General features: G+C 73.7%; 47 protein-coding genes, 2 tRNA genes and 1 pseudogene. 31 read left to right on the top strand and 19 right to left on the bottom strand.

Going from position 1 to position 54,983, the window contains the following annotated elements; translation table 11 throughout:
- Nucleotides 1-163: 163 nt before the first annotated feature.
- A complete protein-coding gene (locus AB0J08_RS31175; RefSeq protein WP_360641202.1) occupies nucleotides 164-1,492 on the bottom strand; it encodes an MATE family efflux transporter in 1,329 nt (442 codons plus the stop codon).
- Between the two features lie 453 nt (nucleotides 1,493-1,945).
- Here AB0J08_RS31175 and dnaB point away from each other — a divergent pair, with 453 nt between their 5' ends.
- Nucleotides 1,946-3,565 (top strand): replicative DNA helicase, encoded by a 1,620-nt coding sequence (dnaB, locus tag AB0J08_RS31170; protein ID WP_360641201.1) that lies wholly within the window; start codon nucleotides 1,946-1,948, stop codon nucleotides 3,563-3,565.
- Between the two features lie 72 nt (nucleotides 3,566-3,637).
- Here dnaB and manA read toward each other — a convergent pair whose 3' ends face one another.
- The gene (gene manA, locus AB0J08_RS31165) at nucleotides 3,638-4,837 is read right to left on the bottom strand and encodes a mannose-6-phosphate isomerase, class I (protein WP_360641200.1); all 1,200 of its coding nucleotides are present in this window, start codon (nucleotides 4,835-4,837) and stop codon (nucleotides 3,638-3,640) included.
- A 308-nt stretch (nucleotides 4,838-5,145) separates the two neighbouring features.
- Here manA and AB0J08_RS31160 point away from each other — a divergent pair, with 308 nt between their 5' ends.
- Nucleotides 5,146-5,907 (top strand): polyprenol monophosphomannose synthase, encoded by a 762-nt coding sequence (locus tag AB0J08_RS31160; RefSeq protein ID WP_360641199.1) that lies wholly within the window; start codon nucleotides 5,146-5,148, stop codon nucleotides 5,905-5,907.
- Between the two features lie 153 nt (nucleotides 5,908-6,060).
- On the opposite strand, the gene AB0J08_RS31155 is transcribed toward AB0J08_RS31160, so the two are convergent.
- A complete protein-coding gene (locus tag AB0J08_RS31155) occupies nucleotides 6,061-6,468 on the bottom strand; it encodes a helix-turn-helix domain-containing protein (RefSeq protein WP_360641198.1) in 408 nt (135 codons plus the stop codon).
- 106 nt (nucleotides 6,469-6,574) lie between these two features.
- On the opposite strand from AB0J08_RS31155, the gene AB0J08_RS31150 reads away from it, so the two are divergent.
- The 11 genes and pseudogenes from AB0J08_RS31150 (at nucleotide 6,575) to AB0J08_RS31100 (ending at nucleotide 18,811) form a co-directional block, all read left to right on the top strand.
- Nucleotides 6,575-7,210: an NAD(P)H-dependent oxidoreductase gene (locus AB0J08_RS31150; RefSeq protein WP_360641197.1), complete on the top strand. Its 636-nt coding sequence runs from the start codon at nucleotides 6,575-6,577 to the stop codon at nucleotides 7,208-7,210.
- 124 nt (nucleotides 7,211-7,334) lie between these two features.
- Entirely contained in the window at nucleotides 7,335-8,282 is a 948-nt protein-coding gene (locus tag AB0J08_RS31145) for an MBL fold metallo-hydrolase (protein WP_360641196.1), read from the top strand.
- Between the two features lie 25 nt (nucleotides 8,283-8,307).
- Nucleotides 8,308-9,335 (top strand): annotated as a pseudogene (locus AB0J08_RS31140) (NTP transferase domain-containing protein); the annotation flags it as partial.
- Nucleotides 9,336-9,358: 23 nt separating this feature from the next.
- A complete protein-coding gene (locus AB0J08_RS31135; protein WP_360641195.1) occupies nucleotides 9,359-10,567 on the top strand; it encodes a molybdopterin molybdotransferase MoeA in 1,209 nt (402 codons plus the stop codon).
- Nucleotides 10,568-10,635: 68 nt separating this feature from the next.
- Nucleotides 10,636-11,616 (top strand): NAD-binding protein, encoded by a 981-nt coding sequence (locus tag AB0J08_RS31130; protein ID WP_360641207.1) that lies wholly within the window; start codon nucleotides 10,636-10,638, stop codon nucleotides 11,614-11,616.
- A 25-nt stretch (nucleotides 11,617-11,641) separates the two neighbouring features.
- The gene (locus tag AB0J08_RS31125; RefSeq protein ID WP_360641194.1) at nucleotides 11,642-12,205 is read left to right on the top strand and encodes a YbaK/EbsC family protein; all 564 of its coding nucleotides are present in this window, start codon (nucleotides 11,642-11,644) and stop codon (nucleotides 12,203-12,205) included.
- A 90-nt stretch (nucleotides 12,206-12,295) separates the two neighbouring features.
- Complete coding sequence (locus AB0J08_RS31120; RefSeq protein ID WP_360641193.1) at nucleotides 12,296-13,273, top strand: NAD(P)H-quinone oxidoreductase; 978 nt, start codon at nucleotides 12,296-12,298, stop codon at nucleotides 13,271-13,273.
- 168 nt (nucleotides 13,274-13,441) lie between these two features.
- Nucleotides 13,442-14,407, top strand: a complete 966-nt coding sequence (locus AB0J08_RS31115) for a hypothetical protein (protein ID WP_360641192.1) — start codon at nucleotides 13,442-13,444, stop codon at nucleotides 14,405-14,407.
- A 235-nt stretch (nucleotides 14,408-14,642) separates the two neighbouring features.
- On the top strand, nucleotides 14,643-15,200 hold the full coding sequence (locus AB0J08_RS31110; RefSeq protein WP_360641206.1) for a bacterial proteasome activator family protein: 558 nt from the start codon (nucleotides 14,643-14,645) through the stop codon (nucleotides 15,198-15,200).
- Nucleotides 15,201-15,532: 332 nt separating this feature from the next.
- Nucleotides 15,533-16,912, top strand: a complete 1,380-nt coding sequence (locus AB0J08_RS31105; protein WP_360641191.1) for a protein kinase — start codon at nucleotides 15,533-15,535, stop codon at nucleotides 16,910-16,912.
- Between the two features lie 111 nt (nucleotides 16,913-17,023).
- Entirely contained in the window at nucleotides 17,024-18,811 is a 1,788-nt protein-coding gene (locus AB0J08_RS31100) for a protein kinase (RefSeq protein WP_360641190.1), read from the top strand.
- A 9-nt stretch (nucleotides 18,812-18,820) separates the two neighbouring features.
- Here AB0J08_RS31100 and AB0J08_RS31095 read toward each other — a convergent pair whose 3' ends face one another.
- Nucleotides 18,821-19,909, bottom strand: a complete 1,089-nt coding sequence (locus AB0J08_RS31095) for a phosphotransferase (RefSeq protein WP_360641189.1) — start codon at nucleotides 19,907-19,909, stop codon at nucleotides 18,821-18,823.
- Nucleotides 19,910-19,976: 67 nt separating this feature from the next.
- On the bottom strand, nucleotides 19,977-20,636 hold the full coding sequence (locus AB0J08_RS31090; protein WP_360641188.1) for a response regulator transcription factor: 660 nt from the start codon (nucleotides 20,634-20,636) through the stop codon (nucleotides 19,977-19,979).
- Nucleotides 20,637-21,061: 425 nt separating this feature from the next.
- On the opposite strand from AB0J08_RS31090, the gene pdhA reads away from it, so the two are divergent.
- The 3 genes from pdhA to AB0J08_RS31075 are packed head-to-tail and all read left to right on the top strand — an operon-like array spanning nucleotide 21,062 to nucleotide 24,653.
- Complete coding sequence (gene pdhA, locus AB0J08_RS31085; RefSeq protein ID WP_360641187.1) at nucleotides 21,062-22,222, top strand: pyruvate dehydrogenase (acetyl-transferring) E1 component subunit alpha; 1,161 nt, start codon at nucleotides 21,062-21,064, stop codon at nucleotides 22,220-22,222.
- Nucleotides 22,219-23,196 (top strand): alpha-ketoacid dehydrogenase subunit beta, encoded by a 978-nt coding sequence (locus tag AB0J08_RS31080; protein WP_360641205.1) that lies wholly within the window; start codon nucleotides 22,219-22,221, stop codon nucleotides 23,194-23,196. Before pdhA ends, AB0J08_RS31080 begins: the two co-directional genes overlap by 4 nt.
- A 14-nt stretch (nucleotides 23,197-23,210) precedes the next feature.
- Complete coding sequence (locus tag AB0J08_RS31075; protein ID WP_360641186.1) at nucleotides 23,211-24,653, top strand: dihydrolipoamide acetyltransferase family protein; 1,443 nt, start codon at nucleotides 23,211-23,213, stop codon at nucleotides 24,651-24,653.
- A gap of 74 nt (nucleotides 24,654-24,727) precedes the next feature.
- On the opposite strand, the gene AB0J08_RS31070 is transcribed toward AB0J08_RS31075, so the two are convergent.
- Nucleotides 24,728-24,850: a hypothetical protein gene (locus AB0J08_RS31070; RefSeq protein ID WP_360641185.1), complete on the bottom strand. Its 123-nt coding sequence runs from the start codon at nucleotides 24,848-24,850 to the stop codon at nucleotides 24,728-24,730.
- A gap of 215 nt (nucleotides 24,851-25,065) precedes the next feature.
- Between AB0J08_RS31070 and AB0J08_RS31065 the strand changes: the two genes are divergently transcribed.
- The 3 genes from AB0J08_RS31065 (at nucleotide 25,066) to AB0J08_RS31055 (ending at nucleotide 29,205) form a co-directional block, all read left to right on the top strand.
- Nucleotides 25,066-26,298 (top strand): benzoate/H(+) symporter BenE family transporter, encoded by a 1,233-nt coding sequence (locus AB0J08_RS31065; protein WP_360641184.1) that lies wholly within the window; start codon nucleotides 25,066-25,068, stop codon nucleotides 26,296-26,298.
- Nucleotides 26,299-26,482: 184 nt separating this feature from the next.
- Entirely contained in the window at nucleotides 26,483-27,715 is a 1,233-nt protein-coding gene (locus AB0J08_RS31060; protein WP_360641183.1) for a M64 family metallopeptidase, read from the top strand.
- Nucleotides 27,716-27,897: 182 nt separating this feature from the next.
- Complete coding sequence (locus AB0J08_RS31055) at nucleotides 27,898-29,205, top strand: MFS transporter (RefSeq protein ID WP_360641204.1); 1,308 nt, start codon at nucleotides 27,898-27,900, stop codon at nucleotides 29,203-29,205.
- Between the two features lie 91 nt (nucleotides 29,206-29,296).
- Here the strand turns inward: AB0J08_RS31055 and AB0J08_RS31050 are convergent, their stop codons facing one another.
- The gene (locus tag AB0J08_RS31050) at nucleotides 29,297-30,118 is read right to left on the bottom strand and encodes a maleylpyruvate isomerase family mycothiol-dependent enzyme (protein WP_360641182.1); all 822 of its coding nucleotides are present in this window, start codon (nucleotides 30,116-30,118) and stop codon (nucleotides 29,297-29,299) included.
- Nucleotides 30,119-30,290: 172 nt separating this feature from the next.
- Here AB0J08_RS31050 and AB0J08_RS31045 point away from each other — a divergent pair, with 172 nt between their 5' ends.
- The 3 genes from AB0J08_RS31045 (at nucleotide 30,291) to AB0J08_RS31035 (ending at nucleotide 33,145) form a co-directional block, all read left to right on the top strand.
- On the top strand, nucleotides 30,291-31,088 hold the full coding sequence (locus AB0J08_RS31045) for a carbon-nitrogen family hydrolase (protein ID WP_360641181.1): 798 nt from the start codon (nucleotides 30,291-30,293) through the stop codon (nucleotides 31,086-31,088).
- Nucleotides 31,089-31,246: 158 nt separating this feature from the next.
- Nucleotides 31,247-32,383, top strand: coding sequence for a GntR family transcriptional regulator (locus AB0J08_RS31040; protein ID WP_360641180.1), 1,137 nt, complete (start codon nucleotides 31,247-31,249; stop codon nucleotides 32,381-32,383).
- A 114-nt stretch (nucleotides 32,384-32,497) separates the two neighbouring features.
- A complete protein-coding gene (locus tag AB0J08_RS31035) occupies nucleotides 32,498-33,145 on the top strand; it encodes a hypothetical protein (RefSeq protein WP_360641179.1) in 648 nt (215 codons plus the stop codon).
- A gap of 87 nt (nucleotides 33,146-33,232) precedes the next feature.
- On the opposite strand, the gene AB0J08_RS31030 is transcribed toward AB0J08_RS31035, so the two are convergent.
- The gene (locus AB0J08_RS31030) at nucleotides 33,233-34,003 is read right to left on the bottom strand and encodes an SLATT domain-containing protein (protein WP_360641203.1); all 771 of its coding nucleotides are present in this window, start codon (nucleotides 34,001-34,003) and stop codon (nucleotides 33,233-33,235) included.
- A gap of 476 nt (nucleotides 34,004-34,479) precedes the next feature.
- Between AB0J08_RS31030 and purD the strand changes: the two genes are divergently transcribed.
- From purD to AB0J08_RS31010, 4 genes are all read left to right on the top strand, one after another.
- The gene (gene purD, locus AB0J08_RS31025; protein ID WP_360641178.1) at nucleotides 34,480-35,736 is read left to right on the top strand and encodes a phosphoribosylamine--glycine ligase; all 1,257 of its coding nucleotides are present in this window, start codon (nucleotides 34,480-34,482) and stop codon (nucleotides 35,734-35,736) included.
- A 553-nt stretch (nucleotides 35,737-36,289) separates the two neighbouring features.
- Nucleotides 36,290-37,864: a hypothetical protein gene (locus tag AB0J08_RS31020; protein ID WP_360641177.1), complete on the top strand. Its 1,575-nt coding sequence runs from the start codon at nucleotides 36,290-36,292 to the stop codon at nucleotides 37,862-37,864.
- Nucleotides 37,865-38,083: 219 nt separating this feature from the next.
- A complete protein-coding gene (locus tag AB0J08_RS31015) occupies nucleotides 38,084-39,625 on the top strand; it encodes a N,N-dimethylformamidase beta subunit family domain-containing protein (RefSeq protein WP_360641176.1) in 1,542 nt (513 codons plus the stop codon).
- Nucleotides 39,626-39,731: 106 nt separating this feature from the next.
- Entirely contained in the window at nucleotides 39,732-40,631 is a 900-nt protein-coding gene (locus tag AB0J08_RS31010) for a phosphoribosylaminoimidazolesuccinocarboxamide synthase (RefSeq protein ID WP_360641175.1), read from the top strand.
- Between the two features lie 46 nt (nucleotides 40,632-40,677).
- Here the strand turns inward: AB0J08_RS31010 and AB0J08_RS31005 are convergent, their stop codons facing one another.
- The 7 genes from AB0J08_RS31005 to AB0J08_RS30975 form a co-directional block, all read right to left on the bottom strand.
- A complete protein-coding gene (locus AB0J08_RS31005; protein ID WP_360641174.1) occupies nucleotides 40,678-41,325 on the bottom strand; it encodes a response regulator transcription factor in 648 nt (215 codons plus the stop codon).
- Between the two features lie 64 nt (nucleotides 41,326-41,389).
- On the bottom strand, nucleotides 41,390-42,619 hold the full coding sequence (locus AB0J08_RS31000; RefSeq protein ID WP_360641173.1) for a sensor histidine kinase: 1,230 nt from the start codon (nucleotides 42,617-42,619) through the stop codon (nucleotides 41,390-41,392).
- 80 nt (nucleotides 42,620-42,699) lie between these two features.
- Entirely contained in the window at nucleotides 42,700-43,548 is an 849-nt protein-coding gene (locus AB0J08_RS30995; RefSeq protein ID WP_360641172.1) for an ABC transporter permease, read from the bottom strand.
- Nucleotides 43,545-44,576 (bottom strand): ABC transporter ATP-binding protein, encoded by a 1,032-nt coding sequence (locus AB0J08_RS30990; RefSeq protein ID WP_360641171.1) that lies wholly within the window; start codon nucleotides 44,574-44,576, stop codon nucleotides 43,545-43,547. Before AB0J08_RS30990 ends, AB0J08_RS30995 begins: the two co-directional genes overlap by 4 nt.
- 233 nt (nucleotides 44,577-44,809) lie before the next feature.
- Nucleotides 44,810-44,885, bottom strand: a tRNA-Gly gene (locus AB0J08_RS30985).
- Nucleotides 44,886-44,925: 40 nt separating this feature from the next.
- Nucleotides 44,926-44,998, bottom strand: a tRNA-Gly gene (locus AB0J08_RS30980).
- Nucleotides 44,999-45,128: 130 nt separating this feature from the next.
- Nucleotides 45,129-45,446: an Lsr2 family protein gene (locus tag AB0J08_RS30975; protein ID WP_238860361.1), complete on the bottom strand. Its 318-nt coding sequence runs from the start codon at nucleotides 45,444-45,446 to the stop codon at nucleotides 45,129-45,131.
- A gap of 469 nt (nucleotides 45,447-45,915) precedes the next feature.
- On the opposite strand from AB0J08_RS30975, the gene purS reads away from it, so the two are divergent.
- The 4 genes from purS to AB0J08_RS30955 all read left to right on the top strand — a co-directional run bounded on the left by purS (nucleotide 45,916) and on the right by AB0J08_RS30955 (nucleotide 50,337).
- Nucleotides 45,916-46,203: a phosphoribosylformylglycinamidine synthase subunit PurS gene (gene purS, locus AB0J08_RS30970; protein ID WP_360641170.1), complete on the top strand. Its 288-nt coding sequence runs from the start codon at nucleotides 45,916-45,918 to the stop codon at nucleotides 46,201-46,203.
- Nucleotides 46,200-46,877, top strand: coding sequence for a phosphoribosylformylglycinamidine synthase subunit PurQ (gene purQ, locus AB0J08_RS30965; protein WP_360641169.1), 678 nt, complete (start codon nucleotides 46,200-46,202; stop codon nucleotides 46,875-46,877). The genes purS and purQ overlap by 4 nt, the downstream gene beginning before the upstream one ends.
- The gene (gene purL / locus AB0J08_RS30960) at nucleotides 46,877-49,132 is read left to right on the top strand and encodes a phosphoribosylformylglycinamidine synthase subunit PurL (RefSeq protein WP_360641168.1); all 2,256 of its coding nucleotides are present in this window, start codon (nucleotides 46,877-46,879) and stop codon (nucleotides 49,130-49,132) included. Before purQ ends, purL begins: the two co-directional genes overlap by 1 nt.
- Before the next feature lie 377 nt (nucleotides 49,133-49,509).
- A complete protein-coding gene (locus tag AB0J08_RS30955; RefSeq protein WP_360641167.1) occupies nucleotides 49,510-50,337 on the top strand; it encodes a sterol carrier family protein in 828 nt (275 codons plus the stop codon).
- 45 nt (nucleotides 50,338-50,382) lie between these two features.
- Here the strand turns inward: AB0J08_RS30955 and AB0J08_RS30950 are convergent, their stop codons facing one another.
- From AB0J08_RS30950 to fbaA, 4 genes are all read right to left on the bottom strand, one after another.
- Nucleotides 50,383-51,090: a hypothetical protein gene (locus AB0J08_RS30950; protein WP_360641166.1), complete on the bottom strand. Its 708-nt coding sequence runs from the start codon at nucleotides 51,088-51,090 to the stop codon at nucleotides 50,383-50,385.
- A gap of 102 nt (nucleotides 51,091-51,192) precedes the next feature.
- Nucleotides 51,193-52,143 carry a DUF3152 domain-containing protein gene (locus tag AB0J08_RS30945; protein ID WP_360641165.1) on the bottom strand — a complete coding sequence of 317 codons (951 nt, stop codon included), beginning with the start codon at nucleotides 52,141-52,143 and terminating at the stop codon, nucleotides 51,193-51,195.
- A 206-nt stretch (nucleotides 52,144-52,349) separates the two neighbouring features.
- Entirely contained in the window at nucleotides 52,350-52,763 is a 414-nt protein-coding gene (locus AB0J08_RS30940; protein ID WP_352288463.1) for a DUF3151 domain-containing protein, read from the bottom strand.
- 73 nt (nucleotides 52,764-52,836) lie between these two features.
- Nucleotides 52,837-53,859: a class II fructose-bisphosphate aldolase gene (gene fbaA, locus AB0J08_RS30935; RefSeq protein ID WP_360641164.1), complete on the bottom strand. Its 1,023-nt coding sequence runs from the start codon at nucleotides 53,857-53,859 to the stop codon at nucleotides 52,837-52,839.
- A 324-nt stretch (nucleotides 53,860-54,183) separates the two neighbouring features.
- On the opposite strand from fbaA, the gene AB0J08_RS30930 reads away from it, so the two are divergent.
- On the top strand, nucleotides 54,184-54,903 hold the full coding sequence (locus AB0J08_RS30930) for a VTT domain-containing protein (RefSeq protein WP_360641163.1): 720 nt from the start codon (nucleotides 54,184-54,186) through the stop codon (nucleotides 54,901-54,903).
- The last annotated feature ends 80 nt before the right edge of the window (nucleotides 54,904-54,983 follow it).

Below are 54,983 nucleotides of genomic sequence, written 5' to 3'. Positions count from 1 at the left end.
GGTTGCCGGTGCCGATGACCGTGATGGTCGTGGTGGTCACCACGGGGCCGTCGGCGAATGCCTGGGACGGTACGGCGGCGGCGCCGATGGCGGCCTGGAGGCCGGCCCTCGGTCGTTCCCGGCAGGGCGCCGGCGGGCCGGGCCCGTGCCGGGCGCGCCGGGCTCAGGCCCGCACCGCGCCGGTGACCAGCCACTTGCCGCTCCGGGCACGCCGGGCCAGGAACGCCGCGCGGACCAGCATGAACAGGTTCATCGCCCACCAGAGCCCGGCCAGACCGGCGCCGCTGGCCGGCACCGCGAGGGCCACCGGGGCGAAGACCGCCAGCGTGGCGAGCATCGCCCAGGCCAGGTACGGGCCGTCACCGGCGCCCATCAGCACCCCGTCCAGCACGAAGACCAGGCCGGAGACCGGCTGGCAGAGCGCGAGCAGCAGCAGGACGCTGTTCAGCTGCCCCTGCACCACCGGGTCCGGGGTGAACAGCGGGACGTACAGCGGTCGGGCGGCCACCACCAGCAGGCCGAGCAGCACCCCGGAGCCGACGCCCCACTCGATCATCCGCCGGGTGGCCGCCTTCGCCCCCAGGACGTCCTCGGCGCCCAGGTGGCGGCCGATGATCGCCTGCCCGGCGATGGCGATGGCGTCCAGCGCGAAGGCGATGAAGAGGAACACCGTCATCGCGATCTGGTGGGCCGCGATCGCGTCGTCGCCGAGCCCGGCGGCCACCGCGGTGGCGATCATCAGGATGGCGCGCAGGCTCAGCGTGCGGACCATCAGCGGTCCGCCGGCCCTGGCACAGGCCCGGATGCCCGCCGCATCCGGCCGCAGCGAGGCGCGCTCCCGGCGGGCCCCGCGCACCACCACGAACAGGTAGGCGGCGGCCATCCCGGTCTGCGCCAGGACGGTGCCCCAGGCCGAGCCGGCCACCCCGAGCCCGGCGCCGTACACCAGCCCGGCGTTCAGGCCGAGGTTGGCGGCGAACCCCGCGACCGCCACCAGCAGCGGCGTGCGGGTGTCCTGGAGGCCGCGCAGCACCCCGGTGGCGGCCATCACCATCAGCATCGCCGGGATGCCGAGCGCGCTGATCCGCAGGTACGTCACGGCGTAGGGCGCGGCGGTGGCCGAGGCGCCCAGCAAGTCGGCCGTCCAGGGCGCCAGCAGCAGGGTCAGGGCGACCACGACGACCGACAGCGCGAGGGCGAGCCAGATGCCGTCGACGCCCTGCTGGACGGCGGCCCGGCGGTCCCCGGCGCCGATCCGGCGGGCGACCGCGGCGGTGGTCGCGTAGGCGAGGAAGACGAAGACGCCGGTGGCGGTGGTGAGAGCGGCCGAGGCGACACCCACACCGGCCAGCTGGGAGGTGCCGAGGTGGCCCACGATGGCCGAGTCGGCCAGCAGGAACAGCGGCTCGGCGACCAGGGCGCCGAAGGCCGGGACGGCGAGGGCGAGGATCTCCCGGTCGTGCCGGCGGCGGTCGATGGTGGGGGCGGTCATGGGTCAAGGCTACTCATCCACAGGTAATGACCGCTAGATGGTTTGGGCTGTTACTCGAAATCCTGAGCGACCGGACTGTGGCGGTGTGTGTCCACGGCCACCCGCCTGTGTGTGAAGAATTTCTCATGCACAGCCCCGGGAAGAGGTAATCCCAGGTCAGTAAGTTGACTGTGGAGTGATGGTCTGGTTATCCACAGGACTTTCCACAGGGGTGTCCACAGGTTTGCGGCACTTCTCCACAGCCTCCGGCCCGTCGTCCACACCCCCTGTGGATAACCGCCTTGGCTGAAGGGCTCCCGGCGCCTTAGCGTGGGCTCTCCGCCCGACACTCCCACCCGCCCCGGCGTCCGATTTGTCGGTGCGGTGGCGTAGAAAGAGGGGCGCGGCTCCGCTCCACCCAGCCACCGGCAAGACCCGCTCCAACTCGCACCACTCGCTGATCGGGGAACACGCGTGACCGGCCCCCAGTACGACGACCACGACGCCCCGCCGCCGGAGGAGGACTGGCAGACCGCGGACGACCCCTTCCCCGTCGGTGCCTTCGCCGACGCAGCCTTCCCGGACGGCCCCGGTGACCGGCTGCCGGTCTCGCGCGGGCGCGGCCAGGGCTCGGGCCAGGGCGCGGGCTCCAGCTCGGGCGGGTTCCAGGGCGGCGGCTTCCAGAAGGGCGGCAAGGGCTCGGGCGGGTTCCAGCGGGACGGCGGCAAGCGACGCCAGGACGACGAGGACGAGCGCTCCGGCGCCGACGGCTTCGAGCGGGTCCCCCCGCAGGACCTCGCCGCCGAGCAGTCCGTCCTCGGCGGCATGCTGCTCTCCAAGGACGCCATCGCCGACGTGGTCGAGGTGCTCAAACCGGCCGACTACTACCGGCCCGCGCACGAGCTGATCCACGGCGCGATCCTCGACCTCTACGCCCGCGGCGAGCCGGCCGACCCGATCACCGTGGCCGGCGAGCTGACCAAGCGCGGCGAGCTCGTCCGGGTCGGCGGCCCCGGCTACCTGCACACCCTGGTCAACTCCGTCCCCACCGCCGCCAACGCCGAGTACTACGCCGAGATCGTCCACGAGCGCGCGGTGCTGCGCCGCCTGGTCGAGGCCGGCACCCGGATCGCGGGCATGGGCTACGCCGCCGAGGGCGACGTCGACGAGATCGTCAACGCGGCCCAGGCGGAGATCTACGCCGTCACCGAGCAGCGGACCAACGAGGACTACGCGCCGCTCTCCGACATCATGGAGGGCGCCCTCGACGAGATCGAGGCGATCGGCTCCCGCAACGGCCAGATGTCCGGCGTCCCGACCGGCTTCGCCGACTTCGACCAGCTCACCAACGGCCTGCACCCCGGCCAGATGATCGTCATCGCCGCCCGCCCGGCCATGGGCAAGTCGACCCTCGCACTGGACTTCGCACGCGCCTGTTCGATCCAGCACAAGCTGCCGAGCGTGATCTTCTCCCTCGAAATGGGGCGCAACGAGATCGCCATGCGCCTGCTCTCGGCCGAGGCCCGGGTGGCGCTGCACCACATGCGCTCCGGCAACATGACGGACGACGACTGGACCAGGGTCGCCCGTCGGATGCCGGACGTCAGCGAGGCACCGCTGTTCATCGACGACTCGCCGAACCTGTCGATGATGGAGATCCGCGCGAAGTGCCGCCGGCTCAAGCAGCGCAACGACATCAAGCTGGTCGTCATCGACTACCTCCAGCTGATGCAGTCCGGTGGCTCCCGCCGGGCGGAGAACCGCCAGCAGGAGGTCTCCGACATGTCGCGAAACCTGAAGCTGCTGGCCAAGGAGCTGGAGGTGCCGGTGATCGCGCTCTCCCAGCTGAACCGTGGTCCCGAACAGCGCACCGACAAGCGGCCGATGGTCTCCGACCTGCGTGAGTCCGGCTCGATCGAGCAGGACGCCGACATGGTCATCCTGCTCCACCGCGAGGACGCCTACGAGAAGGAGTCCCCGCGCGCCGGTGAGGCCGACCTGATCGTCGCGAAGCACCGTAACGGCCCGACGGCCACCATCACGGTGGCCTTCCAGGGCCACTACTCGCGCTTCGTCGACATGACGCGGGACTGACCGGCCGCTCCGGGGGCGGGCAGCCCCCGGAGCTGCGGGACCCGGGGGTGGCGGCCGCTCCGCGCGGCCGGGTCAGAGGGTGACGGTGGCGCGGAAGACGGTGGTGCCGGTGCCGTCGAGCCGGGTGGCGGTGCCGGTCGCGGGGAGGAAGGCCGACTCGCCGCGGGCGAGGTCCAGGGTGGTGCCGTCGGCGGCGGTGAGCCGGGCGCTGCCGGCGGTGCAGAGCAGGATCTGCGGGGCCCGGCCGTCGAGCTCGCGCTCCTGGCCGTCCAGGGTGAACCGGGAGAGCCGGAACTCGTCGACGGGGACGGGGTAGAGCTCCTCGCCGGGGGTCTCGGCGACGCCGACCGGGAGCAGCAACTCCGGGGCACCGGCGGTGAATTCCACCACCTTGAGCAGCTCGGGCAGGTCGATGTGCTTGGGCGTGAGCCCGGCCCGCAGGACGTTGTCGGAGTTGGCCTGCAACTCGACGCAGACGCCGTGCAGATAGGCGTGCGGCACGCCCGCGCCGAGGTAGAGCGCCTGGCCCGGACGGAGCCGGACGGCGTTGAGCAGCAGGCCGGCGATCAGGCCGCGGTCGCCGGGGAACTCGCGGGTGATCCGGCTGTACAGCGCGTACGGGCCGGTGGGGTCGCCGGCGGCGGCCTTGTCCACCGCCTCGGCGGTGTCCCGGACGGTCGCGGCGGCGGTGGCGTCGTCCATGGTGAGGACGGCGGCCAGGGTGGTACGCAGCGCCTCGGCCTCGTCCTCGGCGCCCAGCAGTGCGATCAGCGGGTCCAGCGCCGCCACCTTCAGCCCGGCCAGCAGGTCGGCCGCGCCGGCCGGCGTGCGGAAGCCGCAGAGGCCGTCGAACTCGTCGAGCGCGCAGATGAGTTCGGGCTTGTGGTTGGCGTCGCGGTAGCTGCGGTGCGGGGCGTCCGGCGGGATGCCCAGGGCGTTCTCCGCGGCGTACCCGGCGCGGGCCTGCTCCAGGGTGGGGTGGGCCTGGATGGAGAGCGGGATGCCGGCGGCCAGGACCTTGAACAGGAACGGCAGGGCGGGGCCGAACCGGGCCACGGTGGCGGCGCCCAGCTCGCCCTCGGGGTCGGCGGCGATGAGCTCGTCCAGCGTGCGGGACCCCTCGCCCCGGTCGGCGCGGGAGGGGGCGCCGGGGTGGGCGCCCATCCACAACTCGGCCTGCGGTTCCCCGGTCGGTTCCTGCCCGAGCAGCTCGGGGAGCGCGGTGAGCGACCCCCAGGCGTACGGGCGGACAGTGTTGACGAGCCTGTCCATGCGCGCGGTCCTGCTCCTTCGCTGCAGTGGCTGGTGTGCCGGATCGCCGGGAGACGGCCCGGCGAGCGGGTGGTCCGGGCAAAGGCTGGGCATCGACCCTAGCCGACCGGCGCCGTCGGGAGGGAAACGGCCGTGGTCGGCCGGGAGTGCCGGAGCCGTACCGGCTGTTCGAGGACGCGGTAGTAGGATGCCAGGACGCAGTAGTTTCCACAGTGGTTTCCAGGTCGGCGGGATGTCGACGGGGACTGCGTCTCAGAGTGCGGGCAACGGTGACTGGCACTTCCCGCCACCGGCCGAGAGGTTTGTACGTGACCGTGAACCAGCAGAGTTTTGCTGATCTCGGCAGGGTGCTGGTGATCATTCCGACGTTCAACGAGGCGGAGAACGTCGAGCGGATCGTCGGACGGGTCCGTGCCGCCGTGCCCGAGGCCCACGTCCTGGTCGCCGATGACAACAGTCCGGACGGCACCGGCGAGCTGGCCGACAAGCTGGCCGCCGAGGACCCGAACGTGCAGGTCATGCACCGCCGGGGCAAGGAGGGGCTGGGCGCCGCTTACCTGGCGGGCTTCCGCTGGGGCATCGACAACGGCTACGACGTCCTGGTCGAGATGGACGCGGACGGCTCGCACCAGCCCGAGGAGCTGGACCGGCTGCTGGGCGCTCTGCGCGGCGCCGACCTGGTGCTCGGCTCGCGCTGGGTGCCGGGCGGCCGGGTGGTGAACTGGCCGAAGTCGCGCCTGCTGCTCTCGCGCGGCGGTTCGACGTACTCGCGGCTGATGCTGAACGTGCCGATCCGGGACGTCACCGGCGGCTACCGGGCCTTCCGCAAGGAGACCCTGCTCGGTCTGGGCATGGACGAGGTGGCCTCGGCCGGGTACTGCTTCCAGGTCGACCTGGCCTGGCGGACGGTGAAGGCCGGCTTCAAGGTGGCCGAGGTGCCGATCACTTTCGTGGAGCGCGAGCTGGGTGCCTCCAAGATGAGCCGGCACATCGTGCTGGAGGCGCTCTGGCGCGTCACCTCCTGGGGTGTCGCCGACCGGTTCGCCAAGCTGACCGGCCGCAAGGGCTGACCGGCAGCCGAAGAACCTGACAGCGCCCGGGCCCGCCTGTTCTCCACAGGCGGGCCCGGGCGCTTTCGTGTTCCCGAGCGCTGTTCCCGGACGCTGTTCTCCGGCCGGCGCCGCCCCTGGGCGCTGTTCCCCGGCGGCGGCCGGCGCGGCGGGTCAGCAGGAGCCGGGCGGCTTGAGCGCGCTGTCCGGCAGGTACTGGTCGGCCCAGACGGCGAGCTCGGTGAGGGCCGGGCGCAGGGCCGCGCCCGCCTCGGTGAGGCGGTAGCTGACGCGCAGCGGCGGGCCCTCGTCGACCTGGCGCAGGACGAGCCCGGAGTCGGCGAGTTCGGTGAGGCGGTCGGAGAGCATGCGCTCGCTGATGCCGGGGACGGCGCGGCGCAGCTCGGAGAAGTAGCCGGGCCCGTTGTTGGTGAGCACGGCCACGATCAGGCCGGTCCAGCGCTTGCCGAGCAGGGTGAAGACCCGGGTCAGCGCGATCTCGGTGCCGCTGCAGACGGGCGTCGCCTCCCCGCACTCCACGGACGCGGCATGGAGCTGCTCGGTCACCTCGTGCTGGGCCATGGATACAGCGTACCCGTCCGTCCACTAGTGACTATAGAAAAGTAAGCTGCTACGGTACTTGCAGCTGCGGCGGAAAGAGCAGCTACTTACCTGATGGAGGTTCGCCATGCCCACTCTGCTGCACATCGACTCGTCCGCGTTCACCGACGGCTCGGTCTCCCGCGAGGTCTCGGCCGCCTACCGGGCCGCCTGGCAGGCCCAGCACCCGGAGGGCGTGGTGATCCACCGCGACCTCGCCGCCCGGCCGCTGCCGCACCTGGACGCGCACGGCATCTCCGCCGCCTTCACCCCGGCCGAGGGGCGCAGCCCCGAGCAGGCGGCCGCCTTCGCGCTGCGCGAGGAGCTGATGGCGGAGCTGGAGCAGGCCGACGCGATCGTGATCGGCACCCCGATGTACAACTTCACGATCCCGTCCGGCCTCAAGGCCTGGCTCGACCAGGTGATCCTGATGGGCCGCACGGCGGGGGACACCCCCACGGCGGCGGGCACGCCGGTGACGGTGGTCGCGGCGCGCGGCGGCTCCTACGCGCCCGGCGCCCCGCGCGAGCCGTACGAGTTCGTCACCACCTACCTGGAGAAGGTGCTGACCGGGATGCTCGGGCTGGAGGTCGACTTCATCGTCCCCGAGTTCACGATGGCCGCGACCGTGCCCGCGATGGCGGACTTCGTGCAGCAGGCCGCCGACTCCAAGGCCCGGGCGCTGGAGGACGCGGCGCTCCGGGCGAAGGCGGTGGCCGCCTGAGAGCGGTCCCGGGCGGGGTCGGGAAGGCGCGCCCCCGTCGGGCGCGCCTTCCACGCAATCGGTGGGCCGTACTCCCATGCTGTAGGGCGCAGGGAGTCCGACCGCCGACCGGAGGGAGCAGCCAGTGACGTCGTCCTCGCCCGAGGGGAGCGCCGACGCGGAGCACGCGGGCGCGGCGGACGGCGACCTCGCCGGGGCGGCCGGTGTCCGGCCACTGGAGATCGCCGTCTTCACCGGCCCCGAGTCGGCCTTCTTCGCCACCTCCACCCTGATCCTCGGCGAGCGCACCGCGATCCTGGTCGACGCCCAGCTCACCCGCAGCGCCGGCCGCGAGCTGGCCGAATGGGTGGCCGGCAAGAACCGCCGGCTGCTGGCCATCGTGATCACCCACCAGCACCCCGACCACTACTTCGGCGCCGAGGAGGTGCTGAGGCTCTTCCCGGAGGCGCAGCTGCTGGCCGCGCCCACGGTGGTCGACGGCATCCTGCGCACCGCCGCCGGCAAGGTCGCCCAGTGGAAGCCGGTGTACGGCGACGACATCCCCGACCACCCGCTGGTGCCCGCGCCGCTGCTGCCCCAGCCGTTGATGGTCGACCGCCAGGTGATCCCGGTGCTGTTGCTGGGCCAGGGCGACTGCGACGGCTCCACGGTGGTCCACGTGCCCAGCATCCGCACCGTGATCGCCGGTGACTTCGTCTACAACGGCACCCATGTCTGGACGGCCGACACCACCCCGGAACAGCGCACCGCGTGGGTGCGCAACCTCGGCCGGATCGCCGAGCTCGGCGTGGAACGGGTGATCGCCGGCCACCGGGCGCCCGAGCAGGACGACGACGCGACCCGGGTGCTCGCCTTCACCGGTGAGTACCTGCAGGACTTCGACCGGCTGCTGGCCGAGTACCCGGACGACGCGGAGGGGCTGGTCGCCGCGGTGGGCGAGCGGTACGGGGAGCTGACCCTGCCGGCCATCCTGGAGCTGAGCGTCGCCGCCAACCTCGCCCGCCCCCGGTACCCGGAGGAGGACGACGGGATCGTCGACGCCGAGATCGTCGACGAGGACCCCGAGGACTGACCGGCCCCGGGCGGATACTGGCGGCATGACGCCGTACGACGTGATCGTGCCCGCCGGGGGCGCCGCCCGCCGGCTCGGCGGCGCGGACAAGCCCGGGCTGACCGTCGGCGGGACGGCGCTGCTCGACCGGGTACTCGCCGCCGCCGCCGGCGCCCGCACCACCGTGGTGGTCGGTCCGGTCCGGCCCACCGCGCGGACCGGGGTCCGCTGGACCCGTGAGCGGCCGCCCGGCGGCGGGCCGGTGGCGGCCGTCGCTGCCGGCCTGGCCGAGGTGACGGCCGAGGTGGTGCTGCTGCTCGCCGCCGACCTGCCGTTCCTGGACGAGCGGACCGTCCGCCGGCTGGCCTCGGCCCTCTCCGGCGGGGAGCCGGAGGGCGAGGCCGCCGCCCCGATCGACGCGGCCGTCCTGGTGGACGCGGCCGGGCGGGACCAGCCGCTCGCCGCCGCCTACCGCACCGCCGCCCTGCGCGCCGCGCTGGCCGCCGCCGGGGATCCGGCGGGGCTGCCGCTGCGCCGGCTGACCGGCGGCCTGCGCACCCTGCGGCTGGCCGACACCGACGACGTCACCTACGACTGCGACACCTGGGAGGAGCTGGAGCGGGCCCGCGAACGGGACCGCTCGTAGGTCCCGTCCGGTCCGTCCGGCGGCGCCGCACGGCGAAGCGCGGCACCGCGGGAAACCGCGCGCCGCGGCCCGGCCGACGGTCCTCCCCGGGCCGCCGCCCGGCGCCGGCGGCCCGCCGGCGCCGGCGACGACGCGCGCCGCTCGCCGGGGAAACAACCCGGGGAAACCGCCGATCAGGCAGCATGGGGCCCATGGAGCGCACGCTGGATGACTGGATGGCCGAGGTCCGGGCCGAGCTGGGGATCGACCTGGACGTCGACGTCCGCGGACTGCTCGACCTCACCCGGGTGGTCGCGCACGGGGTGGCCCGCCCCGCCGCGCCGCTGACCGCCTTCCTGGTCGGCTACGCGGCCGCGCAGCGCGGCGGCGGCCCGGAGGCCGTCGCCGAGGCGTCCCGGCGCGCCGCCGAACTCGCCGAGCGCTGGGCGGCGGCGGCCGGGCCGGAGCACCCGTGAGCACCGTCGAGGAGGCCGCCGGGCCCGGCAGACGCTCCGCCGCCGGGCCCCTGACGTGGCCGCAGGCCCGGGCGGCAGCCCGCCGGGCCGGACTGCACCCGCTCCCGCCGCAGCACCTGGACCTGGCCGACGCGCTCGGCCGGACCCTCGCCGAGCCGCTCACCGCCCTCACCGACCTGCCCGCCTTCGACACCTCGGCGATGGACGGCTGGGCCGTCGCCGGGCCGGGCCCCTGGCGGGTCGCCGGGCGGATACTGGCCGGGCAGCCGGCCGTGCCGCCGCTGGCCGACGGCGCGGCCACCGAGATCGCCACCGGGGCCCGGCTCCCGTCCGGTGCCACCGCGGTGCTGCGTCGCGAGCACGGCGAGCGGATCGGCGCCCTGCTGCACGACCGCACCCCGGGCTCGCTGACCACCGGCCAGGACGTCCGCCCGCGCGGCCAGGAGTGCCGTCGCGGTGAGGCGCTGCTGGCCGCCGGCACCCCGGTCGGCCCGGCCGTGCTGGGCCTCGCCGCGGCCTGCGGCCACGACCGGCTGGCGGTCCGCCGCCGCCCGGTCGTCGAACTCCTCGTCCTGGGGGACGAACTGCTCGGCTCCGGGATCCCGCGGTCCGGCCTGGTCCGGGACGCGCTCGGTCCGCTGCTGCCGCCCTGGCTGCGCGCGGCCGGCGCCGAGGTGGGCGAACCGCGCGCCGTCCGGGACGACTTCGGCCTGCTCCGGGACGCCGTCCGGCACTCCGCCGCCGATGTGGTGGTCACCACCGGCGGGACGGCCGCCGGTCCGGTCGACTTCCTGCACCGGGCCCTGGTCGAGGCCGGCGCCCGGTTGCTGGTGGACGGCGTCGCCGTCCGCCCCGGCCACCCCATGCTGCTCGCCGAACTCCCGGGTGGCCGGCACCTGGTGGGACTGCCGGGCAACCCGCTGGCCGCGGTGGCCGGCGCCGTCACCCTGGCCCTGCCGCTGCTGTACGCCCGGGGCGGCCGGTCCGTCGGCGAGCCGGTGCTCGCACCCGCCGCCGTCGACCTGGCCGGGCACCCCGCCGACACCCGGCTGCTGCCGGTGCGCCGCGCCGCGCGGGGCGTCGTCCCGCTGGCCTTCGACGGCCCGGCGATGCTGCGCGGCCTGGCCCGCGCCGAGGCGCTCGCCGTGCTGCCGCCCGGTGGCGCGGTGGCCGGTGACACCGTCGAGCTCCTGGAGGCCCCGTGAGCGCGCGCCGCCGCGAGTCGCCGCTGCGCGCGGTGGCCCCCGGCACCGAACCGTGGGCGGACGCCGGCATCGTGCTGCCCGCCCGGCGCTCCGCGCCCGCCGTCCGGCAGGTCGGCTCGCGGCTGCTGGTGGCGCTCGCCGTGCTGGTGGCCACCACCGTGGTCGTCTGGCTGGACCGGGACGGCTACAACGACAACGCCGGCGGCGGGGTGAGCTTCCTCGACGCGGCCTACTACGCCACCGTGACGCTCTCCACCACCGGGTACGGCGACATCACCCCGTTCAGTGACAGCGCCCGGCTCACCAACATCTTCGTGATCACTCCGCTGCGGGTGATCTTCCTGATCATCCTGGTCGGCACCACGCTCGAAGTGCTGACCGAACGCACCCGCCAGCAGTGGCGGTTGAACCGCTGGAGGTCCACCGTGCACGAGCACACCGTCGTGATCGGTTACGGCACCAAGGGGCGCAGCGCCGTCGACACCCTGCTCGGCCAGGGAGTGCGCAAGGAGGAGATCGTGGTCGTCGACCCGCAGCGCAAGGTGATCGACCAGGCCGCCCAGCACGGGCTGGTGGGGGTGGTCGGCGACGCCACCCGGACGGACACCCTGCTGCGCGCCGGCCTGCCGGCGGCCGCGCGGGTGGTGGTGGCGCCGGAGCGGGACGACACCGCCGTCCTGATCACGCTGACCGCGCGTCAGCTCACCAAGGCGGCCACCGTGGTCGCGGCCGTGCGGGAGGACGAGAACGCGCCGCTGCTGCGGCAGAGCGGCGCCGACGTCGTGGTGACCAGCTCCAGTTCGGCGGGCCGGCTGCTCGGCATGTCGATGCTCAGCCCACACGCCGGCGCGGTCATGGAGGACCTGCTCACCTACGGCAACGGCCTGGACGTGATCGAGCGCCCGGTCACCCGGGCCGAGGCCGGGCGCGGCCCGCGGGACTGCGAGGACCTCGTGGTCGCGGTGGTCCGGGGTCGCCGGGTGATCAACTACACCGAGCCGGAGGCCCGGGTGCTCCAGCTCACCGACCGGGTGATCGTCATCAAGTGACCGGCCGGTGGCTACAGTCCGTGCCATGACTGAGCAACCGCTGCCCCCCTTCGGCACGTTCGAGACGGTCGCCCCGGCCCTGGACGTCTGCGACCTCCTCGCCGGGCCGGTGGCCGACGCCCTCAGGAACTGGGACGACCGGGAGGCCGCCCGGTCCGTGCTCTATGTGGACACCGACCCGGAGAAGGCGGACACCGCGGTGTTCTGCGAGACCTACGGGGTGCCGCTGGAGGCCTCGGCGAACTGCGTGGTGGTGGCCGCCAAGCGCGGCGGGGAGACCACGCGGGCCGCCTGTCTGGCGCTCGCCCACACCCGGGTGGACGTCAACCGGGCCGTCCGCAAGCGGCTGGAGGCGCGCAAGGCCTCGTTCGCGCCGATGGACGCGGCGGTCGCGCAGACGGGGATGGAGTACGGCGGCATCACGCCGGTCGGCCTGCCCGCCGGCTGGCCGCTGCTGATCGACGCGGCGGTGGCCGGGGCACCGTACGTCCTGGTGGGCAGCGGGCGGCGGCGGGGCAAGCTGATCCTGCCGGGCCGGGCGCTGGCGACCCTGCCGGGAGCCGAGGTGCTGGCCGGGCTGGCGGGGTGAACCGGGTGCCCCGGCCCGGTCGGACCGAGTGCTCCCGCCGGCTGCGCGGGGCGCCCCCGCGGCCCCGCCGGAACGCAGTAGCTTCGGGTCATGCATGCGATGACGATTCCTGAACCCGGTGGGCCCGAGGCGCTGGTCTGGGCCGAGGTGCCGGACCCGGTGCCCGGTGACGGCGAGGTCCTGGTCGAGGTGGCGGCGACCGCCGTCAACCGGGCCGACCTGCTCCAGCGGCAGGGTTTCTACAACCCGCCGCCGGGCAGCTCGCCCTACCCCGGCCTGGAGTGCTCGGGGCGGATCGTCGCCCTCGGGCCCGGGGTGGCCGGCTGGGCGGTCGGCGACGAGGTCTGCGCGCTGCTGGCCGGCGGCGGCTACGCGCAGCGGGTCGCGGTGCCGGCCGGGCAGTTGCTGCCGGTGCCGAAGGGGCTCGACCTGGAGCAGGCCGCCGCGCTGCCGGAGGTCGCCGCGACGGTGTGGTCCAACGTCTTCCTGGTCGCGCACCTGCGGCCGGGGGAGACGGTGCTGCTGCACGGCGGGGCCAGCGGCATCGGGACGATGGCGATCCAGCTGGCCAAGGCCGTCGGGGCCCGGGTGGCGGTGACGGCGGGGAGTGCCGAGAAGCTGGCCCGGTGCGCCGAGCTGGGCGCCGACATCATGATCAACTATCGCGAGCAGGACTTCGTCGAGGTGCTCCGGGAGGCCACCGGCGGCGCCGGGGCGGACGTGATCCTGGACCTCATGGGCGCGGCGTACCTGCAGCGGAACGTGGACGCGCTGGCGGTCAACGGCCGGCTGGTGATCATCGGCCTGCAGGGCGGGGTGCAGGGCGAGATCAACCTCAACACGCTGCTGCGCAAGCGCGGCGCGGTGATCGCGACCAATCTGCGCGGGCGGCCGCTGGCGGAGAAGGCCGCGATCGTGGCGGCGGTGCGCGAGCACGTCTGGCCGCTGGTCGAGTCGGGGCTGGTCCGGCCGGTGATCGACCGGGTGCTGCCGCTGGCCGAGGCGGCCGCCGGGCACCGGGCGCTGGAGAACGGCGAGCAGGTCGGCAAGGTGGTGCTGCGGGCCTGAGGCCCGGCCGGGGCCGCCGGGAGGCGGTGGAGGAGACCGTGGTCCGGCCGGACGGTTGGTGCACAGCCGTTCGAAATGCCCGGAATGCCCGATTGTGTGACGCTGGTCCGGAGCTGTCCCGCCGCCGACCCCGCCTGTGCGCGGTCGGCCGTCGGAAGGACCTCGACCGTGGCCGCACCTTCGAACGCGTTCCTCGGGCCGCTGCCCGCCACGCCCTCCCACGGCCGTACCCCGGGCCGGGCCGGTACAGGCGGTCGCCGGGCCCGTCGCAGCGACCGCCGACTGCGGCGGCTGTTGGCGGTGGCGGTGCTCGGCCTCGCCCTGCCGCTGGTCGTGCCGGCGCCGGCCGCCGTGGCGGACCGGCCGACCGGCCCGCGGGAGGCCGTCGCCGGGCCGGAGACCTCCACCGCGCTCGCCGCGCCGTCGGCGCCGTCGACGGACCCGTCCGGGCCGGCCACGTCGTCCGAGCCCGGTTCGCCTGCCGGGAACGGGCCGGTGCCGGGCGGGCCCGGCCGGTCCGGTTCGCCCTCCGCCGGTGCCGGCCCGGCCTCCTCCGAAGCCTCGCCCTCGGCCTCCGCCGCTCCGGAGCCGTCTCCGGAGCCGACCCCTGCTCCGACTCCGACTCCAGCGCCGGAGTCGCCAGTCGCACCGCCGGCGCCGACCGGCACCCCGTCGCCGCCCCCGAGCGCGCAGCCGCCGGCCCCGCCGGCCCTGCCCCCGGCGGTCGCCGTGGCACCGCAGCACCAGAACGGGCGCCCCCGCCCCGGGCCGGCGGCCGGCGGGCCCTGGGCCGGCCGGGACGCGGCCGGCCACCGGCACCGGCCGGCCTCGGCCCCCGAGCGGGTCCCCGAGCGCCGACCGGAGCAGGGGCCGGAGCAGCCGGTCCAGGCCGAGCAGGCCGCCCCGGACGCGGACCCCGGTACGCCGGAGACCACCGCGCCGGCCGAGGACGCCGTGCCGGACGGCGCCACCGTGGCGGCCGGGGCGACCGCCCAGCAGGCCGCCGGAGCCGTCCCGGCCGTGCTGCCCGCTCGCTGGCGCGACGCCTCCACGCTCCAGCTCCCGCTGGGCGCGGGCCTCGGCCTGATCGGCTGCGGCCTGGGGCTGATCGGCCTGCGCCTGCGCAAGGGCTGAGCCGGCCTGCGCCCCCGCGCGAACTGAGTATCCGTACGGATGCCGGGCTCCCGCGCGGGGGCGTAGCGTCGTGCCCGGACGTGCCGCGGTGGCGGCGGTCGGTGACGTCGCTCGGTGGCAGCGGTGCGGTGGCGGTGGCGCGGTCGGGGTTCCGCCCGACCAACCCCAGTGAGGAAGAATGTTGTTCATGACGAATCCGATGAACGAGCGCTCGCCGCAGGATCTGTACCAGGCCATGGGCGGGCAGTCGCAGGACGGCCAGAAGGTGCTGATCGTCGGACCGGACGGGCTGCCCGTGGGTCAGGGGTTCGCCGGTTCGACCCAGGACGACGGTGAGGGGCCGCGCGAGCTCCCGGTGACCGAGATGGTGGAGCAGCCGGCCAAGGTCATGCGGATCGGCAGCATGATCAAGCAGCTGTTGGAAGAGGTCCGGGCGGCTCCTCTCGACGAGGCCAGCCGGGTCCGCCTGAAGGACATCCACGCCAGCTCCATCAAGGAACTGGAGCTCGGCCTGGCCCCCGAACTGGTCGCGGAGCTGGAGCGGCTCTCGCTCCCCTTCACCGAGGACACCATCCCGACCGAGGCCGAGCTGCGGATCGCGCAGGCGCAGCTGGTGGGCTGGCTGGAGGGCCTGTTCCACGGCATCCAGACCGCGCTGTTCGCCCAGCAGATGGCGGCGCGGGCCCAGTTGGAGCAGATGCGGCGGGCGCTGCCGCCCGGCCTGCAGGGCGCCGACCAGGAGGGCGACGAGCCCGGCGAGGGCCGCGGCATCCGCTCCGGTCCGTACCTGTAGGCCCGGTACCGGCCCCGCACGGGCCCCGCACCGGCCCCGCGGGAGCGCCGCGGGGGCCGGGTCGGCCGCCCGGTGTCGGACGTACCGCCACGATCCGGTGCCGAACGCACGACCGACCCACTACCGCCCGGTAGTGGGTCGCGGCTCGGACACAGTGTCGGCCCTGCGCCGATCACTGTCGCCGCGAGCCGATACCCTGGGCCCCTGTCGCAGGCCGGGCGAGCGCCGCGACAGGGGTCGGGCGGGCCACGAAAGCGGGCCCGACCACGCACGGACGAGACCGAACGTCACGGTTGCGGCGGCACGACCGCGCCGAGGGGGAGCAGAGGACCATGAGCGAGCACGGCAACGCGGCGGTCGAGGGCCAATCCCTGGGCAACGGCAGGTACGTGCTGCAGCGGGTGCTGGGTGAGGGCGGCATGGCCTCCGTGCACCTCGCCTACGACAACGTGCTCGGCCGGTCGGTCGCGCTGAAGAGCATGCACGCCGAGCTCGGGCGCGACGAGTCCTTCAAGGAGCGGTTCCGCCGCGAGGCGCAGGCCGTGGCCCGGCTGGAGCACGCCAACATCGTCACGGTCTACGACAGTGGCGAGGACGTCGCCCCCGACGGCTCCACCACCCCGTACATCGTGATGCAGCTGGTCGACGGCAAGGGCCTGCGCGACGCGATCAACGAGGCGGTCGCGCAGTACGGCGCGATGCCCACCGAGGAGGCGCTGCGGGTCACCGTCGGCGTGCTGAACGCGCTGGAGGCCTCGCACGACCAGGGCCTGGTCCACCGCGACATCAAGCCCGGCAACGTGATGTTCGACCGCAAGGGCAACATCAAGGTCATGGACTTCGGCATCGCCCGCGCGCTGGAGTCCGGGGTCACCTCCATGACCCAGACCGGCATGGTGGTCGGCACCCCGCAGTACCTCTCGCCCGAGCAGGCGCTCGGCAAGCCGGTGGACGCCCGCTCCGACCTCTACTCGGTCGGCGTGATGCTCTTCGAGATGCTCACCGGCCAGCTGGTCTTCGACGGCGACTCGGCGTTCTCGATCGCCTACAAGCACGTCCAGGAGGAGCCCCCGGCGCCGTCCACCGTCAACCGGACGGTCAGCCCGGCGGTGGACGCCTTCGTCGCCCAGGCGCTGCGCAAGGACCCGGCGCACCGCTTCCCGAGCGCGGCGGCCATGCGCGACGAGGCGGAGCGACTGATCGCGGCGGAGAAGGGCGGCGGCAACGGCAACCAGCTGGCCGCCAGCTCGCCGCTGGTGATCACCGACGGCCCGCGCTCGGTGCACGCCGCACCGCCCGTCCCGCAGGCTCCGCAGACCCCGCAGCCGTTCCAGCAGCAGTACCGGACGCCGCCGCCGGCGTACCAGACCCCGCCGCCGCAGCACCCGCAGACGCCGCAGCCGTTCCCGCAGCAGTACCAGACCCCGCCGCCGGCCTTCCAGGCCCCGCAGCACTTCCCGCCGCAGGCGCACACCCCGCCGCCCCAGCCGATGCCGGCGCAGTTCCAGCCGGCTCCCGCGTCGAACAGCGGCGGCTGCTCCACCGCACTGGTGATCGTCGGCATCATCATCGGCGTGATCATCCTCGCCATCATCATCATCGCCATCGTGGTGACGAAGGCGGAGAAGGACACCAAGAGCTCCCGGTCCGCCGAGCGGCCCGCGACCGTCCTGCACCTGGACGACCTGCCCGACCGGAATGGCCTGCTCTGACGCGTTCCGCCCGGATCGGGCGTGCTACGGGGGAAGTCCGGAGGCGGTAGCGTTCGGGGACACGAAGCGACAGGGCACCGCGATCCGAGCGAACGCCCGGGGCGAGGAGCGATGGCACAGACGCAGCAGCCGGACGACGACGAGGGTGCCGGGGCGGCCGGTTCGGCCGGCGGAGCCCGCAGGATGCCCGAGCCCGGCAGCGACAGCGCCGCCACCTCCGCACTCCCGCCGTTCGGCGGCGGCCCGCAGACCCCCGGCCGGGGCACCGCGGCCCCGCTCGGCACGGTCGGCGACGGCCGCTACCGGCTGACCCACCGGCTCGGCCGCGGTGGCATGGCCGAGGTCTTCGCCGCCCAGGACGTCCGGCTCGGCCGGACCGTCGCCGTCAAGCTGCTGCGCCCCGAACTCGCCCAGGACGACATCGCCCGGCTGCGCTTCACCCGGGAGGCACACGCCGTCGCGGCGCTCAACCACCACTCGATCGTCGCGGTCTACGACACCGGCGAGGAGTACGTCGGCGACGAGTCGACGCCCTACATCGTGATGGAACTGGTCGAGGGCCGGACCGTCCGCGAGCTGCTGGTGGACGAGGAGGCGCCGCCGGTCGACCAGGCGCTGATCATCATCGCCGGGGTGCTGGAGGCACTCGCCTACAGCCACCGGCACGGCATCGTGCACCGGGACATCAAGCCCGCCAACGTCATCATCACGACCACCGGCGCGGTCAAGGTGATGGACTTCGGCATCGCCCGCGCGCTGACCGGCACCGCCAGCACCATGACCCAGACCGGCATGGTCATGGGCACCCCGCAGTACCTCTCGCCCGAACAGGCCCTCGGCAAGCCGGTCGACCACCGTTCCGACCTGTACGCGGCCGGCTGCATGCTCTACGAGCTGCTCACGCTGCGCCCGCCGTTCACCGGCGACACCCCGCTCTCGGTGGTCTACCAGCACGTGCAGGACATGCCGGTGCCACCGGCGCAGGTCAACGCGCGGGTGCCGGCCGCGCTCGACCCGCTGGTGCTGCGCTCGCTCGCCAAGAACCCGGACGACCGCTTCCAGGACGCCGACGAGTTCCGCGCCCACGTCCAGCACGCGCTGCGCGAGATGCACGGCGGGGCCTGGGCGGCGGGTGCCGCGGCGGCCGGGCTGGCGGCCGCCGGCCAGGGCCACAGCGGCGCCACCCCGATGATCGGGGCGGACGGCGAGACGGCCCTCACCGCGCCGTTCGGCATGGGTGGCGCGAGCGACTCGACCACGGTGCTGCCGTACCAGGTGCCGGGCGGTCCGCACACCCCGTCCGCGCCCTACCCGGGGGTCGGTGGGCCGTACGGCGGCGGCCAGGACGGCTCGGGCGGCGGCGACGGGGACGACGGGGACGACGGTCGGCGGCGCGGGCCCTGGGGCTGGGTGGCCGGCGTCGCGGCGGTGCTCGTCGCGTCCGGTGTCGGTATCGCACTCGCACTCAGCGGGAACGGCAACGGCGGGGACCACAGCCCCACCCCGGCGCCCACGCAGTCCGTTTCGTCGGTCACCTCGCCCGAGGCCGGCACGCCCACCACCGGTGGGAACACCCCGACCTCGGCGCCGGTCACTCAGAGCCCGCGGAAGCCGCAGCAGCCGACCGACACCAACAACAACCAGAGCCCGGCGCCCACCGTTCCCTCCGGCAAGCACTCGCCGAGCATGACGCCGACGCCCACCGGGACGAAGTCGGCGAGCTCCACCCCGACGTCCACCGGAACGCCGACCGGCGGAACCAGCCCGACGCCGACGGGCGGGGCCACCGGCACGCCGACCGGCGGCGCGACGGGGACCCAGCCGCCGCCGACCACGAAGCCGCCGGTGACGCAGCCGCCGGGCGGCGGTGGGACCACCCCGCCCACTACCGGCGGCTGACCGCCGGGGTCAGTTGGCGAAGGCGTCCAGCACCTGCTCGTACTCCTGGCACCACCAGGCCAGCTGGCCCGCCGAGGCGGGGTAGAGCGGGTCGGCCCGGTGGTCGGCCCGCTGGTAGCGCCACTGGAGCATCCAGAAGTCGTTGAGCCGCTCCCACCAGACCCGGTGGGCGGCCGCGGCCAGGTGCTCCGCGGTGGCCGCCCCGGTGGCCCGGTAAGCCTGTGAGTAGTGCCGGACCCGGACGAGGTCGAGCGCTCCCGACGTCCGGTCGTTGAAGACCAGGGTGGCGGCGCGGACGGCCTCCTCGGCGCGCGGCTGCGGGCCGAGCTTGTCCCAGTCCAGGACGGCCGCGATCCGGTCGCCCTCGTGCAGCAGGTTGAGCCCGTGGAAGTCGCCGTGCGTCCAGCCGGTGGGCGGGGCGGCCTGCGGGGCCGGCCGGCGGTGGGCGTACTCGGCGAGCAGGTCGAGCCGTTCGGTGAGCCGCTGCTCGACCAGCGCGTCCAACTCGCCGTACGGGCGGTGTCCGCGGGCGCTCAGCCGTAGCTCGCGGGCGAGCCGGGCACTGTCCAGGGGGTCGGCGCTGCGGTAGCCGGCGGGTTGCGGGACCGGGGCGCAGACGTCGTCGAGTGCGCCGTGCAGTCGCCCGAGCAGCGCGCCGAGGGCGTCGCACTGCGGGAGGGAGAGGTCGCTGCCGTGCCGGTGTCGGCCATCGACCCAGGGGAAGAGCGCGAACAGCCGCCCGCCGAACGCGTCCACCGTGACCGACCGTTCGGCACAGGCCAGCGGGGGAGCGACGGGCAGTCCGAGGGCGTCCAGCGCGGCCATCGCGCGGTGGTGCTCGGCGATGGACCCGCGGTGCGCGGTGGCGGCGTCGACGTAGCACTTCAGGAAGTACGTCCCGGCCTCGGTGGTGACCCGGTAGCCCCGGTTCAACAGGCCCTCGGCGACCGGTTCGGCGGTGAGCAGCCGCCCCACTCGGTAGCGCCGCAGGACCTCGGCCAGGGCGAGGTGCGGGACGGGCGGGCTGAGGGTCCCTATCGGGGGTGCGGTGAGGTCGGGGCGGGCCGGGGCACAGGCGAGGGTCTGGCTGAAAGTCACAGCCTGAGGTTAGGGCCCCCTGGCGGGGGTCCTTGACAAACCGTCAGGTCTGTGATGCGCCCGGCTCTCAGTGCTGCTGGTCGGCCTGGTGCCGGGCCACGAAGGCGGCGGCCTGGGTGCGTCGCTCCATGCCCATCTTGGCGAGCAGGCTGGAGACGTAGTTCTTGACCGTCTTCTCGGCCAGGTGCAGCTCGTTGCCGATCTGGCGGTTGGTCATCCCCTCGCCGATCAGGTCGAGGATGCGGCGCTCCTGCTTGGTGAGCTGGGACAGTCGTTCGTCCTCCTTCTCGCCGCCGTCGCGCAACCGGGCCAGCACCCGGCTGGTGGCCACCGGGTCGAGCAGCGACTTGCCGGCCGCGACGTCCCGGACGGCGGTGATCAGGTCGGTGCCGCGGATCGCCTTCAGGACGTAGCCGGAGGCGCCCGCCATGATCGAGTCGAACAGTGCCTCGTCGTCCGAGAACGAGGTCAGCATCAGACACTTGATCTCCGGCAGCCGGGAGCGGATCTCCCGGCAGACCTCGACGCCGTTGCCGTCCGGCAGCCGGACGTCGAGTACCGCGACGTCCGGGTGGACGGCGGGGATCCGGGTGACGGCCTCGGCGGCGGTGCCGGCCTCGCCGACCACCTCGATGTCGTCCTCGACCGAGAGAAGATCGTGGACGCCCCGCCTGACCACCTCGTGGTCGTCGAGCAGGAATACCCTGATTTGTCCGTTATCAGTCACGCGCAAAGCCTCCCATATCACCGTAGGAAAGACCTATTGCGCGCATCACCGCGGCGGCGCTATCCGGCCAGAGTGTCGGAAAGCGATACCGGCAACCCCCTTACGAACGGGGCTCCGCCCGGATAACGTGCGCAGGTGTCCTGAAGGCGACCGAATTGAGAGCTGCGCCACGCCCGCCCGTCACCCCCCACCACCCTTCCGACGGCGGGCTGCGCGCGACACCACCAGTTGTTGTGGGCCCTGAACAAGTAGGACGTCCTAGCGCAAGCGCGCCAAGGGCTGCCGCTGGGTAACGTTCTCGTGAGGGACGCCGTCGGAACAGGATCACCACCTGCCTTGCAGCCGGTGCGCACACCCACGCGCGCCCCGCGAGGCGGTGACCGGACCGGTCACCGGCGACCCCGGGCGGCCGGACAGACCGAGGAGTGAACGTGACCGTCAAAAGCACGGCGAGGGCCCGCAAGAAGGCGGCCCCCGGCGTCCCTGACACCCTCCGCGCCACGGGTACGGACGCCCAGCCGGAGCTCGTACAGCTGCTCACCCCGGAAGGAGAGCGGGTCGAGCACCCGGACTACCCGCTCACCACCACCCCGGAGGAGCTGCGCGCCCTCTACCGCGACCTGGTGCTGGTGCGCCGGTTCGACGCCGAGGCCACCGCGCTGCAGCGCCAGGGCGAGCTGGGCCTCTGGGCCTCGCTGCTCGGCCAGGAGGCGGCCCAGGTCGGCTCCGGGCGGGCCATGCGCACCGGCGACTACGCCTTCCCCACCTACCGCGAGCACGGTGTGGCCTGGTGCCGCGACGTCGACCCGCTGAACCTGCTCGGCATGTTCCGCGGCGTGAACCACGGCGGCTGGGACCCGAACGAGAAGAACTTCCACCTGTACACCATCGTGATCGGCGCGCAGACCCTGCACGCCACCGGCTACGCGATGGGCATCACCAAGGACGGCGCGGACGACGCGGTGATCGCCTACTTCGGCGACGGCGCCTCCAGCCAGGGCGACGTCAACGAGGCCTTCACCTTCGCCTCGGTCTACAACGCCCCGGTGGTCTTCTTCTGCCAGAACAACCAGTGGGCGATCTCCGAGCCCACCACCACCCAGACCAAGATCCCGCTGTACCGCCGCGCCTCCGGCTTCGGCTTCCCGGGCGTCCGGGTCGACGGCAACGACGTGCTGGCCTGCCTGGCGGTCACCCGCTGGGCGCTCGACCACGCCCGCAGCGGCAACGGGCCGGTGCTGATCGAGGCGTTCACCTACCGGATGGGCGCGCACACCACCTCCGACGACCCGACCCGCTACCGCCCGTCCGAGGAGACCGAGGCCTGGAAGGCCAAGGACCCGATCACCCGGCTCCAGGCGCTCCTGGAGAAGGAGGGCCTGGCGGACGCGGAGTTCTTCGCCTCGATCGAGGCCGAGAGCGAGCAGCTGGGGCTGCGGGTGCGCGAGGGCGTGCGCACCATGCCGGACCCGGACCCGACCCTGATCTTCGACCACGTCTACGCCGAGCCGCACGCGCTGGTCGATGAGGAACGGGCCGAGTACGTCGAGTACGCGGCCTCCTTCGAGGCGGGGGAGAACCTCTGATGGCCGGTCAGCTCAGCATCGCGAAGGCGCTCAACGAGGCGCTGCGCAAGTCGCTGGAGAACGACCCGAAGACGCTCCTGATGGGCGAGGACATCGGCAAGCTCGGTGGCGTCTTCCGGATCACCGACGGCCTGCAGAAGGACTTCGGCGACAGCCGGGTGATCGACTCCCCGCTCGCCGAGTCCGGCATCGTCGGCACCGCGATCGGCCTCGCCCTGCGCGGCTACCGCCCGGTGGTGGAGATCCAGTTCGACGGGTTCGTCTACCCGGCCTTCGACCAGATCGTCTCCCAGCTGGCCAAGATGCACGCCCGCGCGCTCGGGCACGTCAAGATGCCGGTCACCATCCGCATCCCGTACGCGGGCGGCATCGGCGCGGTCGAGCACCACAGCGAGTCGCACGAGGCGTACTTCGCGCACACCGCCGGTCTGCGGGTGGTCTCGCCCTCCAGCGCCCACGACGCGCACTGGATGCTGCGCCAGGCCATCGAGTCGGACGACCCGGTGATCTTCCTGGAGCCCAAGCGCCGGTACTGGGACAAGGGCGAGGTCGGCGAGGCCGCCGACCTGGGTCTGTACGACGCCCGGATCGTGCGCCCCGGCGCGGACGCGACGCTGATCGCCTACGGGCCGATGGTCAAGGTCTGCCTGGAGGCCGCCGCGGCCGCCGAGGAGGACGGCCGCCGGCTGGAGGTCGTCGACCTGCGCTCGCTCTCCCCGGTGGACTTCGCCACCCTGGAGGAGTCGGTCAAGCGGACCGGCCGCGGCATCGTGGTCCACGAGGCGCCGGTCTTCCTGGGCATGGGCGCCGAGCTGGCCGCCCGGCTGACCGAGCGGTGCTTCTACCACCTGGAGGCACCGATCCTGCGGGTCGGCGGCTACCACGCGCCGTACCCGCCGTCCCGGGTCGAGGAAGCCTTCCTGCCGGACCTGGACCGCGTGCTCGACGCCGTCGACCGCGCGCTCGCGTACTGAACCGGGGAGCGAAGATGACCACCGAAGTTCGCTCGCTCCGCGAGTTCAAGATGCCCGACGTGGGCGAGGGCCTCACCGAGGCCGAGATCCTCAGCTGGTACGTCAAGCCGGGCGACACCGTGACGGACGGCCAGGTCGTCTGCGAGGTGGAGACCGCCAAGGCCGCCGTGGAGCTGCCGATCCCGTTCAACGGGGTCGTCGAGCAGCTGTTCTTCCCGGAGGGCTCGACGGTCGACGTCGGCACCGTGATCATCTCGGTCGCGGTGGCCGGGGAGGCCGGCGCCGTCGCTCCGGCCGCGGCCGCCCCGGCGGCCCCGGCGGCGCCGGTGGCCGCTCCGGCCGAGGCCGAGGCGGAGCCCGCCCGGCGCGAGGTGCTGGTCGGCTACGGTCCGCGGACCGGCGGCACCCAGCGTCGCGCCCGCCGGACGACCACGACCACCACGACCACGGTGGTCGCCGCGCCCGTCGCCCCGGCTGCTCCGGCACCCGTCGCCGTGCCGCCGGTGGTGCCGGTACTGCCGGAACAGCCCACCGGTGACCGGCCGTTGGCCAAGCCGCCGGTGCGCAAGCTCGCCAAGGACCTCGGTGTCGACCTGCGGGCCGTCACGGCGACCGGCCCGGGTGGCGTGGTCACCCGCGAGGACGTGCACGCGCACGCCGCCGCGGCGGCCGTCGTCACGGTGCCCGCGGTGGAGCCGGCTGAGGCGCCCGCGGCAGCTCCGGCGGAGTCGGTGGTGGTGGCGACCGCCGCCACCGGGGACGTCCGGGTGCCGATCAAGGGTGTCCGCAAGGCGACCGCGCAGGCGATGGTGGCCTCGGCCTTCACCGCCCCGCACGTCACCGAGTTCGTCCAGGTCGACGTCACCCGCACGATGAAGTTCGTCCGCCGGCTCAAGGAGAGCGGCGAGCTGGGCCGGGACGTCCGGGTCAGCCCGCTGCTGCTGGTCGCCAAGGCGCTGCTGATCGCGATCAAGCGGCACCCCGAGATCAACGCCCAGTGGGACGAGGCGGCCCAGGAGATCGTCATCAGGGGCCAGGTGAACCTCGGCATCGCTGCGGCCACCCCGCGCGGCCTGATCGTCCCCAACATCAAGGACGCGGGCGCCAAGACGCTGTCCGGCCTGGCGGTCTCGCTCGGCGAGCTGATCGACACCGCCCGGCTGGGCAAGACCTCGCCGAACGACATGCAGGGCGGCACCGTCACCATCACCAACGTCGGCGTCTTCGGCGTCGACACCGGCACCCCGATCCTCAACCCGGGCGAGGCGGCGATCCTCGCCTTCGGCGCGGTCCGGGAGCTGCCGTGGGTGCACAAGGGCAAGGTGGTGCCGCGTCAGGTCACCACGCTGGCCCTCTCCTTCGACCACCGCCTGGTGGACGGGGAACTGGGCTCCAAGGTGCTGGCCGACGTCGCCGCGCTGCTGGAGCGCCCCAAGCGTCTGATCACCTGGGGCTGACCGGCCGGAACGCGGGAAGGGCCTTTCCCCCCACCACTGGTGGGGGGAAAGGCCCTTCCGGTTTCCGTGGGCGATCAGCGCTGGGGACGCAGTCGGCGCACGGCGAGCAGGGCGCCAGCGCCGAGGGCGGCGGCGAGGCGGCGGCCGGAGAGCGAGGTGGTGTCCTTCGCAAAAGCGGAGATAACGGACTTGCGCATGACGTGACTCCCCAGGGTCAGGATGCTGGCGGTGTGTGAAGGTGACCGGCTTCGCTCAGTCGAGCGGTAGCGCCCCCCCGGGCTTGCCGGTCTCGCTCTCCGTGCCTTCATCCGTATGGACGTGCGTCCCCGCCAGGGGTTGCAGGTGGTTTCGAAAGTTCTTCGAGAATCTTCGAGCGGCCCACCACCGGGGGCCGCTCCGCGATACTGCCGCCATGGCAGAGGAGCTGATAACCCGTTCGGCGGACAGTCGGACCGACCCCGAGGAGCGCCGTTCGCTGCGGCGGGACGCCTCCCTCCCCGCGGTCCTGGCCGGGCTGGTGTGCATCGTGGTCTCGTTCTCCGGGCCGCTGGTGGTGGTCCTCGCGGCGGCCTCGGCCGGGCGGCTGGACGAGGCGCACACCGCCTCCTGGATCTGGGCGGTGGCCATCGGCAGCGGGTTTCCCGGCCTGCTGCTCAGCTGGTGGACCAGGACGCCGGTGATCACCGCCTGGTCCACTCCGGGTGCCGCGCTGCTGGTCACCAGCCTCGGCGAGTACCCCTACCGGGAGGCGGTCGGCGCCTTCCTGGTGAGCGGGGTGCTGGTGGCCCTGTTCGGTGTCACCGGACTGTTCGGGCGGTTGATCGCCGCGATCCCGGCCGGGATCGTCAACGCGATGCTGGCGGGCATCCTGTTCTCCTTCGGTGCCGGCATCTTCGGCGCCGTCCGCGGCGCGCCGGCCCTGGTGCTCGGCAGCTTCGCGGCCTTCCTGCTGGCCAAGCGGCTGGCGCCGCGGTACGCCGTCCCGGTCGCGCTGCTGGTCGGCGGGGTGCTGGCGGCCGTCACCGTCGGGCTGCCGCTGCACCTCGGGGCGGGCGGCCCGACCAGGCCGGTGTTCACCGTGCCGGCCTTCTCCTGGCCGGCCATGGTGGGTCTGGCGCTGCCGCTCACCATCGTGGCGCTGGCCTCGCAGAACGCCCCCGGGCTGGGAGTGATGCGGGCCTTCGGCTACCGGCCGGACGACCGGCTGCTGATCGGGGCCACCGGCGGGGTCTCCGTCCTGCTGGCGCCGTTCGGCTCGCCGGGGGTGAACCTGGCCGCGATCACCGCCGCCATCTGCGCCGGGCCCGAGAGTCACCCCGATCCGCGGCGCCGCTACGTCGCCGGGATGTCGGCGGGCCTGCTCTATCTGCTGGTGGGCAGTTTCGGCGGGCTGCTGGTGAGCCTGTTCACCGGTCTGCCGAAGGAACTGATCGCGGTGATCGCCGGGGTCGCCCTGCTGGCCTCGCTCCAGGGCAGCCTGGCCACGGCCGTCGCCGAGGAGCGCGGCCGGGACGCGGCGGTGGTGACCTTCCTGGCCACCGCCTCGGGGATGAGCCTGCTCGGCATCGGCTCGGCGTTCTGGGGGCTGCTGCTCGGCCTCGGCACCCATCTGGTGCTCCAGGCCCGGCCGGGACGGCGCGGCTGAGGTCACGGTCAGTGGAGATCATCCACCTGGTCGGACTCATAGGTATGACCGGGGTGATCCGGGTCGTTCGGCCAGGTCGGTGACATTTTCGCCGGCCGGTGGGGGTGACACGCCGGGCCGGGTACGTCTTCGCGTCCACCACCCGGGCGACGCCGGGTGACCGGATCCCCGAGGACGCACCCGTATGCCGCCTGGCAACCCTGGCCGTCTCGTCCGGAGTCTGGCCGCGCTCGTGCTGGTGTCCACCGCCGTACTGCCCGCCGCCCTGGAGCTGGCCGGCCCCTCGCCGTTCGGTGTGATCGGGCCGGGGGCCCCCGCCGACCGGGCGGTGCCGCCCCACACCGTCCAGCGGGCCGACCTCCGTGCGGCCGGCACCGCCCCCACCGTCGACATAAGACGGACCGGGGACCCGGCCAACCGGATCACCCTGGTGCTGCTCGGCGACGGCTACCGCGCCGACGAGCAGGAGCTCTTCCGTGAGCAGGCCGACCGGGCCTGGCGCGCGTTGATGGAGATCGAGCCGTTCCGCAGCTACCAGGGGTTCTTCAACATAAGGCGGGTCGAAGTGGTCTCGCCGGACTCCGGCATCGCCGAGACCGAGAGCCGGGGCCGCAACCCCGGGACCCCGCTCGGCATGCACTTCTGGTGCGAGGGCACCGCCCGGCTGCTCTGCGCCGACGAGGCCGCCACCGCGCGCTACGCGGGCGAGGGCGACGGCCCGCAGTACCTGATCGCGCTCGCCAACTCCAGCGAGTACGGTGGCGCCGGCGGCACCGGGGTGACCACCCTGGCCGGCGGCAGTCCGGACGCCGGGCGGATCATCCAGCACGAGATAGGGCACACCGTGGGCGACCTCGGCGACGAGTACGACAGCGCGCCGGACGACGCCGACTACCCCAACCTCTCCACCGAGAACGCCGACGACATGCGCCGCAAGCAGACCAAGTGGTGGCGCTGGCTGGGTGCGGAGTCCCCGGACGGGGGCGGCACGATCGGGGCCTACCGCAGCGCCAACGGGATCTACCGGCCCACCCAGGACTCGGTGATGCGCACCCTCGGCGGCGCCTACAACCTGCCCTCGCGGGAGGCGATCATCGAGGAGATCTACCGCCGGATCCGGCCGACCGACACTCCCGTGCCCGCCCCGGGCGAGGTGACCGGCCGCCCCCGGCTGGAGGTCCGGCCACTGCCCCTGGCGGGTACCCGTCGGCTGCAGGTGGACTGGAAGGTGGACGGCGTCCCGGTGGAGCCGCAGGCGGCGGACCGCAGCTGGCTCGACACCGCCGCGCTGGCCCTGCTCCCGGGGCAGAGCGCCACGGTGACGGCCACCGTGCGGGACACCACCGACTGGGTCCGCGACGAGGCCTTCCGCGACCGGTACATGACCAGATCGGTCTCCTGGACCGTCACCGGCTGAGGCGGTTCGAGCCCGGTCCCCCCGCCCGATCCCCCCGCCACCCCCGGCTGAGGGTCGAATGATGGGATGACTAATCTGGGCACACTATGTCCGTGGAGCCCGCCAGTTCAGCCCGCCCCCTGTCCGTCCCCGCTCCCCGATCCACCACCGAGCCGGCGCCCCCGGCGGTTCCCGCGTCCCCGGTGGTGCCCGCGGTCGTGCCGCCGCCCGGCGGCCGCGCCGCCTGGCTTGCCTGGTCCATCGGCGTCAGCGTGTACATCCTCGCGGTGATCCACCGGACCAGCCTCGGGGTGGCCGGACTGGACGCAGCCGAGCGCTTCGCGATCGGTGCCTCCGCGCTCTCCACCTTCTCGATCCTCCAGGTGCTGGTCTACGCGGCGATGCAGATACCGGTGGGCCTGCTGGTCGACCGCTTCGGCCCGCGCCGGGTGCTGCTGCTCGGCATCCTGCTGCTCAGTGCCGGGCAGCTCGCCTTCGCGTTCTCCTCCTCCTTCGCCCCCGCGCTGGCCTCCCGGGCGGTGCTGGGCTGCGGTGACGCGATGACCTTCATCAGCGTGCTGCGGATCGCCGCGCGCTGGTTCCCGGCCGCGAAGAACCCGTTCGTCGCCCAGCTGACCGGTCTCGCCGGGATGGGCGGCAACCTGGTCACCACCGTCGTCCTGGCCGACGCCCTGCGCCGCGAGGGCTGGACCCCGACCTTCACCGCGATCGCCCTGCTCGGGGTCGCCGTCTTCGCCCTGGTCGCGCTCTTCCTGCGGGAGGCTCCGGCGGGCGCGCCGCCGGTGGCCGGCGCGGCCGTCGTGCCCGGGCTCGTGGCGCCCCGGCCCGGCGTCGGCCGGCAGGTCCGGCAGGCATGGTCCGAACCCGGCACCAGGCTGGGGCTCTGGGTGCACTTCACCACCCAGTTCCCCGGCAACGCCTTCGGCCTGCTCTGGGGCCTGCCCTACCTGGTGGAGGCCCAGGGCATGTCGCGCACCGGGGCGGGCGGGCTGCTCACCCTGCTGGTGCTCGCCAACATGTCCTTCGGCTTCCTCTTCGGCCGCCTGCTCTCCCGCACCGCCCGGGCCCGGATGCCGATCGTGCTCACCGTCATCGCCGCCACCGGGCTCGGCTGGGCGCTCGTGCTGGCCTGGCCGGGCGGGCACCCGCCGGCCTGGCTGCTGGTCGGGATCATCCTGGTGATGGGCAGCAACGGCCCGGCCTCGCTGGTCGGTCTGGACTACGCCCGCGCGCGCAATCCCGTGGAGCGGCTCGGCACTGCCTCCGGGATCGTCAACATGGGCGGCTTCATCGGCACGATGATCACCCTGTTCGGCATCGGCGTCCTCCTGGACGCGCTCACGCCGGCCGGCACCGACACCTACTCCGCCGACGCCTTTCGCTGGGCCTTCTGCTGGCTGTACGTGCCGCTGGCGGCGGGCACCCTGATGATCCTGCGGCTGCGGCGGAAGGTCGCCGAGCGGGAGCGGGGCGCGGCGGCCCCGGTCTGACGAGCGGGCCTGCCGAGCGGCGGCCGTGCACTCCGGCCGCGGCAGGCCCGCACGGCCGGGCCGTTCGCTCCGGCCGTGCGGGGAGGGCCGGTCAGGCCGTGACGGAGAAGTTGGCCAGCACCCGCGAGGCCAGCTCCCGGTCGCCCTCGACGGTCACCGGGCCCGGGCGGCCGCGGCCGCAGGCGAGCCGGACGTACGTCTCCCAGTCCAGCGTGAGCTGGACGTCGGGGGCGAGGCTGATCGACTCGTCGACGGTGCCGCGGCCGGCGTCGTCGACCCGGACGGTGCGCAGGAACTCGACCGGACCGGTGACATCCACCACCAGCGTCGTCCCGGCCGGGGCGCCGGCCCGGTGGGCGACCGCCTTGGGCAGGGCCTCCAGCAGGATGTCGCGGGAGAGCAGTGCGGCCGGGGAGTCCAGGTTGCCCGGCACGGCGAGGGCCCGGCGCAGGTCCTGCTCGTGCACCCAGACGTCGAAGGCCCGGTGCCGCAGCAGCTCGTGGTACGGCAGGTCGCGGCTGAGCGGCCCGGCCGGGAAGCGGACCGTCTCGGACGGGGTCTGCTTGGCGCCACGCAGCGCGCGCGAGCGGCGGATGATCGTGTACTCCAGCTCGCCCGTCATCTCCAGTGCGGTGTGGCAGCGGCGCTTGTCGACCGGCAGCTCGATGTAGCGGGCGAACTCGGTGGTGACGTGGCGCAGGTCACGGGGGAGCGAGTGGATCGGGCGCGGGTCGCCGAGCAGCTCGGACTCGACGGCGATGACGTGCGAGACGACGTCCCGGACGGACCAGCCGGGGCACTCGGTGGCCCGGTTCCAGGAGCCCTCGGGGAGAGGGGCCACCAGTTCCGATATCGATTCGATGGACTGCGTCCACGCCTCGGTGTAAGCCTGCACGGTCTGGTTGTCCGTCACGGGAATCTCCGGCCCTCCGTCAGCTGCCTTGCCGCGCGCGCCCTGGTTCGGGGTCGGACGGGAAAGTCCGGCTTCCGGGCGCACACGCTAACCGCACGTTACGCTGCCGGGTGAGAACAGGGCAGCGCTTTCGGGTGACGATCGTAGGACTCTTGCCGTGGACGGTGGTACTGTGCGCGCTTCATTGATCCAACTCGCGGTCTCCGACGCCGAGCCGCCCGCCGAGCGGCGGGCCCGGGCGGCGGCTCTGGTCCGCGCCCAGCAGGGGGCCGACCTGGTCGTCCTCCCGGAGCTGTGGCCGCTGGGCGGTTTCGCCTACGACCTCTGGTCGGACGGCGCCGAGTCGTTGGACGGGCCCACCTCCGACGCGATGGCCGCCGCCGCGAAGGCCGCCGGGGTCTGGCTGCACGCCGGGTCGATCGTCGAGCGCGACCCGGACGGGCCGATCTACAACACCTCGCTGCTGTTCGCCCCGGACGGCGAGCTGGTGCACACCTACCGCAAGATCCACCGCTTCGGCTTCGACAGCGGCGAGGCGGTGGTGATGGGCGCCGGGCAGGAGATCGTCACCGCTGCCACCGACTTCGGCACGCTCGGCCTGGCCACCTGCTACGACCTGCGGTTCCCGGAGCTGTTCCGGGCGCTGCTGGACGCGGGCGCGCAGTTGCTGGTGGTCCCGGCGGCCTGGCCGGCGCGCCGGCGCGAGCACTGGACGCTGCTGAGCCGGGCCCGCGCGGTCGAGGAGCAGGCCTACGTGCTGGCCTGCAACACCGCCGGGACGCACGGCGGCGTCGAGCAGGCCGGCCACAGCATCGTGGTGGACCCGTGGGGCCGGGTGCTGGCCGAGGCGGGTGCGGGGGAGGAGGTGCTGACCGTGGAGTTCGATCCGGCCGAGGTGGCCAAGGCCCGCGCCGAGTTCCCGGTCCACCGGGACCGGCTGTTGGGCATCCCGGCTCCCGTGCAGCGGTGACGCCCGGGGGCGGGTGAGGGGGGCTTTCCGGGGCATACGGGAGGCTTGTACGGGACGGCGGCATATTTGAGAAGATGAGCCTTCGTCGTGTTACCAGCCGTTCTTCAGCCGGCCTGTCCCGAGGCAGACCGTCGAGCCTGCCCGAGGAGGTCGCACGCATGTCCGGCACCGGCGCAGGCGACACCAGCCCCGTGATCCAGCGCAACAGCCTGCGTGAGCAGATCGCCGGCGCGCTGCGCGAGGAGATGATGGCCGGCCGGCTGGCCGCCGGCCGCAACTTCACCGTCAAGGAGATCGCCGAGCTGTACGGCGTCTCCGCGACCCCGGCCCGCGAGGCGCTGGTGGACCTGGGGGCGCAGGGGCTGCTGCGGGCCGAGCACCACCGCGGGTTCACGGTGCCCGAGTTCGGCTGGGCCGACTTCCTGGAGATCTTCGAGTCCCGGGTGCTGCTCACCGACAGCTGCTTCCGCCAGCTCGCCGTCCGCGCCGCGGTGCCGGACGCGGGCCGGCTGCCCTCGCTGCGCCGCCGGGCGGACGCGGCGGTCCGGGCCGTCCGGGCGGGGAACCTGGACGTGATGGTGGGCTGCGACCGCCGGTTCTGGCAGGAGGTCTCCGGGCTGCTCGGCAACCGCCGGATCGGCGACTACCTGGACTGGCTCCGGGTCCAGTCCTGGATGTTCGCCGCGCCCTACCTGCGGACCATGCCGGCCCTGGGCGGGGTCTGCTGGGACCGCCACATCGAGCTGGTCGAGGCGATCGAGGGGCACGACCTCGCGGGCGCGCACCGGATCGTCTGCGAGTACAACCTCTTCACCGTACGGGTGCTGGCCGGGCTGACCGGGGAGCCGGTGGAGTCGGTGGGCGTGCTGCCGCTGCTGGCCGCCGGTCTCGACGCGGCGCCCGCGCCCGCGCCGTCCGGTTCGTCGGTGCCGGCGGGCCCCTCGGGCTCCTCGGTGCCGGCGGGCCCCTCGGGCTCCTCGGGCTCCTCGGGCTCCTCGGGCTCCTCGGGCTCCTCGGTGTCCTCGGTGTCCGAGGTGGCCGGCGGGCCCGGCGAAGGGGAGTCCGGTGGCACCCCGGTCCGCCTGCCGGAGCCGCTCCGGGCGCCGGAGGCCGGCCGCCGCGGCCGGGAACGCGAGCTGGGGCGGGAGCTCGGCCGCGAGCTGGGCCTCGGCCTCGGCCTGGTGCCGCAGCCGCGCACGGCGGCGTACGGGCGCTTCGGCCGCCGGTCGGCCGACCCGCCTGCCGGCCAACTCCCGGAGGGGCGGCCCGACCCGCACCGCGCGCCGGGCCGGTAGGGTGGGCGGTCGTCGTCCCGGGCGGTCCCTGTACCGACCGTCCGGACCCCGACCCGTCCATCCGTCGTCCGCCCGCGCGGACGGCCCCGCCGCCCGGAGAGGAAGAGCCGGCCCATGGCCTGCGACCTCTGGCTCGTCCCGCTCGTGGACGTGCTGAGCCACAGCCCCGACAATCCCTTCCGGGACGATCTCGCGCTCTACAACGCCGTGTTGACCGCGCACGGGCTGCCCGAGGTTCCGGTGTACCAGTACGTCCCGGGGATAAGCGGGGCGGTCGAACCGATAGCCGCCTTCGACTACGACTCGCTGCACTTCCTGCGCCGCGCCTACCTGCTGGGCCTCACCGGCCTGGACATCACGCCGGTGGACGCGCTCGGCGGCGACTACGAGCAGCTGCTGGAGATGTTCGAGAGCAGCGCCGAACACTCGCACCTGGTCTGGCACTTCGACCACGCCGGGGCGTACGTGCCGATCGAGTTCGCGGTGCCGCTGGTGGACGACGCACTGCTCGCCTCCGGCGGCCCGCTGGGCTCCAGCCACGGGCTGCTGCGCGAACTCCAGGCCGTCGCACCGGCGCTGGGCATCGACCCGCTCAACCCGCCGGACCCGACCAGGCCGCTCGGGCCGACCGGTCTGGAGCAGCCGTTCGGCCCGCCGCTGGACGACGTGCACCCCTTCGCCCGGGAGCGGCACGCCTGGGCGGGCCTCTACGCGGCGGCCACCCGCAGCCTCACCCAGGGCTCGATGATCGTCTTCGCCTGAGCCCTGAGCCCTGAGCCCTGAGCCCTGAGCCCTGGGAGCCGGGAGCGGCCTCCGCTCCCGGGCTCCGCACGGCCGCCGGAGGCCCGGCTACCGGAGCGGGCCCTCCGGCGGCCGCTGACGCGGCATGGTGGGACGGGTGCCCGACGGCGGCAGGATCCGCACCTGGGCCCCGATGCCCGACTCGCTGCGGCCGCCCCAGCTGCCGGAGGCCTGGGTGGGCAGCTGGGTCATGCCCGCCCGGAACTCCAGCATCCACTCCGAGGTCTCGGTGCGGACCATGTCCGAGACGTCCTCGCAGAACCGCCGCAGCACCCCCAGGCAGCGCTCGGCCGCCTCGCCGGCGGTGCCCTCGGTGGGGCCGAGCACCTCGCGCACGCACTCCGACGCCCAGTCGAACTGGAAGGCTTCCAGGCGGCGTTGCAGCGCCTGCGCGGTGGAGACGTCCCGCATCCAGCCGGAGGTCAGCCCGAACGCCCGGTCCGCGCCGTAGCAGGCCGCGGCGAGCGCCAGTCCGACGTAGCCCCAGCTGGTCGCGTTCGCCACGGTGCCGGTCAGGTCCACCAGTGGGGCGGTGACGCCGCCGACCGCGAAGCCGGCCGTGACGAACCTCAGCAGACGGGCCCAGCGGCGCTTCCAGACCCGGTCCCGGCGGTACCAGTCGATCGCCTCCACCGCCCGCTCCTCGGACCAGCGGTAGAGCTCCTCCAGCCGCTCGGCGGGCTCGCCCCAGTCGCCGAGGGGGAACTGGCGGGCGCTCAGATCGGCCCGGTGGCGGGTGGAGGCCCGGGGCGCGACTGCGGCGACGGGCTGGTCCTCCTCGCCGATCTCCTTGCCCCAGGCACTCTCCTCGGGCTGCATTTCCGGCTGGCTCACCTGTGGGGCTCCCTGTGGCGGGCGGACTGCTGGGTCTGACATCGCGTCCTCGCGGCACGTCATCGACCTGACGGGCCGTGAAACGCCGGACGACGCATCGGATGCACACGGCGCCCCCGGGCGGTGTGGGTGCCCCGGGACGGCGTACCGGCCGGTGGCCGGCGGTTGTCCATCAGCACTTCTTACCGCCAAATGGCTGACCATGGGGCCGCTTCGCCAATGATCGTTACCGGATCCGAGCACCGGATGCCGAGGTGAGCGGGTTGCGGCGGTCGGCGAGATTTCACCCGTCCGAGCGAGGCTCCGGTGACCCGCTGTCCTGACCCGGACACCGGGGGCACGCCGCCCGACCCGTGGCTTGGAGGATCCTCCGACTCCGGCAGCATACGGACGGCTTCGCCTGGAGCTTCCGACGGGACCGGAGGGTGACGCGAACCGGCCACCGACTACCCTTGCCAACCGTGAAGGTCCTCGTCATCGGCGGCGGCGCCCGCGAACACGCCCTGTGCCGCTCTCTGTCCCAAGATTCCGCCGTCACCGAGCTGCACTGCGCCCCGGGTAACGCCGGGATCGCGCAGGTGGCGACGGTCCACCCCGTCGACCAGCTGGACGGTGCGCAGGTCGCTGCGCTCGCCCGGCGGCTCGACGCCGACCTGGTCGTGGTCGGCCCGGAGGCCCCGCTGGTCGCGGGCGTCGCCGACGCCGTGCGCGCGGCCGGCATCCCGGTCTTCGGCCCGTCCGGCGAGGCCGCCCGACTGGAGGGCTCCAAGGCGTTCGCCAAGGACGTCATGGCGGGCGCCGGGGTGCCCACCGCCCGCTCCTACGTCTGCACCACCCCCGCCGAGGCCGCGGAGGCGCTGGACGCCTTCGGCGCGCCGTACGTGGTCAAGGACGACGGCCTGGCGGCCGGCAAGGGCGTCGTGGTCACCTCCGACCGCGAGGCCGCGCTGGCCCACGCCGCCTCCTGCGAGAGCGTGGTCATCGAGGAGTACCTGGACGGCCCCGAGGTCTCGCTGTTCGCGATCACCGACGGCACCACCGTCCTCCCGCTCCAGCCCGCGCAGGACTTCAAGCGCGCGCTGGACGGCGACGAGGGCCCCAACACCGGCGGCATGGGCGCCTACTCGCCGCTGCCGTGGGCCCCCGAGGGTCTGGTCGAGGAGGTCCTGGAGACCGTCCTGCAGCCCACCGTGGACGAGCTGCGCCGCCGGGGCACCGAGTTCTCCGGCCTGCTCTACGCGGGCCTGGCACTGACCTCGCGCGGTACCCGGGTGATCGAGTTCAACGCCCGCTTCGGCGACCCGGAGACCCAGGTCGTGCTGGCCCGGCTGCGCACCCCGCTGGCAGCCGTCCTGCACGCCGCCGCCACGGGCTCGCTGGACCAGCTGGAGCCGCTGCGCTGGGACGACGGCGCCGCCGTCACCGTGGTGATCGCCTCCGAGGGGTACCCGGCGGCGCCGCGCACCGGCGACGTGATCGAGGGCCTGGCGGAGGCCGAGGCCGCCGACGGCACCGCCTTCGTGCTGCACGCGGGGACCAGGGCGGACGAGGACGGCCGGGTGCTCAGCGCCGGCGGCCGGGTCCTCTCCGTCACCGCCACCGGCACCGACCTCGCCGAGGCGCGCGACCGGGCGTACGAGGCGGTGGGCCGGATCAGCCTCAAGGGTGGTCAGCACCGCACCGACATCGCGCTCAAGGCCGCGAGCCGAGCGGGATAACGAGGCGAGCCGAGCGCACCGAAGCACCGCAGGGGCGCTGCGTCCGGGGGAAACAACCCCCATGGGCGCAGCGCCCCGCGGCGTTTCCGGGGTGGGCGGTACGAAAGTGGTTCCGACGGCCGCCGCACCGTTCGGCGGCCGGAATCCAGCCCATCGAGTGACAGCAGCCGCATCCGGCTGACGCAACCGGCTGCCCGGCCTTATGGTGCGCTGGTCCGCAGCGCCGTGGGCCGTGCCGCTCGCGGCCGTGCCGGGTAGCGGCGGTCGTGCGGGGGGATGCTGGACGGCGTCCGGCCGGACCGGCACGCCCGGGCCGCTTCGCACGGCACCCGGCACGGTCGTCCGGATTTCGGGCACCGTCACCGGGACGAGTGGAAACCGGGGCGATCCGGAACACCCACCCGGACAAGGGCGTCAAGAATGTCAGAAGCGCCACGCAGCATGTACTACCGGGATCGGCCGTCGCCGCTTCCCGGTCGGAACTGATCGTTTCGAGTCGGCTCAGGGCCCCGTCGCCGGGCGTCCGAGGGCTCCGAAGGGGGTGCCGCACCGTATGGCCGCTGTCGACACCGCGCGCGCTCACGCCCAAGCGGTTCTGCGGGTCCGGGGGCTCGCCCTGGCCGTCGCCGTACTGCCCGCCGCCGCCGCGGTGGTCCTGCTCGCGGGCCGGTTCACCGGCCGGCTCGGTGCGCCCGGCGCCCCCGACGTCGCCGGCTGGGACGCCGTCCGCTGGGTGGTCTGCGCGGTAGCCGTCGCCACCCTGCTGGTCGCGGGCCTGGCCGCCCGGGCCCATCGCCGGGCCGTCCCGCCGCAGACCCCGGTCGTCCCGCTCGCCCGGGCCCAGGCCCCCGAGCTGTACCGGCTGATCGACGAGCTGGCCGACCGGCTGGAGGTCCCCGCGCCCTCCGCGATCGCCCTGACCCCGGACTGCGACAGCTGGTTGGAGGACCTCCCGCCGGCCCGGGCCGGCGGGACGCGCCGCGCGCCGGGCCCGGCAGCCGAGCCGCCCGCGCCGGTCCTGGTGATCGGCTCGCCGTTCCTCTGGTGGATGCGCGCCGGCGAGCTGCGCGCCCTGCTCGCCCCGGTGGTGGCCGGTACCGCGGCCGCCGCCGACCCGGACATCGCCGCCGCCCGCCGCTTCCTGCGCGGCCTGGACGCCAGCCTGGACGCCACCCCGCTGCCCGGCGTGGTCGGCGCCCCCGCGCCCGCCGCCCCGCGGGCCGGCCGCCGCGGCCTGCCCGCGCTGACCGACCGGATCACCCGCCGGCTGCTCGGCGCCTGCCGGGCGCACTCCGCCGAGCTGGAGCGGGCCGTCGCCGGCTGGGCCTCCGAGCAGGCCCGGGCGGTCGACTACGGCCTGCGGATCGCCGCCCAGGAGCAGGTCGGCCTGGCCTACGCCGGCTGGGACCGGCTGCTCACCCGGGTCGCGCTGCCCGCCTGGCGGCTCGGCCGGCACCCCGCCCACCTCAACGCCGGTGTGGTCGCCGCGCTCACCGAGCTGTCCCGGCGCGACCGGCTGGCCGACGGCTACGGCAGCCGTCTCGGCGACCGCCCCGCCTGCGACCTGCTGGAGGAGCCGGGCACGGTGGACGAGGCCGTCTCGCTGCTCGCCGCCGAGCTGTTCTTCGGCCGGCCCGCCTCCGGGGCCTGGCGCGAGGTGGAGTGGACCGACTACCCGGCCGAGGTGGTGGACGCCGGCTGGCGGGCCCGCGCCACCGCGCTGCAGTCCGCGCTGGACCGGCTCGCCCCGCAGGCCCGCCCCGGCGCCCCGACGGTGACCAGGCTGCTGGGCCGGCTCGCCGAGGGCGGCGGCGAGCAACTGGCCGCCTCGCTCACCGCCCAGCTGGCCCGGACCACGGCCCCCGCGCCGCTGCTCGAACCCGTCCGCACCGGGCGGGACCTCCTGGTCGACCACGTCACCGCGATGGTGTGCTGCGCGGCCGTCGACACCGCCGGCGCCACCCCGGGGCTGGACTGGCTGGACGGCCCGGTGCTGCTGATCGGCGGGGTGCGCCGCACCGATCTGGCCGAGCCGGTCGCCCAGGCCGTCGAGCAGGGCCAGGACGGCCCGCTGCGGGCCTGGCTGGACGCCGCCGAGGTCCGGCTGGAGAAGCCGGTCCGGCTCTGAGTCCGGAGGGCGCTCGGCCCCGGGCTCGCGCCCCCGGGCGGGTCGCCGGGGGCAGGTCTTCGCAGGCCGGGGCGCCTCCCGGTGGCCGGCCGGAAGATTCACCGGCACTAGTTGCTACCGTTGGGTGACGCAGCGCCAGCACTCTGTGGTGTATTGGTCCGCACGCACATCCGGGAGGCACATGCCAACCGGCGGAGGGTGCATCTGTGGGAGGGGCGCGTGGGGACGGAACTCAACCGCCGCTGGGAGTCCGGAACGCACGCGTACAGCGTCTCCGACCCCTTCGGCCAGGGCCCGCTGCCCTGGCTGCGCAGCCCGGACCAGTACCTGGCGGGTGCCGAGGGCACCGTCCCCTGGTACGTCTCGGTGGACGCGCCGGGCCAGCAACCGCTGGCCGGCGGCGCCAGACCCAAGCCCTCGGTCGGCACCCCGCAGGGCGCCAACGACGTGGTGCAGCAGATCAAGGGCTTCGCCTCGGCGGGCGTGGTCCGGCCCGGCGGCTCGGTGGACTTCCGGGTCACCGTCAACCCGCCCCGCGAGTTCACCGTCGACGTCTTCCGGATCGGTCACTACAGCGGCGACGGCGCGCACCACATGACGTCCAGTCCGCTGATCGCCGGGCTGTCCCAGCCGGCTCCGCTGGTGGCCGGGCGGACGGTCTCCTGCCACCACTGGTGGCACTCCTGGCGGCTGCAGATCCCCACCCACTGGCGGCCCGGCGCGTACGTCGCCGTGCTGACCACCGGCGACATGCTGCACCGCAGCCACATCCCGTTCACGGTGCGGGACTTCGAGGACCAGACGCGCGCCGCCGAGCTGCTCCTGGTGATCCCGGACGTGACCTGGCAGGCCTACAACCTCTTCCCCGAGGACGGCCGCAGCGGCGCCAGTCTCTACCACGCCTGGGACGACCAGGGCCGGCTGGTCGGCGAGCCCGAGGCGGCCGTCACCCTCTCCTTCGACCGCCCGCACGCCACCGCCGGCCTGCCGCTGCACGTCGGCCACGCCTACGACTTCATCCGCTGGGCCGAGCGCTACGGCTACGACCTGTCCTACGCCACCGCCACCGACCTGCACGCCGGGCTGGTCGACCCGGCCCGGCACCGGGCGCTGATCTTCCCCGGCCACGACGAGTACTGGTCCGAGCCGATGCGCCGCGCGGTCGAGCGGGCCCGCGACGGCGGTACCTCGCTGGTCTTCCTCTCCGCCAACACCATGTACTGGCGGGTCGAGCTGAGCCCCGCGCCGTCCGGTGAGCCCAACCGGCTGCTCAACTGCCGCAAGCGGCAGAAGGTCGAGCCGGGCAGCCCGGCCACCGGGGTGGGCGGCGCGGCCAGCGCGCTCTGGCGGGACGCCGGCGAACCGGAGCAGCACCTGCTCGGCCTGCAGTACTCCGGCCGGGTCGCCTCCCCCGTCCCGCTGGTCGCCCGGCACACCGCGCACTGGCTCTGGGAGGGCACCGGCGTCCAGGAGGGCGACGAACTGCCCGGGCTGGTCGCCGGCGAGGCCGACCGCTACTACCCCAAGGTGGCGCTGCCCCGGCACACCGAGCGGGTGCTGCTCGCGCACTCCCCGTACCGGGACCTCGCCGGTCGCACCCGGTACCAGGAGACCTCGCTGTACCGGGCGCCGAGCGGTGCGTACGTCTTCGCCGCCGGGACGTTCGCGTGGTCGCCCGCGCTGGACCGGCCCGGTCTCACCGACGAGCGGATCCAGCGGGCCACCGCCAACCTGCTGGATCGCCTCTGCAAGAACGGCTGAGTCCGCCCGGGCGGGGGCCGGACGGCCGGTCATGACAGACTCGGGTCCACTGACCTCCCCTTTCGCGCCCCACGCCCGCGAACGACCCCTGAGGACTGAGACGACCTTGAGCGGATTTGTCACCAAGCCCGAGCCGGTCCAGGTGCCCGGCCTGGTCCACCTGCACACCGGCAAGGTGCGCGACCTCTACCGTGCCGAGTCGGGTGACCTCGTGATGGTCGCCAGCGACCGCATGTCGGCGCACGACTGGGTGCTGCCCAACGAGATCCCCGACAAGGGCCGCGTCCTCACCCAGCTCTCGCTGTGGTGGTTCGAGCGGATCGCCGACATCGTGCCCAACCACGTGATCTCCACCGAGATCCCGGCCGGCGCCCCCGCCGACTGGAAGGGCCGCACGCTGGTCTGCCGCAGCCTGGAGATGGTCCCGGTCGAGTGCGTGGCCCGCGGCTACCTGGCCGGCTCCGGACTGACGGAGTACGAGGCCGACCGCACGGTCTGCGGCATCGCCCTCCCCGAGGGCCTGGTGAACAGCTCCGAGCTGCCCGCCCCGATCTACACCCCGGCGCTCAAGGCCGAGGTCGGCGAGCACGACGAGAACGTCTCCTACGAGGAGACCGCCCGCCGGATCGGTGCGGAGCTCGCCTCCCAGCTGCGCCGCACCACCCTCGACGTCTACGCCCGGGCCCGGGACATCGCCCGGGCGCGGGGCATCATCCTGGCCGACACCAAGTTCGAGTTCGGCCTGGCCGACGGCGAGCTGGTGATCGGCGACGAGGTGCTCACGCCGGACTCCTCCCGCTTCTGGCCCGCCGACGACTGGCGGCCCGGCCGCTCGCAGCCGTCCTTCGACAAGCAGATCATCCGCGACTGGCTGGTCTCCCCGGCCTCCGGCTGGGACCGCTACAGCGAGCTGCCGCCGCCGGAGCTGCCGGCCGAGGTCGTCGAGCAGACCAGGGCCAAGTACATCGAGGTCTACGAGCGGCTGACCGGTCTCACCTGGGCCTGAGCCGTCGGACGCCCGCGGGCGCGGCCGGGTCCCGGACCGGGAGGTCTCAGATCCAGCCGTGTTCGCGGGCGATCCGCACCGCCGCGTGGCGGTTCTCGGCGCCCAGCTTGGTGGCGGCCGAGGAGAGGTAGTTGCGGACCGTGCCCTGGGAGAGCGCCGCACGTTCGGCGATCCCGGCGATCGAGGTGCCGTCGGCGGCCAGCTCCAGGACGTCCGTCTCGCGCGGGGTCAGCGGCGTCTCGCCCGCGCTGATCGCGTCCGCCGCCAGCTCCGGGTCCACGTACCGGCCGCCCGCGTGCACCGTGCGGATGATCCCGGCGAGGTCCGCCGCGGAGACGGTCTTCGGCAGGAAGGCGCGCACGCCGACCTCCAGCGCCCGCTTCAGGTAGCCGGGGCGCCCGTGGCCGGTGACGATCATGGATCGGCAGTCCGGCAGCCGCCGGCGCAGCTCGGCGGCCACCTCGATGCCGTCCAGCCCCGGGGGGCCCTCCCGGCCGGGCTGGGGGCGCATCTGGAGGTCCAGCACCGCGATGTCCGGGCGGTGCGCCAGCGCCATCGCCAGCGCCTCCGGCCCGGAGGCGGCCTGGGCGACCACGGTGATGTCCTCCTCCAGGGAGAGCAGCGCGGCCAGCGCCCCCCGGATCAGGTGCTCGTCGTCCGCGAGCAGGACGCGCACGGGGGTGGTGTCGGTCATCGGGGCCTTCTTCCGGGCAGGAGCGGAGGTCGGGGCGGGGCCGCGGGCGGCGGCGCGGCGGGGGTCAGAGCGGGACGCTGGCGAGCATCCGGAACCGGCCCGGTCCGGCGTCCGGGACGGTCAGCTCGCCGTCGTGGGCGGCGAGACGCTCGCGCAGCCCGCGCAGACCCGTCCCGCTGCCCCGGGACGGGATCGGAACGGCCGGCACCCCGTCGTTCTCCAGCTCCAGCACCACCCGGCCGTCCTCGCGCCGCAGCCGGATCGAGCAGTGGCCGGCCTCGCTGTGGCGCAGCATGTTGGTGGTGGCCTCGCGGATCACCCAGCCGAGCACCGACTGCACCGGCAGCGGCAGTCGGTCGGCGTCCTCGCCCAGGTCGATCTCGCAGGCCACGTCGGCGGAGCGCAGGACGGCGCGGGCACCGATCGTCTCGGCGTACAGGTCCGCCGTGCGGTAGCCGCGGACGACGTCCCGGACCTCGCGCTGGGACTCCTGGGCGATCCGTTGCACCTCGGTCATCTGGTCGGCGGCCTCCGGGCGCCCCCGGCGGGCCAGTTGCACCGCGAGCTCGCTCTTCAGCGCGATGGTGGTGAGGTTGCGGCCCATCACGTCGTGCAGGTCCCGGGAGAACCGCAGCCGCTCCTCGGCCACGGCCAGCCTGGACTGGGCCTCGCGGGCGGTGTCCAGCTCCCAGACGACGGACTGCAGCCAGGCGAAGCTGCGGCAGCTGGAGCCGATGAAGGTGAGCGCGATCAGGTTGCCGACCAGCAGCCCGGCCGTGGTGGCGGCGTCGATCCCGGCCAGCAGGGCCGCGGGGGCGATCAGCAGCTGGGCCCCCGCCCCGGCCAGGCAGGCCCGGCTCACCGGCAGACCGACGCTCACCGGGCAGAACGCGGCGGCCAGCAGGGATGAGACGACCACGACGGTGAACGGCGGTGCCTGCGGGCTGCCCGGCCCGCCGTCGGCCGGGCCGAGCAGCAGCACGGCCCAGCAGCCGGCCACCGTCACGACGCCCAGGACGAGGAGCCGGCGCAGGTGGTCGGTGGGCCGCTGCAGGTAGTGGTCGAGCGAGGTGCGCAGGGCCCGGAGGGTCAGCAGGGTGACGGCCAGGCCGACGACCAGGCAGACCTGGGCGATGCCGTGGCCGTCCTCCCGGCCGGCGGGGGCGGCGAGGGCCAGCATGATCAGCGGGAGCAGGACCAGCGGGACGAGGTACAGCGACCAGCGGAGATACAGCTCGGTGCGCTGGGGCTTGCTGTACCCCTTCCAGCGGCGCATCGGTGTCAGGACGGCCATCTCTTCCGCTCCCCCTTCGATCATGATCGTGCTGCGCTCTTCCTATCAGGTGGGGAACGGCCGGGTGCAGGGAGCGGACGTCAGCGGCGGGGCTCCCAGCGGAAGTGGCGCACGGCGCACGAGGCGGCCAGGGCGAGCCAGACCGTTCCGGTGACCAGGTGCGGGGCGGCGGTGGACCAGGTGCCGGCGAAGCCGGTGGCGGCGGCGGAGCCGTCGGTGCCGAACCAGCCGATGCGGATCAGCTGGAAGGCCGGGGTGGTGGGCAGCAGCCGGCAGACGTCGGCCATGCCGTCGGGCATGACCTCCAGCGGGACGAACAGGCCGGAGCCGAACTGGGAGAGCAGCAGGACCGGCATGGTGGTGATGCCGGCACTCTCGACCGTCTTGGTGAAGGCGCTGGAGAGGGCGGCCAGCGCCGTCAGGGTGCCGATCGCCAGGACCAGCCCGGCGGCCATCAGCAGCGGGTTCACCGGTGCGCTGAGGTCCAGGGCGACGGCGCCGCCGACGGCGACCACCAGGCACATCAGCAGGGCCAGACCGACCGAGGGCACCGCGGTGCCGGCCAGGATCTCGATGTCCCGCGCCTCGCCGGTGCGCAGCCGCTTGAGCACCAGCTCGCCGCGGCGGGCCACGTAGGCGGCGGTCAGGTTGTAGTAGACGACGAAGGCCAGCACCATCCCGACCGCCCCGTTGACCAGCAGCGAGTCGACGTCGAGGCCGGGGTTGGTCTCGGCCTGCTGCTCCAGCACGCTCCGCAGGCCGCCGATCAGCAGCAGCGGCAGCAGCAGGGCGGTGAACAGCGCGGTCCGGTTGCGCAGCAGCAGGGTGGCCTCGGCCCGGCCGAGGGCGAGCAGCCGGCGGCCGGTACTGCTCTGCGGTCCGGTGCCGCTCTGCGGTCCGGCGGCGGTGCGGGCGGTGGCGGTGGTCATCGGGAGAGTCCCATCAGGCGGCGGCGGGCGGTGGGAGCGGTGGGAGCGGTGGGAGCGGTGGGAGCGGTGGGGGCGTCGGCCGGTGGCCGGTGCGCGGCTTCGGAGGCGATGGCGAGGAAGGCCTCCTCCAGCGAGGCACTGCGGGCGTCGAGGGCGCCGAGCGCGATGCCGTGCCGGGCGGCCCAGCCGAGCAGGTCGGTGAGGGTGGCCTGGAGCTGTCCGGTCTGCACGGTGATCCTCCGGCCGTCGGCGACCAGGGTGGCCCCGGCCAGCGGCGGGAGGCAGGCTCCGGTGAACTCGGGGAGTTCGAAGGTGATCCGGGAGGGGCGGCCGGCGATGACCTCGGCCACGGTGCCGGCGGTGACGATCCGGCCGCGGTGCATGATGGCCAGCCGGTCGGCCAGCTCCTCGGCCTCCTCCAGGTAGTGCGTGGTGAGCAGCACGGTGGTGCCCTGGGCGCGTAGCTCGCGGACCAGGCGCCAGACGGCGGCGCGCGCCTCGGGGTCGAGACCGGTGCTGGGCTCGTCCAGGAAGAGCACCTCGGGGCGGCCGAGCAGGGCCATCGCGAGGTCGAGCCGGCGGCGCTCGCCGCCGGAGAGCTGTTTGACCCGCACACCCCGGCGGTCGGCGAGGCCGACCAGCTCCAGCGCCTCCTCCAGCGGGCGGGCACCGCTGGTCATCCCGGCCCAGCTGCGGCCGGTCTCGGCGACGGTGAGGTCGCCGGGGAAGCCGCCCTCCTGCAGCATGATGCCGATCCGGGGGCGGAGCGCGGCGCGCTCGCGGTGCGGGTCGTGGCCCAGGACCCGGACGGTACCGGCGGTGGGGGCGGCGAGGCCCTCGATCAGTTCCATGGTGGAGGTCTTGCCGGCGCCGTTGGTGCCGAGCAGCGCGAAGAGCTCGCCGCGGCCGACGGTCAGGTCGACCCCGCGCACCGCGTGGTAGCCGGTGGTACCGGAGCCGTAGTGGCGGTGGAGGTCGGTGACCTCGATCACATGATCGCTCGCGGTGCGCGGCTGGCTCGTTTCCATGGCTCAAGCCTTCCGCCGCCCGGGCGCCGCGGGCAGTGCGCGCTCTCATGGGAACGCGATGCGGATCCACGGGTCGGCGATGACAAATGTCATCGGTCGGGGCCGGACGGGAAAGCGCCGGCCAAGCCGCGGGCAAGCCGGGGGCAAACCGGGAGCGATCCGGGGGGGAGGACCGGGGAAGTCACGGTGGGGGAATGCCGAAGGGCCCCCTCGACCGAGGGGGCCCTTCGTACTGGAGCGGACGACGAGATTCGAACTCGCGACCCTCACCTTGGCAAGGTGATGCTCTACCAACTGAGCCACGTCCGCAGGATGGAACTATTGAGTTGTGCTGTGCTCGCACACTGCGAGCGGACGACGAGATTCGAACTCGCGACCCTCACCTTGGCAAGGTGATGCTCTACCAACTGAGCCACGTCCGCACGGTGCCTGGTGGGGCACCGGCCGCCTCTTCGGATCTCTCCGTTGCGGCGACGAGGAATACTCTACCCCATCGATCGGGATGGTCGCCCCACCCTTTCGGGGCGGGTGGGACGACCGGGGCCGGCGGGGTCAGTTCGCCTCGGCGAACGCCTCGTAGACGTGCTTGGGGATGCGCCCCCGGGCGGGCAGCTCCATGCCGCGCGACTGGGCCCAGGCGCGCACGGCGGCCGGGTCCGGGGTGAGCGCGGTGCGGCGGAAGGACTTACCGGTACGGCTCTGGCGGCGGCCGGCCGCGACGAACGGGGCGAGGGCCTCCCGCAGCTTTTCCGCGTTGTCCAGGGACAGGTCGATCTCGTACGACTTCCCGTCGACGCCGAAGTGGACGGTTTCTGCGGCAGCGCCGCCGTCCAGGTCGTCGGAGAGCGTGACAACTACACGCTGAGCCATGGGTGTCAATCCTCTCGGGCAATTCGGCCGAAGGGCGCGGGGTGCGCTCCCGTGGCCTGATGTGCACCATTCGCGCAAGTGCATACGGGCAGGCCTGATGGCGCGCCGGATACGCAGCACTTGCCGCGGCAGGTGGCCCTATTCTGCACCCGAAGCGGGTCGAAATCGAAGAGTCCGGCTTTCTTTTCCGTATATTCACGTGTCTTCGGTGCGGTGTCGGATACCGGGTGCACTCGGCTGGCCGATCTGTCCGGAGTGCCGGTATTCGGGTGCTCTTCGGCCGTTCTCGCTCGGGCCGCTGAATCCGGCGAAATGTGGAGGCCGCCGCGGTGTCCGGGGGGAGCCGGAGCCCTTGTGGCGTAAGGGTCGTGGGTCTACGCGCGTCACCCCGCCCGGCCAGCAAAGTCACCCGAAACCCCCGGTAGTCTGGAGTTCCCCCGCCTCACCGAAGACACCACCGGGAGTGCCAGTGGCACGCGTCGTAGTCGACGTCATGCTCAAGCCGGAGATCCTCGACCCCCAGGGACAGGCGGTGCAGCGTGCACTGCCCCGTCTCGGATTCACCGGGATCGCCGACGTCCGCCAGGGCAAGCGCTTCGAGCTGGAGCTGGAGGGCCCGGTCGACGACGCCGCGCTCGCCCGTATCCGCGAAGCCGCCGAGACCTTTCTCGCCAACACCGTGATCGAGGACTTCACCGTCCGCGTCGAGGAGACCGTCACATCGGTCCCCTCCTCCGTCGCCGGAGACGCCAAGTGACCACTCGAGTCGGAGTCGTCACTTTCCCCGGTTCCCTCGACGACCGCGACGCCCAGCGTGCGGTCCGCCTGGCCGGCGCCGAGCCGGTCGCCCTCTGGCACCGTGACAAGGATCTCCACCAGGTCGACGCGGTCGTCCTGCCCGGGGGATTCAGTTACGGCGACTATCTGCGCTGCGGCGCGATCTCCCGCTTCTCGCCGGTGATGGACACCATCATCGAGCAGGCGAAGCTGGGAATGCCGGTTCTCGGTATCTGCAACGGCTTCCAGGTGCTGTGCGAATCGCACCTGCTGCCCGGTGCGCTCACCCGCAACGACTCGCTGCACTTCGTCTGCCGCGACCAGAAGCTGCGGATCGAGAACGCCGGCACCGCGTGGACCCGGGATTACTCGGCCGGCCAGGAAATCGTCGTCCCGTTGAAGAACGGCGAGGGCCGCTTCGTCGCCGACGAGCACGTCCTGGAGGCGCTGGAGGCGGAGGGCCGGGTGGTCGCCCGCTACGTCGACGTCAACCCGAACGGTTCGTACCGCGACATCGCCGGCATCACCAACGCCGCCGGCAATGTCGTCGGCCTGATGCCGCACCCGGAGCACGCCGTGGAGCCGCTCACCGGTCCGACCACCGACGGCCTGGGCTTCTTCACTTCCGTCCTGAAGCAGCTGGTGAACGCCTGATGACCCTCGACACCGTCAAGAACGCCGAGCAGACCCCGGACGCCGGCCAGCCGTGGTCCGAACTCGGCCTCAAGGAGGACGAGTACACCCGCATCCGGGAGATCCTCGGCCGCCGCCCGACCGGCGCCGAGCTCGCGATGTACTCGGTCATGTGGTCGGAGCACTGCTCGTACAAGAGCTCCAAGGTGCACCTGAAGCAGTTCGGCGAGAAGGTGCCGCAGAACGACGCGATGCTCGTCGGCATCGGCGAGAACGCCGGTGTGGTCGACGTCGGCCAGGGCTACGCGGTCACCTTCAAGGTCGAGTCGCACAACCACCCGTCGTACATCGAGCCCTACCAGGGCGCGGCCACCGGCATCGGCGGCATCGTGCGCGACATCCTGGCGATGGGCGCCCGCCCGGTCGCCGTGATGGACCCGCTGCGGTTCGGCGCGGCCGACCACCCGGACACCCGGCGCGTGCTGCCCGGGATCGTCGCGGGCATCGGCGGCTACGGCAACTGCCTGGGTCTGCCGAACATCGGCGGCGAGGTCGTCTTCGACTCCTGCTACCAGGGCAACCCGCTGGTCAACGCGCTCTGCGTGGGCGTGATGAAGCACGAGGACATCCACCTCGCGCAGGCCTCCGGCGCCGGCAACAAGGTCATCCTGTACGGGGCCCGCACCGGCGGCGACGGCATCGGCGGTGTCTCGGTGCTCGCCTCCGAGACCTTCGACGCCACCGGCCCGGCCAAGCGCCCGGCCGTCCAGGTCGGCGACCCGTTCCAGGAGAAGCTCCTCATCGAGTGCACCCTGGAGATCTTCTCCGAGAAGCTCGTCAAGGGCATCCAGGACCTCGGCGGCGCCGGCCTCTCCTGCGCCACCTCCGAGCTGGCCTCGGCCGGCTCCGGCGGTATGCGGATCGAGCTCGACACCGTGCCGCTGCGCGACAACACGCTCTCGCCCGAGGAAATCCTCATGAGCGAGTCGCAGGAGCGCATGTGCGCCATCGTCGAGCCCGGCAAGGTCGACCGTTTCCTGGAGATCTGCGAGAAGTGGGACGTCATCGCCACCGTCATCGGTGAGGTGACGGACGGAGAGCGGCTGGAGATCTTCTGGCACGGCGAGCTGGTGGTCGACGTGCCGCCGCGCACCGTCGCCCACGAGGGCCCGACCTACCAGCGCCCGTACGCCCGCCCGAGCTGGCAGGACGCGCTGCAGGCCGACGCCCCGAGCGCCGAGCGGCTCGCCCGCCCGACCACCGGTGAGGGCCTGAAGGCCGACCTGCTCAAGGTCGCCGGCTCGCCCAACCAGGCCTCCAAGGCGTGGATCACCGACCAGTACGACCGCTACGTGCTCGGCAACACCGTGCTCTCGGTGCCCGAGGACTCCGGCATGATCCGGATCGACGAGGAGACCAACCTCGGCGTCTCGGTCGCCACCGACGGCAACGGCCGCTACACCAAGCTGGACCCGTACACGGGCGCCCAGCTGGCCCTCGCCGAGGCGTACCGCAACGTCGCGGCCGGCGGTGCCAAGCCGCTCGCGATCTCCGACTGCCTCAACTTCGGCTCCCCCGAGGACCCGGACGTGATGTGGCAGTTCGCCGAGGCCACCCGCGGCCTGGCCGACGCCTGCCTGGCGCTCGGCACCCCGGTCACCGGCGGCAACGTCTCGCTCTACAACCAGACCGGCGAGACCGCCATCCACCCGACCCCCGTGGTCGCGGTGCTCGGCGTCATCGACGACGTCACTCGCCGCACCCCGATCGGCTTCGCCGAGGAGGGTCAGCTGCTCTACCTGCTCGGTGACACCGAGGACGAGCTGGGTGGCTCGGCCTGGACGCAGGTGGTCCACGACCACCTCGGCGGTCTGCCGCCCAAGGTCGACCTGGACCGCGAGAAGCTGCTCGGCGAGATCCTGATCGCCGCCTCGCGCGACGGCATGATCGACGCCGCGCACGACCTCTCCGACGGCGGCCTGGGCCAGGCACTGGTGGAGAGCTGCCTCAAGGGCGGCCACGGTGCCCGGATCATCGTGCCCGAGGGTCAGGACCCGTTCGTTTTCCTGTTCTCCGAGTCGGCTGGCCGCGCGGTCGTCGCGGTGCCGCGCAGCGAGGAGCTCCGGTTCAACGACATGTGCACCGCGCGAGGCCTGCCGGCCACCCGGATCGGCGTGGTCGACGGTGATGTCCTGGACGTCCAGGGCCAGTTCACCGTCTCGCTGGCCGAGCTGACGGACGCCCACACCGGCGTCATCGAGGCTCTGCTCGCCTGACCCGGCCACCCCGAGCCGGCGCGCCCCTGATCCAGAGGGGGCGCGCCGGCCCGGACGCCCGAAGGGCCGGCCAGGTGTCTGAAGCCCGGCCCGGAGCCGAACGGCCCCGAGCCGAAGCCCCACGCCGATCGGCGAAGCCCCGCCCGCCGTAACCCCCGCCCCGCCCCCGTAGTGACTCCCGCCCCGCGCCAAATCCGCCCCGAGCCGAAGGGCCGCGCCGGTGCCGAAAGGGAGAAGCGCGGGAGCGACGAAGGAGCGACGGAGCGCCGACCGTCGGCGCCGGGTCAAGCGGCCCGGAGGCGAGCGGGCGACAAAACAGCCCGGAGGCGAGCGGGCGAAGAAACAGCCGCGGGCGAAGATCCCCTACGCTGCGGGGCATGCCTCCCAAGTCCCGTACGTACCAGCCCCAGAAGGTGCGCGCCGCGCTGGCCGCGCAGACCCGGGCACTGCGCGCCGCCGTCCAGGATCTCTGCGCCGACCCGGCGGCCGAGCAGGTGCTCGCTCGGCCGACCAGGGTGGGGCAGTGGTCGGTGCGCGAGCTGCTGGCCCACCTGGCGGTCCAGCTCGACTGGGTGCCCGCCCACCTCGGTGACCCGCTGGAGGGGCGGCCGCCGCTGGACCTGCTGGGCTGGGTGTCCCGGGTCGCCGAGGTCGCCCCGCTGCTGGACGCCGGGGCGCGCGAGCACGCCGCCGCGGAGTTCGGCGGCTCCCCGGCGGCGGTGGCAGCGGCTTTCGACCGGGCCGCCGACGCCCTGCTCACCGCCCTGGACGGGCCCGAAGTCGAGGACCCACAGCGGCGGTTCGAGATCCGGCTGGGCTCGATGCTGCTCTCCGACCTGCTGGTGACCCGGCTGGTGGAGGCGGTGGTGCACGCCGACGACCTGGCCGACGCGCTCGGCCGGGCCGCCTTCCCGCACGACCGCCAGGCGCTCGCCGTCGTGACCCGGTTGCTGGCCGATGCCTTCGCCGACCGCACGCCGGGTGGGGCTGTCGAGCTGCGGATCCCGCCGTACGCCGTGGTGCAGGCCGTGGAGGGCCCCCGGCACACCCGCGGCACCCCGCCGAACGTGGTCGAGACCGATCCGCTGACCTGGATCCGGCTCGCCACCGGACGGACGGACTGGTCCACCGCGGTGGACGCCGCCGCGCTCTCGGCCAGTGGCGAGCGCAGTGACCTCACGGCGTACCTGCCGGTCCTCGGATAGGCCCGGACGGGGCCCGGCCCGCGTCGCGACCCGGCCCCGGGGGGCCTAGGGGCGGAGTTGGGCGGCGAGCTGCTCGGTGGCCTTCCGGAGCGCCTCCCCGGTCAGGGCGGGCTCCAGCGTGGCGTTGACGGTGTCCTGGGAGAGGGTCAGGGCGATGTCGCCCTTGCCCTTGGCCGCCACCCGGGCCACGCCCACCGAGGCGGCGCCCGGGGTGACCTTGGTCCGGCCGGCCGTCGGCTGCTCGTTGGCGAACTGCTGCACCTGGTCCACGCCGAGGTTTCCGGCGACTTGGATGGACGGCAGCATCATGTTGACCACGGGACCGTTCTCCGGGATGGCCAGCAGGTCGATCCGGACCGGGGTGGAGCCGACCGTGTAGGTGCAGGTCACCCAGGCGCTCGGGGGCGTGGCCGGGATCGAGGGCAGCGAGGGCGGGACGGAGAAGCCGGAGGGCCAGGGCTCGGCCGGCTTGCCGTCGCCGAGTTCGGTGCGGACCGCGGGCTCGTCCTTGGGCCCGGGGGTCACCGGCCGGTCGATCCCGGCCGACTTCAGGGCCGCCGGGAGGTCCAGGCCGAACGGGCACGGGCCGGTCTTGGCGAGCCCCTGGGCGGTCGACCGGACGTGGTCGTAGGAGAGGCTGCCGGCGGCGGTCACTTCGCCGGAGGAGGAGCAGGCGGCAGTGCCGAGGAGGAGTCCTGCGGTGCCGGCCACGGCGAGGAGGCGGCGTCCGGCTGCGGTGCGGTCTGCTGTCATGCGATCAGCCTAGAACGGCCTTCTGTCGGACGGTCGGTGAACAGGTATCGGCTTTGTCCCGGCGCCGCCGGCGGACGAGGGGGAGCCCCCCGGCGCCTCGGGTCAGGGCACCGACGGGCCGCCGAGGTACCTGCCGTCCGCCGTGTACGGCCAGGCGTTGGGTTCGCAGCCCTTGAGGCCGTAGATCTGCTGCATCATCGCGGGCGCGGGCTTGCCCTGGCCCGGACAGGTCTCGTGCCCGTGGCCGATCCGGTGGCCGACCTCGTGGTTGACGATCAGCGCCCGGTACTCGTCGATCGGGCCGCTGAACTGCGGTGAACCGGTGTTCCAGCGCTTGACGTTGACCAGGACCTGGTTGCCGACGTTGCAGTTCACCTCGCCGCGGGTGTTCAGGCCGGCGGCCCCGCAGATCCGGTCCACGGCGGCCGGCGAGGCGATCTTCACGGTGAAGTCGTAGGCGCCGCCCGCCACCAGCTGGAAGCCGTTCCTGCGGTCGTTGGTCCAGCCGCGCGGGTCGGCGAGGATGCGCTGGACCTGTGCGGCGGCCGCCGCCGGATCGATGCCGATGCCGTCCTCGACCTCGACCTGGTAGCGGCGGACGGTGCCCTTGCCGACCGGCGCGGCCGCGCCCGGGGCGACGGTGAAGGTGCCCGCGCCCTGGTCGGGCCCGGGGGCCGGGGTGCTCGGCCCGGCGGGGGTGGGCACGGGGGTGGGCGCAGGGGGCGGGGCGGGTGCCGGTGGCGCCGTGGGGGTCGACGCCGGCGCCGGAGCCCCGTCGGGCGGGGCCGGCCGGCCCTGCGCGGTCCGGTCGGCGGCGGGGCGGGGGTCGGGGTCGTCGGGCATGAGGAGCGTGACGCCGAGGACGGCCACCGCCGCCACCAGCGCGGTGATCATCCCGGGACGGAGCCGCTGCCGACGGAGCCGCTGCCGACGGCGCCGACCGCCCCGGCCGGCGCCGTGCGGGCGGCCGGAGCGGGAGCCGCCGGTACGTCCACCGGCCGCGCGGGAGCTGCGCGCGCCGGGGTCGCGCTGGTCGGGTCTGGCTGCGGGCACGGTGAGGCTTCCTGTCGGACCGGTGGAGTCGCGAAAGCCTTCGAACCTTCGTGCGCCCCCCTCGCCCGGACACCCTGACATGGAGACCCGGCGAATGTCTACATACCGGGTATACACACCAAAAGGGGACCGCCCCCGGCACCGCCCTTTCGGACGGCGTCAGGGGCGGCCGTGGCGCGCGGGCGCCCACGTGCGGTGCGGGCCGGTCAGCCCAGGGTGGCGGCGGCGGTCGGCGAGCTGTCCCGGAGGAACTGGGCGCAGCGCTCGGCCTCCTCCTTCTCGTCGATGGCCGCGGCGGCCCGGCCGAGCCCGTGCAGCGCCCGCAGGAAGCCGCGGTTCGGCTCGTGCTCCCACGGCACCGGGCCGTGGCCCTTCCAGCCGGCCCGGCGCAGCGAGTCCAGCCCGCGGTGGTAGCCCGTACGGGCGTACGCGTAGGACTCGACGGTGCGGCCGGCGGCGAAGGCGTCGTCGGCCAGCTGGGCCCAGGCCAGCGAGGAGGTCGGGTACTTCGCCGCGACCTCGGCCGGGGAGGCGCCGCCGGCCAGCAGCTCCAGCGGAGCGGGCTCGGCGGGCAGGTGCGTCGGGGGCGGACCCCCGAGGAGGTTCTGGTGAATGCTCATGGCCCCCAGTGAACCACTGGGGGCCATGAGCCGGGGACCGGCCTCGGGAAGCGGCGGGGCTCCCGGGCGGTGCCTACTTCAGGCGGTTGCCGGCCGAGCGCAGCTGCTGGGCGGCCTCCAGCACGCGGGCGGCCATACCGGCCTCGGCCAGCTTGCCCCAGGTGCGCGGGTCGTAGGTGTTCTTCTTGCCGACCTCGCCGTCGACCTTCAGCACACCGTCGTAGTTGCGGAACATGTGGTCCACGACCGGGCGGGTGAAGGCGTACTGGGTGTCGGTGTCCAGGTTCATCTTCACGACGCCGTTCTCCAGCGCGGTGGCGATCTCCTGGGCGGAGGAGCCCGAGCCGCCGTGGAAGACGAAGTCGAACGGGTCCTTCTTGCCGTACTGGGCGCCGATCGAGTCCTGCAGCTCGCGCAGCAGCTCCGGCTTCAGGACGACGTTGCCCGGCTTGTAGACACCGTGCACGTTGCCGAACGAGGCGGCCAGCAGGTAGCGGCCCTTCTCGCCCAGGCCCAGCGCCTCGGCGGTGCGCACCGCGTCGTTGACGGTGGTGTACAGCTCGTCGTTGATCTCGTGCGTGACACCGTCCTCCTCGCCGCCGGTCGGGGTGATCTCGACCTCAAGGATGATCTTGGCGGCGACGGCCTGGGCCAGCAGCTCCTCGGCGATGGACAGGTTGTCGTTCAGGGTCTCGGCGGAGCCGTCCCACATGTGCGACTGGAACAGCGGGTTGAGGCCCTTGGCCACGCGCTCGGCGGAGATCGCCAGCAGCGGGCGGACGTAGCCGTCCAGCTTGTCCTTGGGGCAGTGGTCGGTGTGCAGCGCGACGGTGACGTCGTACTTGGCGGCGACCACGTGCGCGAACTCGGCGAGCGCGACGGCGCCGGTCACCATGTCCTTGTTGTGCTGGCCGCCCAGGAACTCCGCACCACCGGTCGAGATCTGGATGATGCCGTCGCTCTCGGCCTCGGCGAAGCCGCGCAGCGCGGCGTGCAGGGTCTGCGACGAGGTGACGTTGATGGCCGGGTAGGCGAACTTGCCCGCCTTGGCCCGGTCGAGCATCTCGTTGTAGACCTCGGGAGTTGCGATGGGCATGCGAATCCGCTCCTGTCGGGTTGCGGCGTACGGACGGTGCTGTCCGACGCTGTGTACGCCTCTGTTACGACTCCGGGGTACCGGGGCCTACGCGCGGCTCTGCGGGGCGGCCACCTGTACCAAGGTTCGAAGCGCCGCCGCGGTACGACAATGAGGGTGTTTGCGACCGCGGTCCGGACGCCGGAGCCATCTTCCCATCCCGGGCCCGGGCACCACCATGTGGCCCGCCTGTCGGGACGGCTGCCCACGTGCGACGAAGGGATGACCACCGTCTCGCCACCTGGGTGGAGGCCCGCGTCAAGGCGGGCCCGCTATCCTGCGGCCGTGGACTACAACCAGCTGGCCGTCAACTTGCTCGACGCCAAATCACTGATCTCGTCCCTCGGCGCCATCGGGCTGATCGCGATCATCTTCGCCGAGACCGGCCTGCTGGTCGGGTTCTTCTTCCCGGGCGACTCACTGCTGATCATCGCCGGCGTCGCCTCCTCGAACGCCGCCTCGTCGGTGCTCGGGGAGGGGACGAAGCTGCCGATCGCGGCCCTGCTGATCGGTGCGCCGCTGGCCGCCATCGCGGGCGCCCAGCTCGGGCACCTGATCGGGGTGAAGGTCGGGCCGAAGATGTTCGACAAGCCCGAGTCGAAGATCTTCCGCCGCGAGTACGTGCTGAAGGCGGAGGAGTACTTCAACAAGTTCGGGCCCGGCAAGGCCGTGGTGCTGGCCCGCTTCATGCCGATCGTGCGGACCTTCCTGAACCCGGTCGCGGGCACCCTGGAGATGCCGGCCCGGACGTTCTTCCTCTGGAACGTGATCGGCGGCGTGCTGTGGACCGAGTCGATGCTGCTGATCGGCTACTTCTTCGGTGACGCGCTCGCCCCGGTGATCGACAGGTACCTGATCCCGGCGGTGCTGCTGATCGTGCTGCTCTCGATCTCGCCGATCCTCATCGAGGTGGTGCGCGAGCGCAAGAAGAAGAAGGCCGGCGGCGCCGAGGCGGCCGAGGCCGAGACCGCTCAGGCGGGTGCCGGGCGCCACCGCCGCGGCTGAGCGCCACCACGACGAACGGCCGGGGCCGGGTCCTGTTTCACGTGAACAGAAGGTGAGCTTCACCGGCTGCACGGAGGTGC

Source organism: Kitasatospora sp. NPDC050463 (assembly GCF_040655255.1).
Taxonomy (GTDB): Bacteria; Actinomycetota; Actinomycetes; order Streptomycetales; family Streptomycetaceae; genus Kitasatospora.
This window is presented reverse-complemented; position numbering and strand designations above follow the sequence as displayed.

Bases quoted from the DNA above. Each gene is read 5' to 3' on its own strand.
- AB0J08_RS31175 (WP_360641202.1), bottom strand. From the start codon at position 1,492: ATGACCGCCCCCACCATCGACCGCCGCCGGCACGACCGGGAGATCCTC.
- manA (WP_360641200.1), bottom strand. From the start codon at position 4,837: ATGGACAGGCTCGTCAACACTGTCCGCCCGTACGCCTGGGGGTCGCTC.
- AB0J08_RS31155 (WP_360641198.1), bottom strand. From the start codon at position 6,468: ATGGCCCAGCACGAGGTGACCGAGCAGCTCCATGCCGCGTCCGTGGAG.
- AB0J08_RS31150 (WP_360641197.1), top strand. From the start codon at position 6,575: ATGCCCACTCTGCTGCACATCGACTCGTCCGCGTTCACCGACGGCTCG.
- AB0J08_RS31125 (WP_360641194.1), top strand. From the start codon at position 11,642: ATGACTGAGCAACCGCTGCCCCCCTTCGGCACGTTCGAGACGGTCGCC.
- AB0J08_RS31120 (WP_360641193.1), top strand. From the start codon at position 12,296: ATGCATGCGATGACGATTCCTGAACCCGGTGGGCCCGAGGCGCTGGTC.
- AB0J08_RS31110 (WP_360641206.1), top strand. From the start codon at position 14,643: ATGGGCGGGCAGTCGCAGGACGGCCAGAAGGTGCTGATCGTCGGACCG.
- AB0J08_RS31105 (WP_360641191.1), top strand. From the start codon at position 15,533: ATGAGCGAGCACGGCAACGCGGCGGTCGAGGGCCAATCCCTGGGCAAC.
- AB0J08_RS31100 (WP_360641190.1), top strand. From the start codon at position 17,024: ATGGCACAGACGCAGCAGCCGGACGACGACGAGGGTGCCGGGGCGGCC.
- AB0J08_RS31075 (WP_360641186.1), top strand. From the start codon at position 23,211: ATGACCACCGAAGTTCGCTCGCTCCGCGAGTTCAAGATGCCCGACGTG.
- AB0J08_RS31070 (WP_360641185.1), bottom strand. From the start codon at position 24,850: ATGCGCAAGTCCGTTATCTCCGCTTTTGCGAAGGACACCACCTCGCTC.
- AB0J08_RS31065 (WP_360641184.1), top strand. From the start codon at position 25,066: ATGGCAGAGGAGCTGATAACCCGTTCGGCGGACAGTCGGACCGACCCC.
- AB0J08_RS31060 (WP_360641183.1), top strand. From the start codon at position 26,483: ATGCCGCCTGGCAACCCTGGCCGTCTCGTCCGGAGTCTGGCCGCGCTC.
- AB0J08_RS31040 (WP_360641180.1), top strand. From the start codon at position 31,247: ATGTCCGGCACCGGCGCAGGCGACACCAGCCCCGTGATCCAGCGCAAC.
- AB0J08_RS31035 (WP_360641179.1), top strand. From the start codon at position 32,498: ATGGCCTGCGACCTCTGGCTCGTCCCGCTCGTGGACGTGCTGAGCCAC.
- AB0J08_RS31030 (WP_360641203.1), bottom strand. From the start codon at position 34,003: ATGCAGCCCGAGGAGAGTGCCTGGGGCAAGGAGATCGGCGAGGAGGAC.
- AB0J08_RS31020 (WP_360641177.1), top strand. From the start codon at position 36,290: ATGGCCGCTGTCGACACCGCGCGCGCTCACGCCCAAGCGGTTCTGCGG.
- AB0J08_RS31005 (WP_360641174.1), bottom strand. From the start codon at position 41,325: ATGACCGACACCACCCCCGTGCGCGTCCTGCTCGCGGACGACGAGCAC.
- AB0J08_RS31000 (WP_360641173.1), bottom strand. From the start codon at position 42,619: ATGGCCGTCCTGACACCGATGCGCCGCTGGAAGGGGTACAGCAAGCCC.
- AB0J08_RS30995 (WP_360641172.1), bottom strand. From the start codon at position 43,548: ATGACCACCGCCACCGCCCGCACCGCCGCCGGACCGCAGAGCGGCACC.
- AB0J08_RS30990 (WP_360641171.1), bottom strand. From the start codon at position 44,576: ATGGAAACGAGCCAGCCGCGCACCGCGAGCGATCATGTGATCGAGGTC.
- AB0J08_RS30975 (WP_238860361.1), bottom strand. From the start codon at position 45,446: ATGGCTCAGCGTGTAGTTGTCACGCTCTCCGACGACCTGGACGGCGGC.
- purL (WP_360641168.1), top strand. From the start codon at position 46,877: ATGACCCTCGACACCGTCAAGAACGCCGAGCAGACCCCGGACGCCGGC.
- AB0J08_RS30955 (WP_360641167.1), top strand. From the start codon at position 49,510: ATGCCTCCCAAGTCCCGTACGTACCAGCCCCAGAAGGTGCGCGCCGCG.
- AB0J08_RS30950 (WP_360641166.1), bottom strand. From the start codon at position 51,090: ATGACAGCAGACCGCACCGCAGCCGGACGCCGCCTCCTCGCCGTGGCC.
- AB0J08_RS30940 (WP_352288463.1), bottom strand. From the start codon at position 52,763: ATGAGCATTCACCAGAACCTCCTCGGGGGTCCGCCCCCGACGCACCTG.
- fbaA (WP_360641164.1), bottom strand. From the start codon at position 53,859: ATGCCCATCGCAACTCCCGAGGTCTACAACGAGATGCTCGACCGGGCC.